Source organism: Luteococcus sp. H101 (genome assembly GCF_038433155.1).
In the GTDB taxonomy this organism is placed as follows: Bacteria; Actinomycetota; Actinomycetes; order Propionibacteriales; family Propionibacteriaceae; genus Luteococcus.
Window position 1 is genome coordinate 1 of sequence record NZ_JBCDMW010000008.1, and the last position, 56335, is coordinate 56335.

Annotated in this window: 52 protein-coding genes, 1 tRNA gene and 1 pseudogene (1 of these 54 cut by a window edge); 23 read left to right on the forward strand and 31 right to left on the reverse strand. The window is 68.7% G+C overall.

Going from position 1 to position 56335, the window contains the following annotated elements; translation table 11 throughout:
* Nucleotides 1-505: 505 nt before the first annotated feature.
* The 7 genes from AAEX60_RS02510 to AAEX60_RS02540 form a co-directional block, all read right to left on the reverse strand.
* Nucleotides 506-1723 carry a phosphatase domain-containing protein gene (locus tag AAEX60_RS02510; protein WP_342100959.1) on the reverse strand — a complete coding sequence of 406 codons (1218 nt, stop codon included), beginning with the start codon at nt 1721-1723 and terminating at the stop codon, nt 506-508.
* Nucleotides 1720-2646, reverse strand: a complete 927-nt coding sequence (locus AAEX60_RS02515; protein WP_342100961.1) for a diacylglycerol/lipid kinase family protein — start codon at nt 2644-2646, stop codon at nt 1720-1722. The genes AAEX60_RS02510 and AAEX60_RS02515 overlap by 4 nt, the downstream gene beginning before the upstream one ends.
* 37 nt (nt 2647-2683) lie before the next feature.
* Complete coding sequence (locus AAEX60_RS02520; protein WP_342100963.1) at nt 2684-3259, reverse strand: HhH-GPD-type base excision DNA repair protein; 576 nt, start codon at nt 3257-3259, stop codon at nt 2684-2686.
* A gap of 21 nt (nt 3260-3280) precedes the next feature.
* Entirely contained in the window at nt 3281-4255 is a 975-nt protein-coding gene (locus AAEX60_RS02525) for a hypothetical protein (RefSeq protein WP_342100966.1), read from the reverse strand.
* Nucleotides 4256-4422: 167 nt separating this feature from the next.
* Nucleotides 4423-5823, reverse strand: coding sequence for a dihydrolipoyl dehydrogenase (lpdA, locus tag AAEX60_RS02530; RefSeq protein WP_342100967.1), 1401 nt, complete (start codon nt 5821-5823; stop codon nt 4423-4425).
* A gap of 62 nt (nt 5824-5885) precedes the next feature.
* Nucleotides 5886-6485, reverse strand: coding sequence for a hypothetical protein (locus AAEX60_RS02535; RefSeq protein ID WP_342100968.1), 600 nt, complete (start codon nt 6483-6485; stop codon nt 5886-5888).
* Nucleotides 6486-6589: 104 nt separating this feature from the next.
* Nucleotides 6590-8089, reverse strand: coding sequence for an alkaline phosphatase (locus AAEX60_RS02540; protein WP_342100969.1), 1500 nt, complete (start codon nt 8087-8089; stop codon nt 6590-6592).
* A gap of 268 nt (nt 8090-8357) precedes the next feature.
* On the opposite strand from AAEX60_RS02540, the gene AAEX60_RS02545 reads away from it, so the two are divergent.
* Nucleotides 8358-9887, forward strand: coding sequence for a helix-turn-helix domain-containing protein (locus AAEX60_RS02545; RefSeq protein ID WP_342100971.1), 1530 nt, complete (start codon nt 8358-8360; stop codon nt 9885-9887).
* A gap of 68 nt (nt 9888-9955) precedes the next feature.
* On the opposite strand, the gene AAEX60_RS02550 is transcribed toward AAEX60_RS02545, so the two are convergent.
* Nucleotides 9956-10519, reverse strand: coding sequence for a 2'-5' RNA ligase family protein (locus tag AAEX60_RS02550; protein WP_342100973.1), 564 nt, complete (start codon nt 10517-10519; stop codon nt 9956-9958).
* Entirely contained in the window at nt 10489-11358 is an 870-nt protein-coding gene (gene pdxY, locus AAEX60_RS02555) for a pyridoxal kinase PdxY (RefSeq protein WP_342100975.1), read from the reverse strand. The genes AAEX60_RS02550 and pdxY overlap by 31 nt, the downstream gene beginning before the upstream one ends.
* 122 nt (nt 11359-11480) lie before the next feature.
* Between pdxY and AAEX60_RS02560 the strand changes: the two genes are divergently transcribed.
* The 3 genes from AAEX60_RS02560 (at nt 11481) to AAEX60_RS02570 (ending at nt 13323) form a co-directional block, all read left to right on the forward strand.
* Nucleotides 11481-12014, forward strand: coding sequence for a PGPGW domain-containing protein (locus AAEX60_RS02560; protein WP_342100977.1), 534 nt, complete (start codon nt 11481-11483; stop codon nt 12012-12014).
* Between the two features lie 43 nt (nt 12015-12057).
* Nucleotides 12058-12861, forward strand: coding sequence for a glycerophosphodiester phosphodiesterase (locus AAEX60_RS02565; protein WP_342100979.1), 804 nt, complete (start codon nt 12058-12060; stop codon nt 12859-12861).
* Nucleotides 12862-12990: 129 nt separating this feature from the next.
* Complete coding sequence (locus AAEX60_RS02570; RefSeq protein ID WP_342100982.1) at nt 12991-13323, forward strand: RNA polymerase-binding protein RbpA; 333 nt, start codon at nt 12991-12993, stop codon at nt 13321-13323.
* A gap of 150 nt (nt 13324-13473) precedes the next feature.
* On the opposite strand, the gene AAEX60_RS02575 is transcribed toward AAEX60_RS02570, so the two are convergent.
* From AAEX60_RS02575 to AAEX60_RS02590, 4 genes are all read right to left on the reverse strand, one after another.
* Entirely contained in the window at nt 13474-14031 is a 558-nt protein-coding gene (locus AAEX60_RS02575) for an FxsA family protein (RefSeq protein WP_342100983.1), read from the reverse strand.
* Between the two features lie 6 nt (nt 14032-14037).
* The gene (locus tag AAEX60_RS02580; protein ID WP_342101104.1) at nt 14038-14868 is read right to left on the reverse strand and encodes a polyprenol monophosphomannose synthase; all 831 of its coding nucleotides are present in this window, start codon (nt 14866-14868) and stop codon (nt 14038-14040) included.
* 75 nt (nt 14869-14943) lie between these two features.
* Nucleotides 14944-16581, reverse strand: coding sequence for an apolipoprotein N-acyltransferase (lnt, locus tag AAEX60_RS02585; RefSeq protein WP_342100984.1), 1638 nt, complete (start codon nt 16579-16581; stop codon nt 14944-14946).
* Nucleotides 16565-17017, reverse strand: a complete 453-nt coding sequence (locus tag AAEX60_RS02590; RefSeq protein WP_342100985.1) for an Lrp/AsnC family transcriptional regulator — start codon at nt 17015-17017, stop codon at nt 16565-16567. The genes lnt and AAEX60_RS02590 overlap by 17 nt, the downstream gene beginning before the upstream one ends.
* 43 nt (nt 17018-17060) lie before the next feature.
* Here AAEX60_RS02590 and AAEX60_RS02595 point away from each other — a divergent pair, with 43 nt between their 5' ends.
* The gene (locus AAEX60_RS02595) at nt 17061-18014 is read left to right on the forward strand and encodes a 5'-3' exonuclease (protein WP_342100987.1); all 954 of its coding nucleotides are present in this window, start codon (nt 17061-17063) and stop codon (nt 18012-18014) included.
* Nucleotides 18015-18056: 42 nt separating this feature from the next.
* Here the strand turns inward: AAEX60_RS02595 and metW are convergent, their stop codons facing one another.
* The 3 genes from metW to AAEX60_RS02610 are packed head-to-tail and all read right to left on the reverse strand — an operon-like array spanning nt 18057 to nt 21171.
* Nucleotides 18057-18677 carry a methionine biosynthesis protein MetW gene (gene metW / locus AAEX60_RS02600; RefSeq protein ID WP_342100990.1) on the reverse strand — a complete coding sequence of 207 codons (621 nt, stop codon included), beginning with the start codon at nt 18675-18677 and terminating at the stop codon, nt 18057-18059.
* On the reverse strand, nt 18674-19870 hold the full coding sequence (gene metX, locus AAEX60_RS02605; protein WP_342100991.1) for a homoserine O-acetyltransferase MetX: 1197 nt from the start codon (nt 19868-19870) through the stop codon (nt 18674-18676). The genes metW and metX overlap by 4 nt, the downstream gene beginning before the upstream one ends.
* On the reverse strand, nt 19867-21171 hold the full coding sequence (locus tag AAEX60_RS02610; protein ID WP_342100992.1) for an O-acetylhomoserine aminocarboxypropyltransferase/cysteine synthase family protein: 1305 nt from the start codon (nt 21169-21171) through the stop codon (nt 19867-19869). The genes metX and AAEX60_RS02610 overlap by 4 nt, the downstream gene beginning before the upstream one ends.
* Nucleotides 21172-21329: 158 nt before the next feature.
* On the opposite strand from AAEX60_RS02610, the gene AAEX60_RS02615 reads away from it, so the two are divergent.
* Nucleotides 21330-21998 carry a TetR/AcrR family transcriptional regulator gene (locus tag AAEX60_RS02615; protein WP_342100994.1) on the forward strand — a complete coding sequence of 223 codons (669 nt, stop codon included), beginning with the start codon at nt 21330-21332 and terminating at the stop codon, nt 21996-21998.
* Nucleotides 21999-22014: 16 nt separating this feature from the next.
* Here the strand turns inward: AAEX60_RS02615 and AAEX60_RS02620 are convergent, their stop codons facing one another.
* Nucleotides 22015-22530 (reverse strand): SRPBCC domain-containing protein, encoded by a 516-nt coding sequence (locus AAEX60_RS02620; protein ID WP_342100995.1) that lies wholly within the window; start codon nt 22528-22530, stop codon nt 22015-22017.
* A gap of 81 nt (nt 22531-22611) precedes the next feature.
* Between AAEX60_RS02620 and AAEX60_RS02625 the strand changes: the two genes are divergently transcribed.
* Nucleotides 22612-23565, forward strand: a complete 954-nt coding sequence (locus tag AAEX60_RS02625) for an SPFH domain-containing protein (protein WP_342100997.1) — start codon at nt 22612-22614, stop codon at nt 23563-23565.
* Nucleotides 23566-23649: 84 nt separating this feature from the next.
* Here AAEX60_RS02625 and AAEX60_RS02630 read toward each other — a convergent pair whose 3' ends face one another.
* Complete coding sequence (locus tag AAEX60_RS02630; protein ID WP_342100998.1) at nt 23650-25398, reverse strand: hypothetical protein; 1749 nt, start codon at nt 25396-25398, stop codon at nt 23650-23652.
* A gap of 158 nt (nt 25399-25556) precedes the next feature.
* On the reverse strand, nt 25557-26897 hold the full coding sequence (gene brnQ / locus AAEX60_RS02635; RefSeq protein ID WP_342100999.1) for a branched-chain amino acid transport system II carrier protein: 1341 nt from the start codon (nt 26895-26897) through the stop codon (nt 25557-25559).
* 238 nt (nt 26898-27135) lie between these two features.
* Here brnQ and AAEX60_RS02640 point away from each other — a divergent pair, with 238 nt between their 5' ends.
* The 3 genes from AAEX60_RS02640 to AAEX60_RS02650 all read left to right on the forward strand — a co-directional run bounded on the left by AAEX60_RS02640 (nt 27136) and on the right by AAEX60_RS02650 (nt 31364).
* Complete coding sequence (locus tag AAEX60_RS02640) at nt 27136-27897, forward strand: SH3 domain-containing protein (protein ID WP_342101001.1); 762 nt, start codon at nt 27136-27138, stop codon at nt 27895-27897.
* A 144-nt stretch (nt 27898-28041) separates the two neighbouring features.
* On the forward strand, nt 28042-29640 hold the full coding sequence (locus tag AAEX60_RS02645; protein ID WP_342101002.1) for a peptide chain release factor 3: 1599 nt from the start codon (nt 28042-28044) through the stop codon (nt 29638-29640).
* 20 nt (nt 29641-29660) lie between these two features.
* Nucleotides 29661-31364 (forward strand): ribonuclease J, encoded by a 1704-nt coding sequence (locus tag AAEX60_RS02650; protein WP_342101003.1) that lies wholly within the window; start codon nt 29661-29663, stop codon nt 31362-31364.
* A 54-nt stretch (nt 31365-31418) separates the two neighbouring features.
* Here AAEX60_RS02650 and AAEX60_RS02655 read toward each other — a convergent pair whose 3' ends face one another.
* Both AAEX60_RS02655 and AAEX60_RS02660 read right to left on the reverse strand, forming a co-directional pair.
* Complete coding sequence (locus tag AAEX60_RS02655) at nt 31419-32930, reverse strand: acetyl-CoA hydrolase/transferase family protein (RefSeq protein ID WP_342101004.1); 1512 nt, start codon at nt 32928-32930, stop codon at nt 31419-31421.
* Nucleotides 32931-32970: 40 nt separating this feature from the next.
* Nucleotides 32971-33609 carry an HD domain-containing protein gene (locus AAEX60_RS02660; protein WP_342101006.1) on the reverse strand — a complete coding sequence of 213 codons (639 nt, stop codon included), beginning with the start codon at nt 33607-33609 and terminating at the stop codon, nt 32971-32973.
* Between the two features lie 78 nt (nt 33610-33687).
* On the opposite strand from AAEX60_RS02660, the gene AAEX60_RS02665 reads away from it, so the two are divergent.
* The 5 genes from AAEX60_RS02665 to AAEX60_RS02685 all read left to right on the forward strand — a co-directional run bounded on the left by AAEX60_RS02665 (nt 33688) and on the right by AAEX60_RS02685 (nt 40413).
* The gene (locus AAEX60_RS02665; RefSeq protein ID WP_342101007.1) at nt 33688-34683 is read left to right on the forward strand and encodes a GlxA family transcriptional regulator; all 996 of its coding nucleotides are present in this window, start codon (nt 33688-33690) and stop codon (nt 34681-34683) included.
* 76 nt (nt 34684-34759) lie between these two features.
* Nucleotides 34760-36280 carry a xylulokinase gene (locus AAEX60_RS02670; RefSeq protein WP_342101009.1) on the forward strand — a complete coding sequence of 507 codons (1521 nt, stop codon included), beginning with the start codon at nt 34760-34762 and terminating at the stop codon, nt 36278-36280.
* A gap of 103 nt (nt 36281-36383) precedes the next feature.
* Complete coding sequence (locus AAEX60_RS02675; RefSeq protein ID WP_342101011.1) at nt 36384-39152, forward strand: glycosyl hydrolase family 95 catalytic domain-containing protein; 2769 nt, start codon at nt 36384-36386, stop codon at nt 39150-39152.
* Nucleotides 39153-39311: 159 nt separating this feature from the next.
* Nucleotides 39312-39860, forward strand: a complete 549-nt coding sequence (locus AAEX60_RS02680; RefSeq protein WP_342101012.1) for a methylated-DNA--[protein]-cysteine S-methyltransferase — start codon at nt 39312-39314, stop codon at nt 39858-39860.
* 43 nt (nt 39861-39903) lie between these two features.
* The gene (locus AAEX60_RS02685) at nt 39904-40413 is read left to right on the forward strand and encodes a hypothetical protein (protein WP_342101014.1); all 510 of its coding nucleotides are present in this window, start codon (nt 39904-39906) and stop codon (nt 40411-40413) included.
* 49 nt (nt 40414-40462) lie between these two features.
* Here the strand turns inward: AAEX60_RS02685 and AAEX60_RS02690 are convergent, their stop codons facing one another.
* From AAEX60_RS02690 to AAEX60_RS02700, 3 genes and pseudogenes are all read right to left on the reverse strand, one after another.
* Nucleotides 40463-41452, reverse strand: coding sequence for a DUF979 domain-containing protein (locus AAEX60_RS02690; protein ID WP_342101016.1), 990 nt, complete (start codon nt 41450-41452; stop codon nt 40463-40465).
* A 26-nt stretch (nt 41453-41478) separates the two neighbouring features.
* A pseudogene (locus tag AAEX60_RS02695) lies at nt 41479-42147 on the reverse strand (DUF969 domain-containing protein); the annotation flags it as partial.
* A 106-nt stretch (nt 42148-42253) separates the two neighbouring features.
* On the reverse strand, nt 42254-42919 hold the full coding sequence (locus AAEX60_RS02700) for a GntR family transcriptional regulator (RefSeq protein WP_342101018.1): 666 nt from the start codon (nt 42917-42919) through the stop codon (nt 42254-42256).
* Nucleotides 42920-42993: 74 nt separating this feature from the next.
* On the opposite strand from AAEX60_RS02700, the gene AAEX60_RS02705 reads away from it, so the two are divergent.
* The 3 genes from AAEX60_RS02705 to AAEX60_RS02715 are packed head-to-tail and all read left to right on the forward strand — an operon-like array spanning nt 42994 to nt 45298.
* On the forward strand, nt 42994-43779 hold the full coding sequence (locus tag AAEX60_RS02705; RefSeq protein ID WP_342101020.1) for a LamB/YcsF family protein: 786 nt from the start codon (nt 42994-42996) through the stop codon (nt 43777-43779).
* Nucleotides 43776-44417, forward strand: a complete 642-nt coding sequence (locus AAEX60_RS02710) for a 5-oxoprolinase subunit B family protein (RefSeq protein ID WP_342101022.1) — start codon at nt 43776-43778, stop codon at nt 44415-44417. The genes AAEX60_RS02705 and AAEX60_RS02710 overlap by 4 nt, the downstream gene beginning before the upstream one ends.
* On the forward strand, nt 44414-45298 hold the full coding sequence (locus tag AAEX60_RS02715) for a 5-oxoprolinase subunit C family protein (protein ID WP_342101025.1): 885 nt from the start codon (nt 44414-44416) through the stop codon (nt 45296-45298). The genes AAEX60_RS02710 and AAEX60_RS02715 overlap by 4 nt, the downstream gene beginning before the upstream one ends.
* A gap of 10 nt (nt 45299-45308) precedes the next feature.
* Here the strand turns inward: AAEX60_RS02715 and AAEX60_RS02720 are convergent, their stop codons facing one another.
* A complete protein-coding gene (locus AAEX60_RS02720) occupies nt 45309-46925 on the reverse strand; it encodes an AMP-binding protein (protein WP_342101026.1) in 1617 nt (538 codons plus the stop codon).
* A 435-nt stretch (nt 46926-47360) separates the two neighbouring features.
* The gene (locus AAEX60_RS02725) at nt 47361-47900 is read right to left on the reverse strand and encodes a hypothetical protein (protein WP_342101027.1); all 540 of its coding nucleotides are present in this window, start codon (nt 47898-47900) and stop codon (nt 47361-47363) included.
* On the opposite strand from AAEX60_RS02725, the gene AAEX60_RS02730 reads away from it, so the two are divergent.
* The 3 genes from AAEX60_RS02730 to AAEX60_RS02740 all read left to right on the forward strand — a co-directional run bounded on the left by AAEX60_RS02730 (nt 47894) and on the right by AAEX60_RS02740 (nt 49429).
* Nucleotides 47894-48313, forward strand: a complete 420-nt coding sequence (locus AAEX60_RS02730) for a hypothetical protein (RefSeq protein ID WP_342101028.1) — start codon at nt 47894-47896, stop codon at nt 48311-48313. The two genes, AAEX60_RS02725 and AAEX60_RS02730, sit on opposite strands and share 7 nt — an antisense overlap.
* Before the next feature lie 157 nt (nt 48314-48470).
* Nucleotides 48471-49142: a maleylpyruvate isomerase family mycothiol-dependent enzyme gene (locus tag AAEX60_RS02735; RefSeq protein WP_342101029.1), complete on the forward strand. Its 672-nt coding sequence runs from the start codon at nt 48471-48473 to the stop codon at nt 49140-49142.
* Nucleotides 49097-49429 (forward strand): TfoX/Sxy family protein, encoded by a 333-nt coding sequence (locus AAEX60_RS02740; RefSeq protein ID WP_342101033.1) that lies wholly within the window; start codon nt 49097-49099, stop codon nt 49427-49429. The genes AAEX60_RS02735 and AAEX60_RS02740 overlap by 46 nt, the downstream gene beginning before the upstream one ends.
* Nucleotides 49430-49491: 62 nt before the next feature.
* Here AAEX60_RS02740 and AAEX60_RS02745 read toward each other — a convergent pair whose 3' ends face one another.
* A complete protein-coding gene (locus tag AAEX60_RS02745; RefSeq protein ID WP_342101035.1) occupies nt 49492-50196 on the reverse strand; it encodes an MOSC domain-containing protein in 705 nt (234 codons plus the stop codon).
* Between the two features lie 1377 nt (nt 50197-51573).
* Nucleotides 51574-51647, reverse strand: a tRNA-Pro gene (locus tag AAEX60_RS02750).
* Nucleotides 51648-51838: 191 nt separating this feature from the next.
* On the opposite strand from AAEX60_RS02750, the gene AAEX60_RS02755 reads away from it, so the two are divergent.
* Together AAEX60_RS02755 and AAEX60_RS02760 are read left to right on the forward strand one after the other, a co-directional pair.
* A complete protein-coding gene (locus AAEX60_RS02755; RefSeq protein WP_342101037.1) occupies nt 51839-53566 on the forward strand; it encodes a sodium:solute symporter family protein in 1728 nt (575 codons plus the stop codon).
* Between the two features lie 10 nt (nt 53567-53576).
* Nucleotides 53577-53822 (forward strand): hypothetical protein, encoded by a 246-nt coding sequence (locus AAEX60_RS02760; protein ID WP_342101039.1) that lies wholly within the window; start codon nt 53577-53579, stop codon nt 53820-53822.
* A gap of 114 nt (nt 53823-53936) precedes the next feature.
* On the opposite strand, the gene der is transcribed toward AAEX60_RS02760, so the two are convergent.
* The 3 genes in view from der to cmk are tightly spaced (at most 10 nt apart) and all read right to left on the reverse strand, a layout consistent with a single transcriptional unit that may run on beyond the window.
* Nucleotides 53937-55316 (reverse strand): ribosome biogenesis GTPase Der, encoded by a 1380-nt coding sequence (gene der, locus AAEX60_RS02765; RefSeq protein ID WP_342101042.1) that lies wholly within the window; start codon nt 55314-55316, stop codon nt 53937-53939.
* A gap of 10 nt (nt 55317-55326) precedes the next feature.
* On the reverse strand, nt 55327-56019 hold the full coding sequence (locus AAEX60_RS02770; protein ID WP_342101044.1) for a lysophospholipid acyltransferase family protein: 693 nt from the start codon (nt 56017-56019) through the stop codon (nt 55327-55329).
* A gap of 1 nt (nt 56020) precedes the next feature.
* Nucleotides 56021-56335: the final stretch of a (d)CMP kinase gene (gene cmk, locus AAEX60_RS02775; protein WP_342101046.1), read on the reverse strand. Its footprint extends 357 nt past the window's final position; the window shows 315 of its 672 coding nt (coding positions 358-672); its start codon lies beyond the right edge, outside the window; its stop codon occupies nt 56021-56023.

Genomic DNA, 56335 nt, shown 5'->3' on the forward strand with positions numbered 1-56335 from the left:
CCACAAAAGGGATCCAATCAATGGCCACGGGTAAATTTAGGCATTGACCTTAGACACGCTGTTGAGTTCTCAAGTTTCGGGCACGACCCGCGCTCACATCCCACGACGCTCGCTTGGGGCAACTCGACCAACCTTACCGGACTGTTTCGAGACGTTCAACTTCCCGATTTCACCCGGTGGAATTCAATGAACTGAATCCCCGACAGTTTCCTTCGCTGCATTTCTGCAACTCGTGAAACTCTAGTTGTTTTGAATCGTGGAGGCAAATCCTGCGATTCATTGATTTCTTGGAAATGCAGCCGCTCCGCACATCAGTTGGTGTGGGAGTGGCAGACATTGCCCGGCTCCGCCGCCCGGGGTGAACCCCGGCTTGCGAGAGCTGGATCAGCATACACAGTCCGCGGGACCAGCGCAAGGCAAGCGCGGCGGCACTCTCGCGCCCCGGGAACCTCTTGGTCACAGTCGTTTCGCGCCCCTGGCCCGGGCGGCTGCGCTGGCCGGGCGGTCAGCGCGCGTCGCGGGGCGGAGCGTCGGCGATGTCGCGTTCCAGCAGCTCGCTCATGCGGTCCTGCTGTGCCTGGTCCTGCCACGGGATCTCGCTGATGGCCCGGCGCGCCTCGGCCACCACATGCTCCCGGCCCGCGGCGGAGATCAGCCCCAGCTCCAGTGCCTTGTTGGCGGCGCCCACATAGGTGTCGTGGAACCAGATCTTCCGGCTGGCGTACTCCGCCCGCTTCTCGTCGGGAGTGGCCACCACGTCATGGATGAAGACCGCGTCCATCGCCCCACCGTAGGACTCCCAGAGCTTCTCCCCCACCTTGACGTCGCCCTGCCCGGAATCCCCCATGAAGGTCATCCGGTACTCCGGGAAGAGTTTGATGTAGTGATCGATGTTCTCCAGCTTCTTGCCAGCCATCGAATCCAGGGTGAACAGGTTGAACAGGCTCCCAGACATCAGGGACAGGTCCGCGATGCCGGCCTTCTTCAGGCTCTCCCGGGAGTGGTTCTCCACCAGACCGAAGAAGTCGCCGGGGCGGGCCGTGACAAAGGTGAGGTCCCCCAGGCTGGTGGGGTCGTCGTCGGGGCCGCGGTCCAGCGCCTCCTGGAAGGCGAGCACCCCGGGATACAGGGTTCCCCTGGGGTAGCGCTTGTCGTGCAGCTTGCAGAAGACGGTGTCGTCGATGTCGGACAGCACTTTCGCTTCGCCCGTCGAAAGGTCCTGGCCCTCGCTGGAGATGTGGTCCAGGATCCGTTGCCGGACCCCGTCGTCATCGATGTCGATGAAGACCAGACCCTCCAGGTCATGGTGGTCATTGCGCAGGTTGATGATGTTCTTCAGGTGGGTCAGCTCCTGCCCGTGCAGCTGGCAGATCAGGTCGGCGATCCGGCGTTCCTCGTCGGTGCTGGTGCGCCCCGTCTGCAGCGCGTGGATCAGCGCCGCCGTGGCATGCAGTTCCAGTTCCCCGGAGCGACGGTCCACCAGGATCTCCAGCAGGGCCCGGTGGTTGTCGGGACCGACGATTCGGTTGTCCAGTGCCTGCACCAGCCGCTCGGCACCCCGCTCGTCGAGCAGCTCGTTGAGTTGCTCGGACGGCAGCTCCTGCACTAGGGAGAGGATGCGTTGTTCGTCATGCTCCCTGGTGCGATGGGAGAGCAACTCCCGGACCAGCTCGAGGGCGGCCCCGTGCGGATCCGTGGCCTTGGGTGACTCTGCGGCATTCATCTGGTCATTCCTTTCGTGCGGGGGGCGGGGCGACGCACCAGCAGCGCGCCGGGGTCCACCCGGATGTCGACCTCGACCACGGGCCCGAAGACATCGCCGTCGAGTTGCAGGGCGGTGGGCTGGTCCGGCACCAGGTGCACCCGACGGGCAGTCCCGTGTACCAGCACCGGGGTGCGGGCGGTCCGTCGGGCACCGGCCACGGCCACCGGCAACCAGTGCCACAGGTGGGTCACCCGAGCCTCCATGGTACGGAGCTTTCCGTCGTCCAACCGGGCCTCGGGGAAGACCTCGATCCCCATCGGGATCCGGCCGGCATTGCCCACCAGGAAGCTCCACAGGGCGCGCGCGTGCGGCGTCTGGCCATCAATACCGATCATCATCCGGACCGGTGGGGCCACCAGATGGTGGGCGCCCGACTCGAAATAGGCAAGCCAACCGATCCGCCGCTTCAGCCAGAGCCGGGTGCCGCGGACCGTCTCCGCGTCGTGCCCCAGCCCGGCGAGCACCAGGAAGAGGTGCTCCCGGGAGGGCTGTCCGGGCAGCCCTGCGGTGCGGAAGCTGGCAACGCCCAGATCCAGGGCCTGTGCGCGGCCCCGGGCTGCGGCGTCGACGGCATCGTCCAGCCGACGTGGGGACAGCCCGAGGTTGCGGGCGAAGATGTTGGCGGTGCCCAGGGGAAGGATGCCCAGCTCAATTCCGGTGCCGCGCACCCGCTCGGCCACCGCCCGCACCGTCCCGTCACCCCCACCGACGATCACCAGGTCCGCACCTATGGCCAGGGCCTCCTCCGCCTGACCGCCGCCCGAGTCGTGCCGGGTGGTGTGCAGGATCACCGGGTCCGGCCAGCCCTCGTCGCGGGCGCGTGCGAGCAGACCGCGTACCGCCCGCCCGTACTGCTTGGCGACGGGATTCAGGACCGCCACCGGACAAGCGGGAAGGCCGGCCCGGAGGGGATTATCCTCAGCCATCCTTGGCTGCGCGGGCCGCTGCCTTGGCGGCCTTCTTGGTCTCGCGCACCTTGAGCAGGGACTCCGCGTCGGTGATGTCGGCCACCGAGCGGTAGCCGTCCTGGGCGTACTCCCCCGCCGCCTGCTGCCAGCCCGCGGCCTGCAGGCCGCGGCGCTTGCCCAGCAGGGCCAGGAAGATCCGCGCCTTCTGGTCTCCGAAGCCGGGCAGGCCCTTCAACCGCTTCAAGACCTGGGCGCCGTCGCCCTCCGCCCACACGCTGCTGGCGGAGGCGTCGTACTCGTCGGTCAGCACCTGGCACAGCTGGTGCACGCGGGCCCCCATGGATCCCGGGAAGCGGTGCACCGCTGGCTTCTGGGCGCACAGGGCCACGAAGTCCTGTTCATCCATCGCGGCGATCCCGGCGACGTCCAGCCGCCCGCCCATCCGCTCGGCGATCACCGCCGGCCCGCTGAAGGCCTTCTCCATCGGAATCTGCTGGTCCAGGCACATTCCGATCAGCAGGGCATCGTCGCTGGTGGCCAGCAGCTCGTCGGCCGCCGGATCCCCGGTGAGGTGGAAGTCGCTCATGCTGGGAAGCCTAGCCCGCCCTCATTCAAACAGGATGTACTCCGGGGTGGGCTTGAGGGCCATCACCTCGGCCGGGGTCATCAGCCGCCCACCGGTCTGGACGTCCTCCTGGTAGAAGAGCTTGAAACCGCCATGCACGAACTTGGGCTTCTTGGCCACCACCCGCTGCCAGGTGTCCACCTTGGCCCCGGGAGATCCAATCCCGTCCACCGACTTGATCATCACCACGCCCTTGGCCGGCTTGAGTGCGGGCTCGTTGACCACCACCCCCTCATTGAGCTGGTGGTACAGCATCACCTTCTCCGGCAGGTTGTGCCTGGCCACCAGTTCGGCCACCCACTGCGCGGACTCGTTCAATTCGCTGGCCTTGACGTGCCCGAAGGTCTTCATCGGAACCTCGCCCGGACCCATCCGCCATTCCGGATCCAGGGCCAGACCGACGTCGGGCTCCTTCAGCCAGCGCTCGTAGGCCTTGATCTCGGCCGGGAAGGTGGCGCGACCCGGCTGGATGTTGAGCAGCAGCATGGCCTTGTGCTTGCGAGCCACCGTGAGCCACTCCTGGATCACGGCGTCGTCGATCCGGCTGCGGTACATCCCGTCCTTGCCCGGCGAGCCATGCACCGTGGTGGCAATCAGTTCCATGATCGGCATCACGGTTCGGCCCTTGGCATAGGGCTGGGCGCGCTTCTCCATCTCCACCACCCGATCCTGCAGGCGGCCGATACCGAGCCTCCCCTGGCCCTCCGCCCCGGGGGCCCCGGAATAGCCAAAGAGCCGGTAACTGGGGAAAATGGTCCGCCCGCCGCGAGGAAGCTCCTTGGCTTCCGGCGTGGGGCTGGGGGTTGGCGTGGGCGACGCGGACTCGGCGGCCGTAACCGACCCCGAGGCCTGCTGACCAACCTTTTCATCCGCGGCGTCGGCGGAGCAGCCGGCCGCCAGCAGACTGGCGAGGAGGGCGGCAACCGCCAGGGAATGGGTGGGAGTGGGGAAAGCCATGATCAGAAACTAGCGGACCATGGTGAATTCCCGGCCTCGCCATGCTGAGCCGGACAGCATGGCGCCCCACGGAAACACAGTTCCGTGGGGCGCATGCCACCGCCACCGGGCTTCGACCCCTCGACAGGCTCGGGGACCGCAGCTCTACAGGCGCGGGGCGGAGTCGATCAGAAGTTGATCATGTGGCCGACGACGCCCTCGGCGGCCTCCTTCATGGCCTCGGACAGGGTCGGGTGGGCATGCACCGTGCGGCCGATCTCGTCGGCGCGCAGGTCGTACTGCTGGGCCAGGACGAACTGCGGGAGCAGCTCGGTGACCTCGGGGCCGATCATGTGGGCGCCAAGGATCTCGTTGGTCTTGGCGTCGGCGACGAGCTTCACGAAGCCGACGGCCTCGCCCATGCCCCAGGCCTTGCCGTTGGCGGTGAAGGGGAACTTGCCCACCTTCACCTCGTAGCCCAAGTCCCGAGCCTGCTGCTCCGAGTAACCCATGGACCCGATCTGCGGCTGGCAGTAGGTGGCGCGCGGGATGAAGTCGTAGTTGACCGGGAAGGTCTCGGCGCCGGCGATGGTCTCGGCGGCGACGACACCCTGGGCCTCGGCGACGTGGGCCAGCATCATCTTGCCGGTGCAGTCACCGATGGCGTAGATGCCGTCCACATTGGTGCGCAGGTAGTCGTCGACGGCGATCGCGCCGCGGTCAGTGAGCTGCACACCGGTCTTGTCCAGCCCGAAGCCCTCGGTCCGCGGGGCGAAGCCCATGGCCTGCAGGAACTTGTCGGCCTCCAGCACCTGCTCGTCGCCGCCCTTGGCCGGCGCGACGGTGACCTTGACGCCGGAGTCAGTGTCCTCGACGCCCTTCACGGCGGTGGAGGTGAGCACCTTGATGCCCAGCTTCTTGTAGGCCTTCTGCAGCTCGGCGGAGATCTCCTTGTCCTCCGCCGGGACCTGGCGGTCCAGGAACTCGACGATGGTGACGTCCACGCCGTAGCTGTTGAGGACATAGGCGAACTCGGTGCCGATGGCCCCGGAACCGCCGATGATGATGCTCTTGGGCAGCTCCTCGGCCAGGATCTGCTCCTTGTAGGTGACCACGTTCTGGCTGACCTCGGTGCCGGGCAGCAGCTTGGTGGTGGCGCCGACGGCGATGATGCAGGCGTCGAAGGTGACGTCCTCGGTGCTGCCGTCCTCCTTGGCGACGCTGATGGTCTTCGCGTCGGTGAAGGTGCCCCAGCCGGAGAACTCCTTGATCTTGTTCTTCTTCATCAGGTAGTGGATGCCATTGACCATCCGGTCGCTGACCTGACGGGACCGGGAGAAGGCCTTGCCGTAATCGGCCTTCATCTCACCGGACAGGCCGAACTTGTCGGCGTCCTTGGTGACGATGTGCACGATCTCCGCATTGCGCAGCAGGGACTTGGTGGGGATGCAACCGACATTCAGGCAGACGCCACCCCAGTACTCCTTCTCGATGATGGCGACCTTCTTGCCCAGCTGGGCGGCGCGAATGGCGGCGACATAGCCACCGGGGCCTGCGCCAAGGACAACGACGTCAAAGTGTGAGCTCATGTCTTCACTCTAGGGCAGTGTGCTGGTTGCTGTTCCGCGACGGGCGCATCCGGCGGACAGACTCATTCGTTGACCAGAACCGGAACCCCGACGCTGGCCGAGACGGCCTTGTCCGCCAACTCCTTGGGCACCGCGATGGTGAAGTCCGTGGTGTGGAAGTAGTTGGGGGTTGCCGGGCCCGAGGCGGCATGGTCATGCTCTTCCGCGGCATGGTCGTGCGCCCCGTCCAGGTGGTGGGTGAACCGGGCAGTTCCCAGCAGCTTCCCGTCGGCGTCGTGGAAGCCGGCCAGCACCTGCAGCTCCAGCAGCTCGGAGACATCACTGGTCACGGTGACGGCGCCGGTCAGGTTCCCGTCGGCCAGCTTCAACTTGCTCAGGGTGAAGCGGTTGTCGAAGGGGCCCTTGGCCTGCACCACACTGCCCGGTTTGGGCGCCAAGCCTTCCATGGAGGCCAGGGTGGGGTCCCCGGTGGGGGTGGCCAGCCCGGGCAGGCTGGTGGCGACGGCGCTGCTGGGATCCGGTGGGGTGGGCTCCTCGTCGCTGCCACAGGCCGACAACCCCAGTCCCAGGCCAAGCACCGCAATGGCCAGGGCGGTGCGGACCGATCGGCCGGGGCCGAGGCTTCGTCGGGTGCGGATGGTCTGGGGCTGTTGCGGTGACATGACTTCCTGGGGTTGCTGGGACGGGACGCGACCCGTCGGGACGGACCCGGGGGTCGCACGGCAAGTCTGCCGCGCGACCCCCGGGGTGGAGCCGGATCAGCGGGTCACTTGGTGACGCGCAGGGCCTGGCCGACGATGTCGAACAGGTCGGTGTTCTCGATGGAGCCGGCGACCTTCTGGGAGCCGGGGCCGTAGCCGTAGACCGGAACATCGGCACCGGTGTGGTTGCCGGACAGGTAGCTCAGCCACAGGCTGGCGTCCTCGGAGCCGTCCGTGACGCCGGCGGCGTCATCGGGGGTGCGGAAGGTGGCCGGGCCGAAGTTGGCCGGGTCATTCTGGCCGGCGCCGTTGATGATGCCGCTGGAGCGCTTGGGATCCAGCTTGCCGCCCTTGGCCCGGGCGGGCACGGAGTTGTTGGCGGGGTTGCCGGAGTCCACATTGGCGGGCGGGGTGGCGGCCTCGGCGTTGGTGTAGGTGCCCTTCTCGATGATGTTGAAGCCGGCGCACTCGTGGTCCGCGGTCACGATCACCATGGTGTGCTTGTCCTTCTTGGCGAAGTCCAGCGCAACCCGCACGGCCTCGTCGAAGGCCTTGGTCTCCTCCAGGGTCTGGGCGGCGTCGTTGGCGTGCGAGCGCTTGTCGATCAGGGCGCCCTCCACCTGCAGGTAGAAGCCCTTCTTCTTGCCCTTGTTCGTGTTGAGCAGCTCGATGGACTTGCGGGTCATCTCGGCCAGGTTCGGCTCCTTGGCCTCCGCCGAGGCCGGGTTCTCCCGCTTGGACTTCTCGATGGTCAGGTTGCCCTTGTTGTACAGGGCGAAGACCTTGTTGGTCTTCTTCTTCTGGACCTTGACCCGATCCATGTCCCGCTCGGTGGCAACCCGCTGGGAGGCCGGGGAGCCGAGCACCGTGTAGCCTTGGGCCTTCAGCGCCTTCTCGTCGGCGGCGTCAAAGCGGCTCAGGCCACCGCCCATGATCACGTCGGCCACGCCATTGCGGGCAATCTGGTCCGCCACGGGGGTGACCCGGATGTCACTGGTGGGCAGCTCCTTGCCGGTCACCTCGGTGTTCTGGCAGGACTTGGCGGAGTACTCCGGGCCCTGGCAGCCGCGCATCAGCACATGGCTCATCTGGCCGGCCGGGGTGGCGTCGGTGATCTCCGCGGTGGAGACATTGCCGGTGCGGTAGCCGGCCTTCTTGGCCAGCTCCATCACGGTGGCCTTGGCCTGACCCTTGCCGTCGACACCCAGCGCGGCGTTGTAGGTCTTGACGCCCGAGGACCAGGCGGTGGCGGCCGAGGCGGAGTCGGTCACGTAATTGGGCTTGAAATCAGGCTCACCGGGCTGGCCGGACTTGGGCTCGATGGAGTAGGTGCGGTTCTGGCCGACATTCGGCAGGGTCTCCATCACCAGCTTGCCGTCGGCGCCGTAGTAGCGCTCCCGGGCGGCGGTCACGTGGGTGCGGCCCATGCCGTCGCCCAGCAGGTAGATGACATTGCGGATCTCGCGCTCGTTCTTGCGGTCGGCGACGGCGACACCGGCGGCGGCCGAGGCGCCAAGGCTGGCAACCACGACGGCGGCGGCAGCCAGGCGGAAGGGCTTGTTCATGATGCTCCCTGTGGGGTGTTGGGTGATTCCTGAAGCCCGGAGCACGACAACCACAGCGGCCCAGCCATCCCCCGAACGCCGCAAAGGTAGCGACGTCAGACCGCGCACTGCGGGCGAACAGACATACAGCAGATGAACAGGAAACGACGAGATGCTCGGCATAGGCGCCGGCCAGCGGGGCTTCACGGAGCCCGGATGACGTCACGCAACCCGCCGACACAGCCACCCTGAATCGGCATTATCTCAACTGTGAGTTATCCTGAACGGCGTGACTGAGACCACCCCTGCCTCCATCGGCCGCCTGATCCGGGACGCGCGCAAGCAGCGCGGACTCACCCAGCACCAACTAGCCGATGTCCTGAACACGTCGCAGAGCGCGGTGCACCGGATTGAAGCCGGCAACCAGAACCTGAGCCTGGAGATGATCAACCGGATTGCGGAGGCCCTGGAGTCCCCGCTGATCACTCCGGCTTCCCACGGCACCATGAACTTCCGGATCCAGGGCGGCACCAAGCTGTCCGGCTCCATCGAGGTGCGCTCCAGCAAGAATGCCGCCGTCGCACTGCTGTGTGGCAGCCTGATCAACCGCGGCAAGACGGTGCTGCGCGGCATCGCCCGGATCGAGGAGGTCAACCGCCTGCTGGAGGTGCTGACCAGCATCGGCGTCGAGGCCACCTGGAATGACGACCACACCGACCTGACCCTGCGGCGCCCCGCAGATCTGGACCTGGATGCCATGGACGTGCAGGCCGCGCGCCGCACCCGCAGCATCATCATGTTCCTGGGCCCGCTGCTGCAGCAGTACAAGTCCTTCCGGCTGCCCTATGCCGGTGGCTGCAACCTGGGCGCCCGAACCATCGAGCCCCACCTGCAGGTGCTGCGCCCCTTCGGGCTGGAGGTGGAGGCCACCGAGGGCTACTACCAGGCCGACGTCGACGCCTCCAAGGTGGCCCAGGTGCGCCACGTCACGCTGACCGAGCGCGGCGACACCGTCACCGAGAATGCGTTGCTGGCCGCCGCCCAGACCCCCGGCGTGACCGTGCTGCGCAATGCCTCGCCCAACTACATGGTGCAGGACGTGTGCGTCTTCCTGCAGATGCTGGGCGTGAAGATCGAGGGCATCGGCACCACCACCCTGACCATCACCGGCGTCGAGGAGATCAACACCGACGTCGAGTACCACATCTCCGAGGACCCGATCGAGGCGATGAGCCTGCTGACCGCGGCCATCGTCACGGACAGCCAGCTGACCATCACCCGCTGCCCGATCGAGTTCCTGGAGATCGAGCTGGCCGTGCTCACCGAGATGGGCCTGCAGTTCGTGATGAGCGACGAATACCCCAGCCGCAATGACTTCACCCGCCTGGTGGACATCACCGTCCACCCGTCGACGCTGAGGGCGGCACAGGACAAGATCCACCCGCTGCCCTTCCCCGGGTTGAACATCGACAACCTGCCCTTCTTCGCCGTGATCGCCGCGGTGGCCGAAGGCCCGACGATGATCCACGACTGGGTCTACGAGAACCGGGCCATTCACCTGCTGGAGCTGAACAAGCTGGGCGCCAACTGCCAGCTGCTGGACCCCCACCGGCTGACCGTCACCGGCCCCACCCGCTGGCGTGGCCGAGACCTGGTCTGCCCGCCGGCCCTGCGCCCGGCCGTCTGCCTGCTGCTGGCCGCCCTGGCCGCCCGCGGCGAGACGGTGCTGCGCGACGTCTACGTGATCAACCGCGGCTACGAGGACCTGCCGATGCGCCTGAGCAAGCTGGGTGCCCAGATCGAGGTCTTCCACGAGTGAGACGTGCCGGCCCCGAAGATTCGTCGACGGGGCCACGGATGGCTGGGGCCGGTAACCCGGCGTCCGGCTCAGCCACCGGCCAACGGCCAGGATCCGAGCAATCGGGTCCTGGCCGTTTCGTACCACACCAGGTCCAGCCGATCAGCGCGGAAGGCCACCGGCAACAGCCCGCCCAGCTGCTCGGTGACCGTCGCGACACTGACGCCGGGGCCGATGGCGTCCAGCGTGACGTGCGGCTCGACGCCGAACTGGCCGCGATAGGGCTCGACGTCGGGGAAGGACTCCCGGGCCAGGGCAGTCAGCCCGGTGAAGGCCGACGCCGGTTCGGCCGGGCAGTGGATGATCCCGTTCGGGAAGACCGCCACCCCTCGGCAGTGGGCATCCACCGCAGGCATCCGCGCCACCAGCCCCGCAACCGTCGCCGGCTCGGGCGGCTGGTCGAAGGGGCCGAGCACGGTCACGTGGGCGTGCACGAAGCCCACCCCGGGCAGCTCACTGGTGCCCAGCAGCGACGGGTCGTAGTGGACATAGCGGCCGCGGACGAAGCCGTCCAGCGGCGGCACCGGGATCTGCAGCACCGCATGCCCGGGCCAGGACATGGTCAACCGATCCGGGTGGCCTGGAAGGTCCACTGAGGGTTGACGATCTGGTCCTGGGCCTGGATCAGCGCCAGCTCGTTGCGTCCCAGGTCGGCGGTCACCCGCAGCACGGAGTAGACCACCGACGCCGTCTCGGCCAGGGCCTGGCCCACCGGCAGGCCGGCCAGCAACTTGGCCAGGAAGAGGGCGCTGGTGATGTCCCCGGTGCCGGTGAAGTAGCCGTCGATCCGCGGGGTCTCCACCTGCCAGGCGCCGTCGGCGGTGACGGCCACCATCCGCATCTGGTCGTCGGCGCCCTCACCGTTGTCGCCCTGGGGAAGCCGGACGGAGGTGACCACCACCGTCTCCGGGCCGCGCTCGCGCAGCTCGTGGGCGGCGGCCAGCACGTCGGACATCGAGGTCATCGGGCGGCCCACCAGGAATTCCAGCTCGAACAGGTTGGGGATCAGGATGTCCGCGGTGGGGACCACCTGGTCCCGCATGAACTCGGGGATGCCGGGCAGGCAGTAGAAGCCGGTGTCCACGTCGCCCATCACCGGGTCACAGCAGTAGAGCGCCGACGGATTGCTGGCCCGCAGCCGCTCCACGGCGTCCAGGATCACCTGGCCCATGTCGGCACTGCCCTGGAAGCCGGACAGCAGCGCGTCGGCCTGACCCAGCACTCCCCGGTCCTCGATGCCGCGCACCACGTCGGCCACCTGCTCGGCCTCGATCAGCGGCCCGCGCCAGGCGCCGTAGCCGGTGTGGTTGCTGAAGTTCACGGTGAGCACGGGCCACATCTCCACGCCCAGCCGCTGCAGGGGGAAGACGGCGGCCGAGTTGCCGACATAGCCGTAGGCGACGTGGGACTGGATGGACAAGATGGTGGTCACCCGCGCGATTGTGCCACCTGATGCCCGTCCGGGTGCCGTCAACGCGCCTGCGACCACGGGTGGAGACGGATCCGGACCGCGGGCGGTTGGGGGCGCGCCCCGGCTCTGGCATGCTCTAGGACATGCAGCGCCACCCCGCCCCCGATTCCCCGGCCACCGTCGCCGAGGTGGATGCCGGCGGGTCCGCCCCCGGGGACGCGATTCCGGTGGACCTGGCCGACGACTTCACCCCGGTGGCACAGAAGGGCACCCGGGACTGGCAGAAGGACCGCTGGGCCTGGCGCGCCCGGATCCGGGCCAACCCGATTGCCCTGTTCTGGTACCGGATCGGCGTGGCCCTGGTGGGGCTGCTGATGATGATCGGTGCCGCCCTCACCGGCTGGCTGCCAGGCCCGGGCGGCATTCCGTTGTTCATGCTGGGCCTGGTGGTCTGGTCCAGCGAGTTCACCTGGGCGCACAACGTGATGATGTGGTTCAAGCGCGCCTTCGACTGGTTCCTGGGCTGGCCCGCCCGGGCACGGCAGATGTTCATTGCCGGTTGCATCCTGTGTGCCCTGGCCACCTGGTACGGGCTGGCCGTCTGGCACGGGGTGCCGGCGTGGCTGCCGGAGGCCCTGGCCCGTCAACTGGACCGGTTGCCCGGGGTGGAACGCTGAAGCAGGCGGCTGACCACGGCCCGGACTGGCTAGGGTGAAGGCCATGCAGGCCAGCGACTACCCCTATTTCCAGAAACCCTTCCTTGCCCTGGCCCACCGTGGCGGCTCGGACTGGCCGGCCAACCGCGGCCGGGAGAACACCCTGCACGCCTTCGGTCAGGCCGTCGCCCTGGGCTACACCCATCTGGAGACCGACGTGCATGCCACCCGCGACGGGCGGCTGGTGGCCTTCCACGACGACGTGCTGGACCGGGTCACCGACGGTCACGGTTCGGTGGCCCAGACCGATTTCGCCACACTGCGTCGGGCTCGGATTGCCGGAATCGACCAGATCCCAACGCTGGACGAGGTGCTGGAATCCTTCCCGCAGGCCCGGATCAACATCGACATCAAGGCCCCCGGCGCCGTGGAGCCATTGGTGGAGTGCCTACGAGCCCACCGTGCCCAGGACCGGGTGTGCGTGGGTTCCTTCGGCGCCCGTCGGCTCAACCGCTTCCGACGATTGATGGGGGGCCGGGTGGCCACCGCCGCCGGCCCGGTGGGGGTGGCCTGGGCCGCCCGGATGCCAGTGCTCCCCCGGCTGCTGGCCAGCCCGGGCGTCGCGCTGCAGATCCCGGAGGAGACCACCGTGCGGGGCCGTCGGGTGCGCATCCTGACCCCTTGGCTGCTTGACGCCGCGCACAGACGTGGCAAGGTGGTGCACGTGTGGACCGTCAATGACGCCACACGGATGCACCAGCTGATCGACCACGGGGTCGACGGCCTTGTCACCGACGAGATCGGGGTGCTGCGGGAGGTGCTCGTGGAGCGCGGACTGTGGCAGCAGGGGCCGCTTCCCCACTGCTGAGCGGGCAACCCGCGAGGGAACAAAGCCAACCCTCCGCTCGTTGTGCTCAGTGTTGGACACCCCCGCAAGCCGGGGTTTGGCGAGAATCCGCAGGACCAGGCAGTCGGGGGCGACAAGGAGGAACGACCAATGGCAGATCGAGCACTACGAGGGATGGGCCTGGGAGCCAAGAGCTTCGAGGACGAGGAGGGCATCGAGTTCGCGGCCCGGCAGACGATCGGCTTCGACTGCTCCAACGAACACCACTTCGAGGTGACCTTTGCGATGGAGGCCGAACTTCCGGCCGAATGGGAATGCCCGCGGTGCGGCGCACAGAGCCTGCGCAGCGACGGCACCCAGCCGGAGGAGAAGGTGACCAAGCCGCAGCGCACCCACTGGGACATGCTGCGGGAGCGGCGCAGCATCAAGGAGCTGGAGGTGCTGCTGGCCGAGCGGCTGGAACTGCTCCGCAAGGACCAGTAGGAGCCCTTCCACCCAGAGTACGAAGGAGCCCGAATCCCAGTGGGATTCGGGCTCCTGTGCTGTTCCTTCGCTCGACGGGCTCGGGGGCCGAGGAGGGGCAGGGCCTCGACGGGCTCGGCCACCGTGGGCACCGTCATCCGCCTCCCCCGTTCACAGAACGGTGCCGGTGATGGCCGGGGGTTCGCCGTCGTCGGCGCCACGACGCTGCGGTTCGGTGCGCGACGCGGGAGCGTCGACCGTCTCCCCGGGGATCACCTCACCGTCGATGGTCATGTCCGGGCGGCCACGTGCCTTGAGCAGGTCCAGGTTCACCCCGGCCCGGTTGGCCTGGCGGGCGGCGAAGATCCCCACCAGATTGCGGGCCAGCGGCCGGGTCAGGGGCAGCAGGAAGACCAGGCCGAACAGGTCGGTGACGAAGCCGGGCAGCAACAGCAGCACGCCGCCCACCAGCACCAGCGCGGCATCGGTCAGCTCGGCGGCCGGCATCCGGCCACTGTTCAGGGTGGCGCTCAGCGCCTTCCACGCCCGGGAGCCCTCCCGCTTCATCAGCCAGCCGCCGAACATGGCCTCCACCACCAGGATGCCGATGGTGGGCACCCCACCGATGGCGTGCGCGGTGCGGATCAGCAGCCAGACCTCGGCGATCGGCACGATCACCAGCAGCGCCACCAGCAGCGGCAGCGCCCAGCCATTGCGTCGCGGCGCCATGACGGCTCAGCTCCCGGAGCTCTTCTTCTGGGCCAGCTTCTGCTTGGCCTGGTTGACCAGCGGCTCGGCCTTCTGGGCGCCCTTGCCGGCCAGATTCTTGAGCTGCTGGGCCCGGAACTCCGCACCCCACAGGGTGGTGCGGATCAGGGCCTCGGTGACGATGTCCTTGCTCATCTTGGACTCGCCGCGCTCACGCTCGATGAACTCGATCGGGACCTCGACGATCTTCAATCCCGCCTTGGCCACTCGCCAGGCGAGGTCCAGCTGGAAGCAGTAGCCGGCGCTGGCAATCTCATCCAGGTCGATGGCCCGCAGGGTGGAGGCACGGAAGGCGTTGAAACCGCCGGTGATGTCCTTGACGTCCATTCCGGTGCACAGCCGGGTCCACAGCGAGCCACCGCGGCTGATCAACAGCCGGCTGGTGGGCCAGTTCACCACGGAACCGCCCTTGACGTAGCGGGAACCCTTCACCATGTCGGCGTCCTCCAGGGCTTCCAGGATGGCGGGCAGCTGCTCGGGCTGGTGGGAGCCATCGGCGTCGTGCTCCACCAGCACGTTGTAGCCGTGATCCAGCCCCCAGTGGAAGCCGGCCAGGTAGGCGGCGCCCAGCCCCTGCTTGCCCTTGCGGTGCATCACGTGGATGTGCTCGGGATCGGCCTCGTGCAGCCGGTCGGCGATCTCCCCGGTGCCGTCGGGCGAATTGTCGTCGGCGACCAGCACGTGGGCGTCGGGGACGGACGTGCGCAACCGGGTGACGATCGGTTCGATGTTCTCGGCCTCGTTGTAGGTCGGGATGATCACCAGCACCTTGTCGGTCGGTTCCCTGCGGTCCACCATGTTCTTCCCCTGTTCTCGATCAGCACTGGCCGGATCAACCCCGCGCACCCCTCGTCGGGTGCCGGTCATACCAGTCTACTGAGCGCCCAAGGACGGCCGACGGCGGGCGCGCGCGGCGGCCAGGCAGATTGTCAGGGCGGCGAGCCCGCTGGCGGCCAGCTCGACGGCGGGGCCGGTCCGGACGGCGGGCGTCACACCGTCGCGCCGCGGCACGGTGAAGGTCCGGGCATCCGCGGTGCCCTCCCGGGTCAGGCCCGTGACGCTGCCGTCGGGATGCACCAGGCCGGACAGGGAGTTGGTGGTGGACACGACGATCTCCCGGCGCAGCTCCATGGCCCGGGCGCGGGTGATGGCGAACTGCTGCTGCGGCTGGGCGGTGCCGGTGTAGGTGCCGTTGTTGGACTGCACCACCAGCACCTGCGCGCCGTGGCTGACGGTGTCATGCACCGTGGAGTCCCAGGCCAACTCGAAGCAGACCACGTCACCGATCACCAGCGGGCTGCCGTCGGGCAGGACGACGTGGAGGGTGCCGGGCGTGCTCCCCGGGATCGACTGGGCCCCCACCTGGCTGAGCACCGGCAGGATCGGCAGCAGCTGCCGGCGCAGCGGGATCCACTCCCCGAAGGGCACCAGGTTGCGCTTGTCATAGCGGGCCTGCACCTCGCCGTCGGTGGACCACCACAGGGCGCTGGTCTGCCGCTCGTCGACGCCCGGGCCCTCCATCACCGCGCCCACCAGGATCGGCAGGCCGGCAATCCGGCTGGCCCGCTGCACCAGCCCGGCGGTCTGGGCGTCCTTGGTGGGGTCGACGTCGGTGGAGTTCTCCGGCCAGAGGACGAAGTCCGGCGTCGGGTCCAGCCCGGCGCGGGCCCGGGCCATCAGGGTCACGGTCTGGCTGACGTGGTTGTCGGTGACGGAGCGGGCATAGCCCATGGCGTGCGGACCGGCCGAGCCATCAACATTGCCCTGGACCATCCCGATGTGCACGCTGCGGGTGCCGGGGTCTGGTTCCTCGACGGGCACCAGCCGCCCCGCCAGCGGCGCCCCGGCCACCAGCGCGACGGCCAGGGCCGGGGCCAGCAGCCAGCCGCGGGGCCGGGTGCGCAGCAATGGGGGCAGGGCCGCCAGCAGGTGGGCGAGCAGCGCCACCACGAAGCTCACCCCGCCGACCCCGATCACGGGCAGCCAGCCGGCCAGCAGCGAATCCACCTGGGTGTAGGCCAGCCGCAACCAGCCGAAGCCGCCGAAGGGGACGCGCCCGGCACCGAACTCGGACAGTGACCAGGCACAGGCACCCAGGGCCGCACCCGCCACCGGGTTGCGGGTCAGCCGGTGGGCGGCGGCGATCCCCACGCCCGCGAGCGCCTGCCACAACGCCATGAAGCACAACAGTGGCGGCACCACGTACCAGCCGATCACGTAAACCCAGTGCAGGGCGACGATCCCCTGCCCCAGGCCGAACCACCAGCCCAGGGCGGCGGCGCGACGAAGGAGGCCGGCGGTGGTGGTGGGTCGGGCTGCCACTCCTGGACGGGCTCGGGGATCGGGTTCCGAGGCCGCTCGGGGAACGGGTGCCGGGGCCGTCCGGCCGACCAACCAGGAGAAACCGGCCAGCGCGACGATGATGGCCGGCCACCAGCCCAGGGACTGCCACGCGCTGCCCGCCAGGGCTCCCAGCAGCAGCGCGAACGGCCGTTCAGGAAGCCGGCGCATTGAGCATCGGCCGGTCCCGGAAGATCGTCGTCAGCACCACCGTGGTGACCGTCGTCACATTGGCGGCGGTCCGGATCCGGGTCAACAGGGCGTCCAGCTCCGCCGGCGTGCCGACGTGCACCTCCAGCAAGTAGGAGGCGTCGCCCGCCACGGAATAGCAGGACGCGATCTCGGGCATCCCCTCCAGCTTGCCGGGGGTGGCCTCGTCGGTCTCCGGGTCCAGCGGACGGATGGAGATGAAGGCCGTCAGGTTTCGGCCCAGCGACTCTGAGTTGATGGTCGCGTGGTAGCCGGAGATGATCCCGCGCTGCTCCAGCCGTCGCACCCGCTGCTGCGCCGCGGACGTGGACAGCCCGGTCTCGCGGCCGATGTCCGTGTAGGACATCCGTCCTTCCCGCGCCAGCAACGCCAAGATCTGCTGATCTGTGCTTTCCATGGGCACATCGTGACACTATTTTCAGGTGTCCAGCGCCCAGCTCATGATTTTTGACACCGCCTCCCTGTATTTCCGGGCCTTCTACGGTGTCCCGTCCAGCATCCGTTCCCCCCGGGGAGAACCGGTCAATGCCGTGCGCGGCCTGCTGGACTCCATCGCGCGGCTGGTGGAGCAGTACTCCCCCGACGCCCTGGCCTGTGCCTGGGACAATGACTGGCGGCCGGCCTGGCGGGTGGAGCTGCTGCCCAGTTACAAGACCCACCGGGTGGCGGGCGGCCAGGTGGAGGCTGCCGGCGTCGGCGTCGTGGGCGCCGGGGCCCTGGCTGCGACGGGCGGACTGACGGAGGATTCCCCCGAGAGTCTGGCGCACCAGGTGCTGGTCATCCGGGAGGTGCTCGCGGCGCTCGGGATCGCCGTCATCGGGCGCGACGGCTACGAGGCCGACGACGTGATCGGCTCCCTGGCCAGCCAGCACGACGGGCGATCACTGGTGGTGACCGGTGACCGGGACCTCTTCCAGCTGGCCGGCGAGCGGACCAGCATCATCTACGTCGGCAAGGGCGTCGCGAAGCATGACCTGGTGGACCCGGCCTGGGTGCAGGCCAAGTACGGCGTGCCCGCCAGCCGCTATGTGGACTTTGCGGTGCTGCGCGGCGACCCCTCGGACGGGCTGCCCGGGGTGAAGGGGGTCGGCGACAAGTCTGCCGCCCAGTTGGTGGAGAAGTTTGGGGACCTGGAGGGCATGCTGGCCGCGGCCGGCGACCCGGCGTCGGGGATGAGCCCATCGCTGCGCAGCAAGCTGGCCGCCGCCGTGGACTACCTGGGCCCGGCGCGGGAGGTGGTCCGGGTGGTGCCGGACCTGCCCCTGCCCGAGCTGGCCGATGGGTCACTCACCCTGTCCGCGGAGCGGATCGACCGTCGGGCGCTGGACGCGCTGGACGAGCGGTGGGGCCTGGGCGGGTCCAAGGACCGGATCCTCCAGGCGCTGGGCGCCTGAGGCGGCCCCAGGACCTCGACAGGCCAGGCCACCGAGACAGGATCAGCGGGTGAGGACGTAGAGCCCGGCCCCGGCCAGCAGGTTGGGCCGGGCCCCGGCCAGACGGCTGCGGTGGCCCCCCTCGTCCAGGGCGATCCGCTGTTCCACCGTGAGCCGCATCCGGGCGAAGAAGCGCTCCAGGTCCACCAACGTCGCGTGGTGCAGGTTCGGGGTGTCGTACCAGGTGAAGGGCAGGTCCTTGCTGCGCGGCATGTGGCCGCTGACCAGCCGCAACCGGTGCCGCCACAGCCCGAAGTTGGGCATGGAGACCACCATCCGGGGCGCGATCCGGGCCATCTGGGTGAGCACCTGTTGCGGGTGGCGCACGGTTTGCAGGGTCCGGCTGAGCACCACGACGTCATAGGAGTCGTCGGAGAACTGCTCCAGCTGAGTGTCGATGTCCAGTTCCAGGAGCGGTACCCCGCGCCACAGGGCGCGCAGCACCTCGTCGGGGTCCTTCTCCACCCCCGTGCCGTGGCAGCTCTTGGTGCGGACCAGGACGTCCAGCAGCTCTCCCCCGCCGCAGCCCAGGTCCAGCACCCGCGAGCCGGTGGGCACCAGGTCTGCGACGAGTTCCAGGTCTGGCCGCAGGCCGTAGCGATGGGCACCGCCGTGGGTGGTCATGGGGTCACCGTCCGTCCGCTGTGGATGTGGGGGTGGCTGGCCGATTCGCAGTCGATGAAGGCCCGCACCGTCTCGTGGTAGGCGGGGACATTGAGCAGGAAGGAGTCGTGCCCCCACGGCGAGCGGAAGTCCCGGAAGCTGACCGGCAGCCCACCCGACTCCAGCACCCGGGCGATCCGCATGGAGTGCTCGGTGCTGAACCGCCAGTCCGTGTCGAAGCTGGCCACCAGGTAGTTCACCGGGTGCTGCTTCACCAGGTCCAGCGCGTCGGGCCGGGCAAAGGGGTCGAAGTAGTCCATCACCCGGGTCAGGTAGAGGTAGCTGAGGGCGTCGAAGCGGCTCAGGAAGGCCTCCCCCTGGTGCTCCAGGTAGCTCTCGACGGCGAAGTCCACCCCGAAGCCCCGGATGCTGTCCTCGAACTGCGGGCGGCGGCCGAACTTCTCGTCGAAGCCCTCCTCGCTGGTGTAGGTGATGTGCGCCATCATCCGGGCGATCGACAGCCCGACGTCGGGATTCTCCCCGGCCGCGGCGAAATTGCCGCCGTGGAAGGACTCGTCGCGCATGATCGCCTCCCGGCCGACGGCGGAGAAGGCAATGTTCTGCGCGGTCAGCCGGCTGGTGGAGGCGATCACCACGGCATTGCACATGTCGGTGGGGTACTTCAGGGACCAGTCCAGGGCCTGCATGCCGCCCATCGAGCCGCCCACCACCGCATGCCAGCGTCGCACGTCGAGGTGGCGCGCCAGTTCCCGATGAACGGTGACGAAGTCGGTGATGTCCAGCAGCGGAAAGTCCAGGCCCCACGGTTCACCCGTCGCGGGATTGGGCGAGGATGGCCCAGTGGTGCCCTGGCAACCGCCCAGCAGGTTGCTGCACACCACGAACCAGCGATTGGTGTCGATCGGCTTGCCGGGGCCGATCAGGTTGTCCCACCAGCCGGGATGTCTGTCGCCCTCGTGCCAGCCGGCGGCATGGGCGTCGCCGGTCAGCGCATGGCAGATGTAGATGCCGTTGTCCCGGCCCTGGTTCAGCTCACCGTAGGTCTCGTAGGCGACGGTGATCGGTCCCAGGGTCTGGCCATTGGCCAGCACCAGGGGCTCGTCGGGGCTGAACAGTTCCACCCGCTGGGTGGCCACCAGCCCCAGGCCGTCGTGGCCGGGGAGGCCATCCGGACGCTCGTCGGATGGGCTCACCGGCTGGCCTCCAGGGCCTGGTCCAGATCGGCCACCAGGTCGGCGACGTCCTCGATCCCGATGCTGAGCCGGACCATCTCCCCCGGCACCCCGGCTGCCACCAGTTCCTCCTCGGTGAGCTGGGAGTGGGTGGTGGTGGCATTGTGGATCACCAGGCTCTTGGTGTCGCCGATGTTGGCCAGGTGGCTGAACAGCTGCAGCGAGTCGACGAAGCGGGAGCCCGCCTCCCGTCCGGCCTTGAGACCGAAGCTGACGATCCCGCCGTAGCCCTCACCGGTCAACACCCGGTCCGCGACCGGCTTGTGCGGGCTGGATTCCAGGCCCGGGTAGTTCACCCACGCGACGTCCGGATGGGCCTCCAGGTGCTGCGCCACGGCCAGCGCATTGCTGGAGTGTCGCTCCATCCGCAGGTGCAGGGTCTCCATCCCCTGCAGGAAGAGCCAGGAGTTCATCGGCGTCTGGGTGGCGCCGGTGTTGCGCAGCAGCACGGTGCGCGCCCGGGTGATGTAGGCCGCGGGGCCGGCGGCGTCGGTCCAGACCACCTCGTGATAGGCGTGGTCGGGCGAGGTCATGTTCGGGAAACGGCCGGCATTGGCCGTCCAGTCGAAGTTCCCGGAATCGACGATCACGCCGCCCATCGCGGTGCCGTGGCCGCCCAGGTACTTGGTGGCGGAGTGCACCACCACGTCGACCCCGTGCTCGAAGGGCCGGCACAGGTAGGGCGTCGGGACGGTGTTGTCGATCACCAGTGGCAGCCCCAGCGCGTGCGCCGCCGCGCTCCAGGCATCCAGGTCCACCACGTTCAGCGTCGGATTGCCGATGGACTCACCGAAGACCAGCTTGGTCCGTTCGTCCACCACCCCGGCCAGGGCGTCGGGATCCGACGGGTCCACGAACCGCGCCTCGATCCCGAACTGCGGCAGGGTGTGCGCGAACAGCGCGAAGGTTCCGCCGTAGAGGGTGGACATGGCGACGATGTTGTCGCCCGCCCCGGCCAGGTTCAGCACGGCATAGGTCACTGCGGCGGCGCCCGAGGCGGTGGCCAGCGCCCCCACCCCGCCCTCCAGGGCGTTGATCCGCTCCTCGAAGACACTGGTGGTGGGGTTCATGATCCGCGAGTAGATGTTGCCCGGCTGGGCCAGCGAGAACAGGCTGGCGGCGTGCTCGGTGGAGTCGAAGGTGAACGCCGCGGTCTGGTAGATCGGGACGGCGCGGGACTTGGTGGCCGGGTCGGAGGTCTCCTGGCCGGCGTGCACGGCCAGGGTGGCGATCCGTCGCGGGTCGGTGGGCGGGGTGCTCAAGGGAGTGCTCCTTCCAGCCCCGGCTGGGGCAACGGGCCTCAGGCTAACCGCCCTTGTGACGACGGCTGGCCGGCCGCCACCATGTGGCCAGCCCAGGGGCTTTCGGGACCATGCGGTCAGCTAGATTGGTCGGACACCCCCTGCCGGAAGGATCCACGGTGAAGCTTCGCACCGGCCTCGCGTCGCACTCCCCCGAGCTGCCCCTGACCGCCCGGGGCCGGGTGGATGGACGCAGTGCCCGCAAGGTGGCAACCCGCCGCAAGATCATCCGGGCCGCCAGTGAACTGTTCGCCGAGCAGGGCTACACCGGCACCTCGATGGAGCAGATCGCCGACCTGGCCGGTGTCAGCAAGGGAACCATCTTCTACAACTACCGGAACAAGGCGGACCTGTTCGAACAGTTGGTCAAGGAGGCGGCCAGCACCATCGCCGCCGACATCGAGGCGGCGCGGGAGGGACGTCGTGGCTGGGATGCCCTCTCCGAGGCGGTGTGGCGGGTGCTGCAGGCTGCCGACGCCGCCCCCGCCCCGGCCCAGGTGATTGTCACGGAACTCTTCCGCACCCAGCGCCCGTGGGCCGAGAGCCTGACAGAGGCCCGAGAGGTGCTGATGCGTCCCTTGATGGCCATCATGGCCGAGCTGGGCGAGGACCGCGCGGCCGCCACCGGGAGCCGACTGCTTCCCACCGAGAACCTGGGCAATGTCACCATGCCCTTGCTGGGTGCCCTGGTGGTGGCGACGCTGGACCGGCGCGCCTTCAACCCGGACATGCCGCTGGAGGCGGTGCACGAGGTGCTGACCACCGCGATCAGCGGTTTGCGCGTCTGAGCCGCACCCCGGCACGTCAGGCGGGCGCCACCTCCAGCAGCTCCGCGTAGCGTTCCCGCAGCTCTTCCCAGCCGTGGTCCAATGCGTCGGAGCCGACGCAGCGCTCCGTCTGGATCCCGGCCAGCTGCCGGCCCAGGACGGTCAGGCAGAGGTGCCAGCCGGCCGCCAGGCCCGGGATCTGCTGCGGGTCCGACGGCTCGTGCACCAGGTTCAGCTGGGTGCCCGCACCCGAGGGTGCCAGCTGCCAGGTGAGCCGTTCGGAGCCCCAGGCGTGCTCCAGGAACCACAGGGCCCGAACATCGGTCACGGCGGCGTCCACCGGCTCGTCGCCCTCCTGCTCCCGGCTGGTGGCCGGGCCCACCGCGTCCAGCGGCCGGTCCGGCACCACGGGCGACCACTGGGCCAGCAGCTCCGGCTGGGTGATCCGTCGCCACACCTCGTCCTGGTCGACGGGCAGCAGACAGGTCAGGGTCAGCACGCCCAGCCGAACACGGGCGGGCGTCAGGGGGGCGTCGGCGAAGCTCTGGATCATGCGGACATTCTTGCACCAGCCGTGGGTGGGCAGCCCGGTTCACCCGTCGCGATGATCCCCGGTGGGCCTACAGTGGACGGCATGTTCCTCCTAGCCACAGCGTTGGTCGTGATCGGCCTGATCGCCCTGTTCTCCGCCCGCGGCCTGTCCGCCCAGCCGTCCGTCACCGCCGCCAGCAAGGGCAAGCCGGCCAAGAGCGGCCCCGCGCCCCGCGCCACCGCCCGGGTGCTGGGCATCGGCAGCCTTGGCCTGGGGTTGTTGGCCCTGGCGGCCTCCTGCATCACGCTGGTCCCCACCCAGCAGGTCGGCATCCGGGTGGCCTTCGGCCGACCCGTCGGCACCATGCAGAACGGCCTGCACGTCAAGGCGCCCTGGGAGCGCGTGGTGAAGATGGACGGCACGGTGCAGATCGACGACAACCTGGGCGACTCGCGCACCGAGATCCGCCTGGGGAACCAGTCTGTGGCCTATGTGCAGAATGCGGTGCGCTGGCGGATCAAGTCCGACGCGGCCGACCGGCTCTACCGGGACCACAAGACCTTCGAGCGGATTGGTCCGGCCCTGCAGGAACAGGAGCTGTCCGCGGCGCTGAACGAGGCCTTCAAGGACTACAACCCGCTGGCCACCGCCACCGGCGACGCCAAGAGCCTGGACAGTGTGGCCGAGCAGGTGAAGAAGCGCCTGACCGAGAAGATCGGTGACCGGCTGGTGATCGACTCGGTGATCATCCCCAAGGTGGACTTCGATCCGCAGACCCAGAGCCGGATCGACGCCTACCAGACAGAGGTGGGCAACACCCGCATTGCCGAGCAGCGCAAGAAGACCGCCCAGGCCGAGGCCGCCGCCAACAAGGAACTGGCCGCCTCCGTGAGCAAGGACCCCAACGTGCTGGTCAGCAAGTGCCTGGACCAGATGGCGGAGATGGTGCAGAAGGGCCATCAGGTGCCGGTCGGCTTCTCCTGCTGGCCGGCCAGCGGCAGCAATGACGTGATCGTGGACACCACGACTCCCAGCGCCCAGCCCAGCAAGAAGTAGCCGGCATCGGCCGCGACGTACTGCGCCCCCGACACCGGGCAGGTGTCGGGGGCGCAGCGCGTGGTGCTGCCTTCGGTGGCCCGATCAGCGGATCTGGTAGATGTGGTAGCTGTTCAGGCTGGCGAAGCTGTCGGTGAAGGTCCCGTCGGCATTGGGCTTGATGGTGCGCTTCTCACCCACCACCTGGATGGTGCGGCCCTTCAGCTGCGCCGGCAGGGTGAAGGTGCGCTTGCCGGGCTTGACCCCGTCGGTGCTCATGGCAAAGACGTAGGCCGAGCCGTTGTGCACCTTGAGCATGGTCTCCAGCTGGGGTCCGAACTTCCACTGGTAGGACTGGGTGTTCAGGATCGGCGCCAGCGCCTGCACCTGGCGGTTCACCTCACCCATCGCCAGCACCTGGTCCCGGCAGGCGTATCCGGGGCGCTGCGCGTCCCGCAGGGCGTTGCCGGTGCTGCACTTGCCGCCGAAGGACTGGTTGAACCAGGCCAGACCCCGGGCCTCGTGGATGATCGAGCTCATGGCCGCGGCCTTGACCTCGGCGCCGGTGAGGTTGTGGAAGCTGGTGCCGTCGGCCGCCACGTCGACGTTCTCGATGAAGTTCCACACCGGCTGCAGCTTGCCGTCGCGGGCATCACGCCACCGCATGGACTGCACGGTGCGGCCGTAGTTCTGGGCCGTCGCGCAGGTCTGCTTGGTGAAGGGCGTCTGGTAGGCGAAGCCGTTGGGTTGCTTCCAGGTGCACTGCCCGGTGGAGAACCAGTAGGTGTCCAGGCTGATCGCGTCGGTGAACGTGTTGGCATAGGCGTCGGCCGCCTTGTTCCACGACGGGTTGTTGGCATGCCAGGAGATCAGCATGCCGGTGAAGTTGGCATAGCGGAACTTCTTGTGGTCGGGCAGCTTCTTGCTGATCCGGGTCAGCTCGGCCAGGCCGGCCTGAGGGCTGAAGCGGCCATCCACCTCGTCGTCCAGGAAGTCACCCACCCAGGCGGAGTCGGTGCGCGGCTGGCCCTTCACGCCCTGGCCGATGTAGCTCATCTGGTTGCGGGAGAACAGGCGGTGGTCCATGGACGGGTTGGTGACCACATAGGTGTTGATCCCCAGCGCCTTGTCCGTCTTCACCTCCGCGTCGGTGTTGGCCCCACCCCACCAGATGGCGATCGGGAAGTGGCCGGGCCTGGTCCAGCCGCCGCGCACCGCGTCGGGGAACTTGGCGTAGTAGGCCGGCCCGCCCTCCCAGGCCACCCGGGGCAGGCTCAGGGTGACCGCTCCGGTGGCGGGCTTGACCGGTTCAGTCGGCTTGGGGGTGGGCTTTGGCGTCGGCTTGGGGGTGGGCTTTGGCGTCGGCTTGGCGGTGGGTTTCGGGGTCGGCTTGGGAGCCGGGGCGGGCTTGGCCGCGATGGCGGACAGGCCGACCCCTCGACTGCTGGGCTTGCCGGCGCCGATGGTCACCTGACCGGCGGGGACGGTGGCGGCACCGCTGATCCGGCCGGTGAGCCGGACCCGCTTGCCGACCATGGCCGGGGTGATCTTGGTGACCAGGTTCACCCCACCCTTCCAACAGCCGGAGGCGTACCAGTTGACGGGCAGGCTGGCGGAGCCGGTACCCAGGGCGACGCTGTGGCAGTCGATGCTGCCGGACTTGGTGGGCGTGACGCGCAGGGCGATGTCACGCCCCACCTGGGCCTTGGTGATGGGGGCGCTGGCCAGCGTGAAGTTCTGCACGCCGACGGCTTGGGCGGGGGCGGCAGTGAGGCCGGCAGCGGTGAGGCTGGCGGCGATGGTGGTGATTGCGGCGCCTTGGACGGGCGCGCCGAAGCGGGCATGACGAGTCATGTCTGGGGGGTTCCTTCGGGTTTCGGGTAGACCAGTGCTGCCACGGCCCCCGAACTGGGCCGCCTGCTTGAGCAGGCACCTGGTGGGGGTCCGCCCGACGCCCCACCAGACTCACTGGGTCAGATGTTAGACATACTCGTCGTGTCGCCCCAAATCGTTCACTGCTTGGAAGCCCGGGGGATGAACAGGCCGAGAACAATACCCACCAGACCCGGCAGAATCCATCCAAATCCCAGCTCGAAACCGGGCAGGAATCCGCCGACGGCCAGGACCCCGTTGGAGACCGCGACGGGAATGCCGGGCAGGGTGGTGACCAGCGCCATCGCCGAGACCAGGCCGATCAGGCCAATCGCCAGCCGGTTGGGCCAGGGACGCTGCCCCAGCCAGCGGTCCAGCAGCGCCAACAGGATCAGCCCGACGGCCAGGGGGTAGAGCAACTGGAGCACCGGCACGGCTGCACTGATGATCCTGGCCAGCCCCACATTGGCCAACCCGAAGGCGACACCCGTGAACAGCACGGCCCAGCTCTTGGCGGACAGCCGCCCGGGAAACATGGCGCCGAACATCTGCACGCAGGAGGTGGCCAACCCGATGGCCGTCTTGAGGCAGGCCACCAGCATGATGGCGGCGGCCAGCGCATGCCCCACCGGCCCGAACTGGTGCTGTGCCACCGCGGACAGGGCCACCGCACCATTGGCGTCGCGCCCCACCACGGAGGTGGCGCGTGCCCCGAGCAGGGCCAGGGCGGCATAGATCACCCCCATGGCGAAGGCCGCCAGCACACCCGCCTTGGCCACCTCGACCGCCGCGCGCCCCGGCGTGGTCACCCCGAGCCGCCGCACCGCCTCCAGGATCACGATGGCGAAGGCCAGCCCGGCCAGGGCATCCATGGTGTTGTAGCCGTCGAGCACGCCCTGAGCGCCGGGATGAGCGGAATAGGCGCCGAGCGGCTGCGGCAGCGGACCGGCCGGGCGCCCCAACGAGACCACCAGCAGGATGCCCAGCAGCACCAGGAAGACCGGCGTGAGGTAGCGGCCGACGTAGTCCAGCAGCCGCCCAGGCCGCAGCGCCGCCGCCAGCACCGCGGCGAAGAAGACCAGGCTGAACAGCAGCAGGGCCAAGGTCTTGGCGTGGCCCGACAACCGTGCCCCGAAGGCCAGCTCGAAGGAGACGGTGGCGGTGCGCGGAATGGCGAAGAAGGGGCCGATGGTCAGGTAGAGCGCCGCGGTGAACCAGAGGGCGAAGCGGGGCCCGACCCGCTGCCCCAGTTCCAACAGGCTGGTGGCGTGCGCCAGCGCGGAGGCCACCACACCCAGGATGGGCAGGCCGACGGCGGCCACCAGGAAGCCCGCCACCGACACCCAAACCGCCCGCCCGGACTGCAAGCCCAGGGAGACCGGGAAGATCAGGTTCCCGGCCCCGAAGAAGAGGCCGAACGTGAGGGAGGCCAGCAACAGGGTCTGGCCGGGACGAAGACGGGCGTTGGCAGTGTGCGACACCGGCGCAGTATCTCGCACCGTGGGCCCACCGGCCCAGCCGGGGTGGAACCGGGCGGTCACAGGGGTGATCGGCCGCTTCAACAGGTTGCCGCAATTCACCGGGCGATGAGGAATTCCCGCTCGGTGAGCGCACCCGAGAAAATCCTGAGAGATTTTGTGGGAAAAGTTCAGCTTTGGGGTGAAGATGTGCCAGAGTTCTTCCTGTCAACCGCAACACCCCACACGTCAGGACTCCTTCATGAAGCTGCGCACCACCATCGCCTCCACGGCCCTGATGGCCATCGCCGCCACCCCGATGGCGCTCGTGACCGCCCCGCAGGCCCAGGCCGCGCCGGCACCCGTCGCCCCGGCCAAGAAGCTGCCCGCCGTCACGGCAAAGACCTACAAGGCCACCGGTTACGTCAATGTCCGCAGCGGCCCCGGCACCAAGTTCCGTTCGCTGGGCGTGCTGCGCCCCGGCGCGGCGGTGAAGGCCGCCGGCACCGCCAAGGGCCGCTGGCAGCCGGTCACCTTCCACGGACGCACCGGGTGGGTGTCCAACCGCTACCTCACCGCCGGCAGCGTCGCCAAGACCTCCGCCAAGGTCACCCCCAAGCGCGCCAAGGTCACCCCCAAGCGCGCCAAGGTCACCAGCTCGGCCGCCCGCAATGTCTCGATGCCCCGCGGCGTGAACGCCAACGGCTACCGCGTCGCCACTGCGGTGCGCAACAACTTCCCGCAGATCGCCGTGATCGGTGGCTACCGGCCCGGCGACGGCGGCGACCACGGCTCCGGCCGCGCGGTGGACATCATGATCCCCAACTACCGCTACAACAACGCGCTGGGTGACCAGATTGCCGCCTACCTGCGGGCCAATGCTTCCCGGCTGGGGATCAGCTACGTGATCTGGGACCAGCACATCTGGTCCGTCCAGCGCTCCGGCGAGGGCTGGCGCGCGATGTCCAACCGCGGCGACGACAATGCCAACCACAAGAACCACGTGCACGTGAGCGTTCGCTGACTCTGACCGCACCCGACGGGCCCGCATCCTTGTGAGGATTCGGGCCCGTCGTCATGGTGTGAGAGAATCAGCAGGTTCGGGCGCACCCGCCCACCAGCGTCCGGCAACGGCCGACGCCCCGAGAACTTCCTGGAGACTGCCCCTGTGGACACCGCAGACCTGCTGACGCATGCTGCCCGGCGACGCACCTTCGCCGTCATCAGCCACCCCGACGCCGGCAAGTCGACGTTGACCGAGGCCCTGCTGCTGCACGCGCACGTGCTCAACGAGGCGGGCGCCACCCACGGCAAGGCCGGCCGCAAGGCGACGGTCAGCGACTGGATGGAGATGGAGAAGGACCGCGGCATCTCCATCAGCTCGTCGGCCATCCAGTTCCGACATGACGGCCTGGTCTTCAATGTGGTGGACACCCCCGGCCACGCCGACTTCTCCGAGGACACCTACCGGGTGCTGACCGCGGTGGACAGCGTGATCATGCTGCTGGATGCCGCCAAGGGCATGGAACCGCAGACCATGAAGCTGTTCGGCGTGTGCAAGCAGCGCGGCATCCCCATCATCACCGTGATCAACAAGTGGGACCGGCCCGGCCACGAGGCCCTGGAACTGCTGGACGAGGTGCAGGAACGCACCGGGATGCGACCCACTCCCCTGACCTGGCCGGTGGGGATCTCCGGCGACTTCCATGGCGTGCTGGACATCCGCACCGGCGACTACCTGGAATACACCCGCACCCCGGGTGGCAGCACCCTGGCCACCACCCGTCGTCGGTCCCCCGCCGAGGCCGAGCAGGCCGCCGGCGAGGCCTGGACCACCGCCGTCGAGGAGGCCGAGCTGCTGGCGGCCGACGGATACGAGCACGACCTGGACGACTACCTGGCCCAGCGCAGCACCGTCGTGCTGTTCGCCGCCGCGGTGCTGAACTTCGGCATCGGGCAGCTGCTGGAGGTGCTCTCCGAGCTGGCCCCGCCGCCCAGCCCGCGTCCCGACGAGCACGGCGAGCCGCGAGCCCTGGAGGCGCCGTTCAGCGCCCAGGTCTTCAAGGTGCAGGCAGGGATGGACCGCAACCACCGGGACCGGCTGGCCTTCGCCCGGATCTGCTCCGGCATCTTCCACCGCGGCGACGTGGTGACCCGGGCCGCCAATGGCCGGCCGCTGGCCACCAAGTACGCCTCCAATGTCTTCGGCCGGGAGCGCGAAACCGTGGAGGAGGCCTGGCCGGGTGACGTGATCGGCCTGGTCAACGCCGGCGACGTGCGCGCCGGGGACACCCTCTACCTGGACCAGCCGGTGACCTTCCCGGAGATCCCCTCCTTCCCGCCGGAACACTTCCGGCAGGCCAGTGCCCTTGACCCGTCGAAGCACAAGCAGTTCCAGCGCGGGATCGAGCAACTTGACCAGGAGGGCGTCATCCAGGTGCTCCGTTCCGATCGTCGGCCCAGCCAGATGCCGATCCTGGCCGCCGTCGGCCCGATGCAGTTCGAGGTGGTCAGCCACCGGATGGAGCACGAGTTCCATGCCCCCATCCGGCTGGACCAGCTGCCGTTGGGCGTCGCGCTGAAGGCGCAGCGCCAGGACGTCGCCACCATCGACGCCCATCCCGGCGCCGAGGTGGCCGAACGCAGCGACGGCACTCTGCTGGCCCTGTTCTCCGACTCCTGGCAGGCGCGCTGGTTCCGCCAGCGCAATCCCGACGTCCTGCTCGAATCCCTGACTCATGACCCTGCTGGCCAGGCCAGCGCCTAATCCCAACGAAAGGAGCTTTCATGGCTCGTACTCGTTCTTCCCGCAAGTCCAAGCCCGTCAAGAAGACCCTCACCGCCGCCGAACCGGGCGTCCTGCGGATCGTCCCGCTGGGCGGCCTGGGTGAGATCGGCCGCAACATGCACGTGTTGGAGATCGACGGCCGGCTTTTGGTGATCGACTGTGGCGTGCTCTTCCCGGAGCCCGACCAGCCGGGCATCGACGTGATCCTGCCCGACTTCGCCTGGATCGCGGACCGGCTGGATGCCGTCGAGGGCATCGTGTTGACCCACGGCCACGAGGACCACATCGGTGGCGTGCCCTACCTGCTCAAGCTGCGCCCCGACATCCCGCTGATCGGTTCCCAGCTGACCCTGGCGCTGATCAGCGCCAAGCTCACCGAGCACCGGATCAAGCCGGTGCTGCGCACCGTGCGCGAGGGCGACCGGATTGACGTCGGCCCCTTCGACTGTGAGTTCACCGCGGTGAACCACTCCATCCCCGACGGCCTGGCGGTCTTCATCCGCACCGACGGCGGCACCGTGCTGAACACCGGCGACTTCAAGATGGACCAGTTCCCGCTGGACAGCCGGATCACCGACCTGCGGGCCTTCGCCCGGTTCGGCGAGGAGGGCGTGGACGTCTTCATGCCGGACTCCACCAATGCCGAGGTGCCCGGCTTCACCACCGGTGAGCAGGAGCTGGGCCCGGCCATCGCCGAGGTCTTCCGCACCTCCCCGAAGCGGATCATCGTCTCCAGCTTCGCCAGCCACGTACACCGGATCCAGCAGGTGATCGACGCCGCGCACGAGCACGGCCGCAAGGTGGGCTTCGTCGGGCGCTCGATGGTGCGCAACATGGGCATCGCGCGGGACCTGGGTTACCTCAAGATTCCCGAGGGGGTGCTGGTGGACCACCGGGAACTGAACAAGATGCCGGACAACAAGACGGTGCTGATCTGCACCGGTTCCCAGGGCGAGCCGATGGCCGCGCTGGCCCGGATTGCCAAGAATGACCACCAGATCAAGGTTGGCCCCGGCGACACGGTGCTGCTGGCCAGCTCCCTGATCCCGGGCAACGAGAGCTCCATCTACGCGATCATCAACCAGTTGGCCGAGTTGGGCGCCAATGTGGTGCACAAGGGCAATGCCAAGGTGCACACCTCCGGGCACGCGTCGGCCGGTGAGCTGGCCTACTGCCACAACATCATCAAGCCGCGCAATGTGCTGCCGATCCACGGCGAATGGCGCCACCTGAAGGCGCAGGCCACCATTGCCCAGCGCACCGGCGTGCCGGAGAAGAACATCCTGGTGGTCCGGGATGGCGCGGTGATCGACCTGGTGGATGGCCGGATCACCCTGGCCGGTCAGGCGCCGGCCCGGCAGGTCTTCGTCGAGGGCGGGCAGGTGGACGTCGTCAACGACGAGACGCTGGCCGAGCGACGGGCCCTGGCCGAGGACGGCGTGGTGACGGTGCTGCTGTTCATCGACCCGAAGACCGGTGACATCGTCGAGGACCCGGAATACCTCAGCAAGGGCGCCCTGCCCAGTGACGAGGAGTTCGAGGAGCTCACCCCGAAGATCCAGAAGGCCCTGCGCAGCGCGGTGTCCGCCGGCCGGACCGACCAGGAGGTGCTGGAGCAGGAGGTCTTCCGCACCGTCACCAATTGGTTCCAGCGCGGACGGCGCAGCAGCCCCGTCGTGATCCCGGTGCTGATCGACGCGTAGTCGCGACGTGGGCTGGTGGACGCCAGTTTGTCAGGCGTCCACCAGCCGCTCGACTCAGATCCCCTTCATGGATCCGGATTCCGCCAACGCCCGGTGGAAGCCCAGGGCCGTGGTCAGGTCATGCGGCATGTGCATTGCCTTGCCGCAGGCTGCCTCGGCGCGCGCCACGTACTCCTCCAGCAGCGGCCGGTAGTCGGGATGGGCGACGGCGATCATCCGTCGGGCCCGATCCCGCGGCGCCAGCCCACGCAGATCCGCAAAGCCGTACTCGGTGATCACCACCATCACGTCGTGCTCGGTGTGGTCGACGTGAGAGGCGAAGGGCACGATCGCGGAGATCGCGCCGTCCTTGGCCACTGATGGGGAGATGAACGACGAGATGTAGCCATTGCGGGTGAAGTCACCCGAACCGCCGATCCCGTTCATGATCCGGGATCCGGAGACATTGGTGGAATTCACGTGGCCGTAGATGTCGGCCTCGATCATGCCGTTGGTGGCGATCAGACCCATCCGCCGGATCACCTCGGGATGATTGGAGACCTGCAACGGCCTGGTCACGATGTGCTCCCGGTAGCGCCGCGCCTCCCGGTTCATCTTCTCCGCATACTCCGGCGACAGTGAGAAGGAGGTGGCGGAGGCTACGGTCATCTTGCCGGCGTCGATCAGGTCGACCATGCCGTCCTGGATCACCTCGGTGTAGGCCTGCACCTTCTCGAACTTGGAGTCCAACAGCCCCGCCATCACCGCATTGGGCACATTGCCGACGCCGAACTGCATGACGTAGCCGTCGTAGGTCAGACGCCCGGCGGCCACCTCGCCCTCCAGGAAGTCCAGGAAGTGACCGGCGATCTGGCGGGAGACGTCGTCGATCGGCTTGAACGGGGCATTGCGGTCGGGCGCGTCGGTCTCCACCACAGCGACCACCTTGGACTGGTCGATCGGGATGTACGTGGTGCCGATCCGTTCCCCGGGGCTGGTGATCGGGATCGGCACCCGGTTGGGGAGCGCGGGCACGGACCAGATGTCAGCCATCCCCTCCAGCTCGATCGACTGCCACGAGTTCACCTCGATGATGATCTTGTTCGCGGCATTGAGGTATTCGACGTTGTTGCCCACGCCCGACGAGGGAATGATGTGCCCGTCGGCGGTGATCTGGCTGGCCTCGACGATCGCCACGTCCAGGGTGCCGAAGAAGCCCTCCTCCACCTGCTGCGCGGAGTGCGACAGGTGCAGGTCCGCGTACTTCATGGCGCCCGCATTGATCGCAGCCCGCATGGTGGGGTCCGACTGGTAGGGCATCCGGAAGCGCAACGCATTCGCCTCCGCGAGCACCCCGTCACAGTCCGGAGCCGTGGAGGCCCCGGTGAACAGGTCAATCTGGTACTCCCGGCCGGCCTGGTGGGCCTCACGCGCCCGGTTGGCGATGGCCGTCGGCAGGGCCTTGGGGTAGGCGGCGCCGGTGAAGCCGGACATACCCACGCGGGCGCCGTGCTCGACGAACTGGGCGGCGTCGTCGGCGGACATCACCTTGCCCAGCAGGGCAGCGTTCTTGATCCGTTCGTTCATGGTTCTCTCTCTTCCTGATTGGTCTGGCTCGATGTGCTGGTCACTCGCTCCACTGCGAGTTGAGGATGGTCTCGACGAAGTCACCGCGTTCGAAGCCCGGCAGATAGTGCTGCAGCACGTCCGCCTTCACATTGCCGAAGGTGGTCTCCGGGCGGTCCTTCAGGCCGTCGGTGAAGGCCCGCAGGATCTGGTTCTTGAAGTCGGGACGGGGGTGGGCGGCCACCACCGCCTCCCGTTCCTGGCTGGTCATCTGGTCATAGCCGATGCCCAGCACGTCCAGCTCGACGCCTCGAGTGAGCAGCGCCACCACCGGCTCCATGTGCAGCGGGATCTCCGGCGTGGTGTGCAGGGCGATCGCCGTCCACACCTGGTGGGCTTCCTTGTCCGCGATCCCGTTGCTGGTCAGGAAGCGACGGGCCTCGTCCGCCCCGTCGATCTCGAAGCGCTGGTGCTGGGTGCCGAAGCTGTCGGTCAGGCCCAGATCATGGAACATCGCGGCGACATAGAGCAGTTCTGGGTCGACGTCCTTGTCGTCGCGCTGCCCGCGCAGGCTGGCCCACAAGAAGACCCGTCGGCTGTGGTGGAAGACGACGTCGTCGCAGGCATCCCGCACCAGTTCGGTGGCGGCTGTGGCCAAGCTGCTGTCCGGGATCTGGATTCCCGCAATCGTCTCGGGCATGGATTCCTCCCTCTGGTAGGTGGCTTCGCCGTGGGCTGGGTCACCGTCCATTCTTGGGATTCGCCCTAGACTCATGCCATGTCATTGCGGACGGATCACCCCACGGATTCGGACATCACCGACGTCGGTCTCCTGGTCTTCGACGGGGTGACGTTGCTGGATGTCTCCGGCCCGGCCGAAGTCTTCTCCCGCGCCCGCGGGTTTCGACTCAGCTACCTCTCGGCCGACGGCGGCCACGTGACGACGGGCTGCGGGATGACCCTGGCCACGACGCTGCCGATGGCTGAATGCCCGGCCCTGGACGTGCTGGTGGTGCCCGGATCCGACGACCTGCCCCACCGCGATTGGGACCCCACTCTGCTGGCCGCCGCCCGGCTGGGGGTGGAGCGAGCACGGCTGGTGGCGTCGGTCTGCACCGGCGCCTTCGTGCTGGCCGAACTGGGCCTGTTGGAAGGGCGACGCGCCACCACGCACTGGAGAGAGGCGCAACTGCTGGCCCGACGCTACCCGGGCGTGCAGGTGGAACCGGACGTGCTGCACGTGCACGACGGACGCTTCGTCACCTCCGCCGGGATCAGTGCTGGAATCGACCTTGCGCTGTACCTGGTGGAATTGCAGCGAGGTGCCGCCGCCGCTCGGGAGATTGCCCGGGATCTGGTGGTCTTCCTGCACCGGCCCGGCGGCCAGTCCCAGTTCTCCCCCGCCCTGCGCCATCCGCTGCCCCGCACCGGGCAACTTCATGACCTGCTGCAGACGGTGCACACCGATCCGGCCCAGCACACCGTCGCCAGCATGGCGCGCGCGGCCAACCTCAGCCCACGGCATCTGGCCCGCTTGTTCACCGACGAGCTGGGAACCACCCCCGCCCGATGGCTCACCGAGCTGCGGCTGGACCACGCCTGCCGGTTGATCCTGGATGGATACACCGTCACCGAGACTGCTCTGGCCAGCGGCTTCGGCAGCGACGAGAGCCTACGTCGGGCCTTCGCCAAGCATCTGGGCAGCACCCCTTCGGAGTATCGGGAGCGCTTTGCAAGCACCCGTGACCACGATGGCGGAGCACCCACCCCCTGAATCCCTCCGCTGTCCCCGGGGGTCCTAGGCTTGGATGCCTGATGCACCGTCGCTTCACGGACTTGGAGGTTTGCAGATGGACACCACGCCACTGGTGATCGGCGTCGATTCCTCGACGACCAGCACTAAGGCTCTCGTCGTTGACGCCACCGGGCAGGTGCTGGCCCAGGCCAGCCGCCCGGTGGCCATGCTCACCCCGGGAATGGACCGTTATGAGCAGGATCCGCGCGAGTGGTGGAGCAGCACCCGCGACGCCATCCGGGAGGCCGTCGGCCAGCTGGCCGAGCCGGAGCGGAAGCGGATCCGGGCGATGGCCATCACTCCCCAGCGGCAGAGCTTTGCCCTGGTGGACGAGGCCGGCGAACCCATCCGGCCCGGCATCCTGTGGCTGGATGGGCGCGCCAGCGAGCAGGTGGCGCGGATCGGCAGTGAGGACGTGCACCGGCTGAGCGGCTTCCAGCCCGACGTCACCCCGTCGATCTACAAGATCGCCTGGCTGCATGATCACGAGCCGGAGAACCTGGCCAGCGCCAGCAAGGTGACTGGGGTGCACGGCTACCTGGTGCACGCGATGACCGGCCAGTGGCTGGATTCCGTGGCGACCGCCGACAGCCTGGGGCTGTTCGACATGGGGGCACTGCAGTGGAGCGACCAACTGATCCAGGCGGCCGGCCTGCGGCGCGACCAGCTGCCCGATCTGGTACCGCCGGGTGAGGTGCTCGCGGACCTACTGCCCGAGGTGGCCGCCGGCTTCGGTCTGCCGGGCCCCGTCCCGTTGATCGCCTGCTGCGGCGACGGGCAGGCGGCTGGCCTGGGCTGTGGCGCGGTGCGTCCTGACGAGGCCTACCTGAACATGGGGACCGCGGTGGTGGCCGGAGTCCACTGCCCCGAATACCGCACCGCCGACGTCTACCGCACCGACGCGGCCGGCCTGCCCCGCCACTACGTGCTGGAGGTGGTGCACAATTCCGGCGCTTACCTGGCTGGCTGGTTCCGCAGCCAGCTGGGCGATCCGGCGCTGGAGGGCAAGCCGGACCCGGCGCTGGACGCGGCCGCGGCGGCGGTGCCCATCGGCTGCGGCGGGTTGAGCGTGCTGCCCTACTGGAATGCTGTGCAGAGCCCGGAGTGGGATCCGTTGGCCAAGGGCGCCATCGTCGGGGTGGCCGGCTCCCACGGCCGGCCAGAGATCTACCGGGCCATCCTGGAGGGGCTGAGCGTGGCCGTCGCCCGCAACCTCGTCGGGCTGCAGGAATCCACCGGCACCCCGCTGACCAGCGTCCGGGTGATGGGCGGGGGTCAACGCAGCCCCCTGTGGCGCCAGATGATGGCCGACGCGCTGGGGCTGCCGCTCACCCTCTGCGAGACCGAGGAGGTCAGCGCCCTGGGCGCCGCGGTGATGGCGATGGCGCACCTGGGCGTGCACGGCTCGATGGCCGAGACCGCGCTGGCGATGTGCCACCTGGGTGAGGTGGTGCAACCGAACCTGGCCGCGCACGAGGTCTACCGCGAGCTGGCGGAGATCCAGGAGGGCCTCTACCCGGCGCTGCGGGAGACCTTCCGTCGGCAGGCGGACTTCGCGCGTCGTCATCCGGCCTGACCCGGCAAATCCGTCACCACGGGTGAGCGATTCCTTGACGTTTTGTTCTGTGCATGGACAAATGACACGGGCAAGAATCGCACGACGAAAGTGGCTGACGACGATGTCCCCCTGTGACCTGACCCGACGCACCCTGCTCCAGATCGGCGGCGGCGCCGCGCTCTCACCGCTCGCGGTGTCCGCCGCCCACGCAAACCCCAGCCCCGTCGGGGCCCTGCCCAGCAAGGACACCGTGCCCGACAAGTCCCCAGCGGCCAGCACCGACGCCGCCCGCCGGGTGTTGTGGTACGAACTGCCCGGCACCACTTGGTCCAAGCACGGCCTGCCGATCGGCAACGGCCGGCTGGGTGCCATGCTGCTCGGCGGCCTGCACCAGGACCGGGTGCAGTTCAATGAGATCAGCCTCTGGGGTGGGCAGAAGAACTACGACAACGCGCTGGCGGGCAAGCCCGATGGCGCCTTCGACACCTCGATGACGGGCTTCGGCAGCTACCTCAACTTCGGCGCCCTGACGGTGAGCTGGACCGACGAGCAGCCCCTGCCCAGTTCCGGGGAGGTCTTCATCAGCTCTCCCACCGGCCACGACGCATCCCTGGCCGCCAGCGTCGACGGCAGCCCCGACACCGCCTGGCAGGTGGCGGCCACCGACCAGCCGGTGAGCTGGCAGTGGCGAGCCGACGCAGCCCGCACGGTCAGCGGCTACACCGTGACCAGCGCCACCGACGCCACCCTGAACTGGCGGCTGGAGTCCTCCGCCGACGGGGTCTCCTGGCAGGAACTGGACCGTCAGGACGACCGGATGCTGACGGCCCACGCGCCCTTCACCGGCAGCGTCGCCAAGCCCCAAGCCGCGGTGCTCTACCGGCTGGTCTTCACCGCCACCCAGGCGCTGGCCCTGGAGCACGTCGAACTCACCGAGACCCTGCGGCCGCGCCCCGAGCACGTCGTGAACTACCGACGCAGCCTGGACCTGCGCGAGGGCGTGGGCACGGCCACCCACATCGACCGGCACGGCGGGCAGCACCGCGAGGCCTTCGCCAGCCGGAGCGACGACGTCATCGTCCTGCGCTACCACAGCGAACAGCCGCGCGCCTGCACCCTGGAACTGGCCTCCGCGCAGAGGGGCGCGCCGACGCTCGCCGAACCGGGGGTCCTGTCCTTCGCGGGGACGCTGGGCAATGGCCTGCGGCACGCCGCCCGGGTGACGGTTGTCGAGTGCGACGGCCAACTGCGCGTCGAGGGTGCCACCCTGCAGGTCAGCGGCGCCCACACGCTGGTGCTGGTGCTGGACGCCGGCACCGACTACCGCCTGGATGCCGGTGCCGGCTGGCGTGGGGCGGACCCGGCGCCGGCCCTCGCGTCGCGGGCGAGCGCCGCGGTCCGCACCGGCCACCGGCAGTTGCGTGCCCGGCACGTGGCCGACTTCTCGCAGCGGATGGACCGCTGCCAGGTGACCTGGGGCGGGAGCGGCGAGGGGTTGGCCCTGATACCCACCGACCGTCGGCTGGCCCTGCGGGCCGGTGGAGCCGCCGATCACCAGCTGGAGCAGCTGGCCTTCAACCATGGCCGCTATCTGCTGGCCAGCTCGTCGCGGCCGGGCGGCCTGCCGGCCAATCTGCAGGGCCTGTGGAATGAGTCCAATGAGCCGGCCTGGGCCAGTGATTACCACACCAACATCAATGTGGAGATGAACTACTGGGGCGCGGAAACCACGGACCTGTCCGACAGCCACCAGGCGCTGCTGGCCTTCGTGGAACAGGTGGCGGTCCCCAGCCGGGTGGCCACCCGCAAGGCCTTCGGGGCGGACACGCCCGGCTGGACGGCCCGCACCTCGCAGAGCATCTTCGGCGGTAACGGCTGGGAGTGGAACACCGTCGCCAGCGCCTGGTATGCGCTGCACTTCTACGAGCACTGGGCCTTCACCCAGGACCGACGTTGGTTGCGCACCCACGGTCTGCCGATGATCACCGAGATCTGCCGCTTCTGGGAACACCGGCTCAAGGAGCTGCCCGACGGCACCCTCGTCGCACCCAATGGTTGGTCCCCCGAGCATGGCCCCCGCGAGGACGGGGTGATGCACGATCAGCAGATCGTCTGGGAGCTGTTCACCAACTACCTGGAATGCGCCAAGGTACTGGGCGTCGACCTCCGCTACCAGGCCCGGATCCGGGACCTGCGCTCCCGGTTGGCCCCCAACAAGGTGGGCTCCTGGGGGCAACTGCAGGAGTGGCAGACCGACCGTGACCAGCCCAAGGACGTCCACCGCCACACCTCGCACCTGTTCGCCGTCTACCCGGGGCACCAGATCACGGCCGCACAGCCCCGGCTGCAGCAGGCCGCCCTGGTCTCCCTGAAGGCCCGCTGCGGGGAGAAGGACGGGGTGGCCTTCAGCGCCGCCACCGTCTCGGGCGACAGCCGTCGCTCCTGGACGTGGCCGTGGCGAGCCGCGCTGTTCGCCCGGCTGGGCGACGGTTTCCGCGCTGGTGAGATGGTCTCGGGCCTGCTGACCTACAACATGCTGCCCAACCTGTTCGCCAACCACCCGCCCTTCCAGCTGGACGGCAACTTCGGTATCACCGGGGCAATCGCCGAGATGCTGTTGCAGAGCCACGACGGCCGCCTGCGGCTGCTGCCGGCCATCCCGACCCAGTGGGCAGAACGGGGATCCTTCACGGGTCTGCGGGCCCGCGGCGGCTACCGGGTGGACTGCAGTTGGCAGGATGGCAAGGTCACCCGCTACCTGGTCTCCGCGGACCGGACCAGTGCCCTGGCAGTGGTGCTGGTCAGCGTCAACGGCGAGCTGGTGCGGGTCCGCGCCGCCAATCCTCGGCTGGGCATCCCTATGCGCATCCTGGGCACGGTCAAGGGCTGAGCCCCGCAGAGCATGACCGCAGCCCACCGGCACCCCGGTGGGGTGCGGTCTCCCGGGTCTCCCCCGAGCACGCTGCCGGCCCGACGGCCGCAGCCCGGTACCGTGGATGGCAACGCGTGGAGCCGGACCGTTGGCTGCCCGCAACAGCTTGGAGCACTCATGTCTACACGCCACACCACCGCGCCACCCACCCCGAGGCAGCTGCAGATCTTTCACCACACCGTGGACAGCCCGATCGGCCCCCTGCTGCTGGTCGCCACCGAGGCGGGGCTGGTCCGGGTGGCCTTCGCCGGCGAGGGCTTCCCGACGGTGCTTGAGGGTGTGACCCGGACGCTCGATGCCCGGCCGGTGGAGGATCCGTCGCGCCTGGGGGCGGCGGCCCGCCAGCTCGAGGAGTACTTTGCCGGCACCCGACGCACCTTCGACCTCCCCCTGGACCGCCGGCTGTCCACCGGCTTCCGACGCACGGTGCAGGACCGCCTGTCGTCGATCGGCTACGGCCAGACCCGGACCTACGCGCAGCTGGCCGAGGAGGTTGGCAATCCGCGGGCGGTGCGGGCCGTGGGCAGCGCCTGCGCCACCAACCCGCTGCCGGTGGTGGTGCCGTGCCACCGCGTGCTGCGCAGTAACGGCAGCCTCGGCGGCTATCTGGGTGGGCTGGGGGCCAAGGCGGCGCTGTTGGCGCTGGAAAGCGCTGCATTGGCCTGACGACAAGCGCGAATGGACCTGACCGTCGGGTAGGGTCGGGCGGGTGACCCAGCATCAAGACCTCGACCAGGCCATGCGGGAGGCCAATCCCACCCACATCCAGGGCATCGTCCTGGTGGGCGCCATGACCGCGTCGATGATGTTCGCCATGGTGGTTGGCGGGCTGTGGGCCGAGGGCGCGCCCGAGCTCCGGGTCCACTACAGCGCCCTGTGGGGGCCGGCGGCCGGCATCGGGGCGCTGGTCGGCCTGGTGAAGCTGCCGGTCCGCTGGATGATGCGCCACCCATTTGCGTTGATGATCGGTCTGCTCGTGGCCCTGGCTGCGATCGTGGCCCTGGCCGTCGTCTACTGGGGCCCCCACTTCTGGATGTCCCGGTCCGCCGCCACCCTGGCCACCGCCGCGCTGGGGGCGGCCACCGCCTTGGGCTTCGTCCGGTGCGCCGCAGACCCACGTCCGTCGGACACCAAGGACGTCACCCAGCACTTCACCCACCTGGCCGTGATCACCCCGATCGCCGTGATCATCAGCTTCCTGACCGGCCTCCACGGCTGAGCCGGGCCCGGGGCGTCCCCGGCCCGGCCAGCAGACCACCGAGCGGCGCTCAGCCCAGCCCGACACCGGGGAAGCTGACCAGGTACATGATCACGATGTTGACCAGCAGCAGGGGCAGGGCGGTGGGCACTTGCGCCTTGATGGGTCCGTAACTGTCCTTCAGCTCCAGCAGAGCGGCGGGCACGAGGTTGAAGTTGGCCGCCATCGGCGTGCACAGCGTCCCGCAGAAGCCCGCCAGCATCCCGATCGCGAAGATCGGGGCGGGGCTGCCATGGAACTGCTCCACCAGCACCGGCCACCCGACAGCCGCCGTCATCACCGGGAAGGCCGCGAAGGCATTGCCCATCACGATGGTGAACAGGGCCATGCCGATGCAGTAGACGGCCACGGCCGCCAGCAGCTTGCCGTCGGGCAGGATCATCTTCGTGACCCGGCCGACGGCCTCCCCCACACCGGCGTCCTTGAACAGCATGCCCAGCGTGGCCAGGAACTGAGGCAGAATCGCGGCCCAGCCGATGTGGCCCAGCAGCCGGTCGCCCTCCCGGAAGGGCTCGGCGGGGTTGCTCACCCGGAACTTGGCCATCGCCACCCCCAGGGCGATGATCGCCGCGGCGCCCAACCCGATGATGGTGGCCATGTGCGCCTCGAAGAGCGGCCGGCCGCCGATGCTGAGGTTGCGCATGCCCATCACGGCGAACAGGCCAGCGACGGCGGGGATCACCAGGGCGGGCACGAACAACCAGTTGCCCAGGCGGGCGGCGCTCCGCTCCCGCGTGGCGTCGTCGGTGGTCTCCACCGTTCCGCGGCCGGGATAGCCCAGCGCGGCGAGCACCACCAGACAGAGCACCGCGACGCCCTCCACCAGGGCCGGCGCGGTCTTGTTGACCACGAAGGTGCCGTAGCAGAAGCAGAAGGCCACGATGGACCAGAACAGGGCGGAACCGTACCGCTTGGCGTCGCTGCGATCCCGCAGCCGGATGATGGCGGTGACCAGGAAGGCAGCGGCGCACAGCCAGTAGAACCATTCGACCTTGACCATGCTCAGGCCTCCTGGGCGACGTCGGACTCGCGGGCCATCCGGGCCAGCTGGGCATCCAGGCGCAGCAGCCGGGGCGCGTGCAGCAGGAAGGCGCAGATGGCGGTGGGGATGGCCCACAGGGCGATCTGGATGGCCTCGAGTTTCAGGCCGTAGGTGGCGTCGACGAAACCGGTGATCAGCAGGATCGAGCCGATGGCGATGAAGCAGTCCTCGCCGAAGAACAACCCGATGGTGTCAGCGGAGGAGGCAGCCGAACGCAGCTTCTCCCGCATCGCCGTGGTGTAGCGCGGTTCGGACCGCTCCACCGCCGCCTCGGCCATCGGGACGATCAGCGGACGCACCGCCTGCGCGGGGCCGCCGATTGCGGCCAGCCCCAAGGCGGCAGTCACCTGACGAATGGCGAGATAGGCCACCAGCAGGCGGCCGGCCGTCATGCCCTTCAGCTTGCCCATCACGGTGCGTGCCTGCTGCATCAGGCCGTAGCGCTCCAGCAGCCCGATGACGGGGAGCACGATCATGAAGACACTCACCGACCGGGAGGACGCGAAACCGGTGCCGAAGGCCTCGATGATCCTGACCGGCGAGATGCCGGCGATCAGCCCGGCGGCAATGCCGGAGACCGCGACGACGAGCATGGAATTGATCCGCAGTGCAAAGCCGACGACCACGATGACGACGGCGAGAAGGACCCACATGTCCCCTCCTTGGGATTGGGCGTCGCAGTCCGACGCAACTCCCGCACCCTAGATTGTGTTGAACGATCTTGCCAAGACCGGGCCGCGAAAAAACTGCCGCAAGGGCTCAGGCCAGCTCCTGCTGGGCCCTGAGCAGGTAGACCTCCAGCGCCACCCGGGCGCGCGCCACCTGGCCGGCCTCCAACAGGGCGGCGATCCGTTCGTTCTCCTGGATGAAGCCCTCGTGCACCTCTCGCGGATTGCCCAGCGCCAGGAAGCGCAACCGGGTGAGGCCCACCAGGGAACGCATCACATGCCCGGCCACCGCATTGCCCGAAAGGGCGACCAGCGCCAGGTGGAAATCCCCGTTGGCGGTCCCGACGCCCGTCCAGTCGCCGCGTGAAGCGGCCTCCTGAGCGCGCGCCACAGCCTGGCGCAAGGCCCTCAATGGCTGTGTGGGAAGGGGTTGACCCAGTGCCTGCGCCGCCAGGACGGCGTCGAGGGCGCCCACCTCCAACTGCCGTCGCACGTCATAGACGTCGCGGGCGGTGGCCGGGTCGACGGTCTGCACGAAGACGCCGCGGTTGGGCACGTGCTCCACCAGGCGTTCGTGGGCGAGCAGCCGGAAGGCCTCGCGCAGCGTGTTGCGGCTCACGCCCAGCCGCTCCCCCAGCTCGGCCTCGTCCAGCCGAGAGCCGGGATGGAGCTGGCCCGCCAGGATCTCGGCCTGCAGCGCGCGGGCGCACCGCTCGGCCCGTGGACCACCGTCGTGCTGGCTCTGCTGGGCATCCATCGCTTTCTCCTCGAACCGCCGGATTCCTGCTCACATCTTGACAGCAGCGCGGATTGTTCAACACTGTTGGTCTCATGACCTCAGCCCCGCAACGCTCCATCGACCTCAATGCCGATCTCGGTGAGTCCTTCGGCGCCTGGCGGATGGGCGATGACCAGGCCCTGCTGGACGTGGTCAGCAGCGCCAACGTGGCGTGCGGCTTCCACGCCGGTGATCCCAGCGTCATGCTGCAGACCTGCCGGTTGGCCGCCGAGCGCGGGGTTGCCGTCGGGGCCCACGTCGCCTACCGGGACCTGGCGGGCTTTGGCCGCAGCTTTCTGGACCTGCCCCCCGCCCAGCTCCGCGATGAGGTGCTGTACCAGCTCGGTGCGCTGTCCACCATCGCACTGGCCGCCGGCACCACCGTCACCTACGTGAAGCCACACGGAGCCCTCTACAACACCATCGTGGCCCACGAGGCGCAGGCGACGGCAGTGGTGGACGCGCTGGAGATGTTCAGCAGCACCCGCCCCGAGCCGATCACGCTGCTCGGCCTGCCCGGGGCCGTGGTACTGGACCTGGCTGTCGCACGGGGCCTGCCCATCGCCCGGGAGGCCTTCGCAGACCGCGGCTACACCGCCCAGGGCACCCTGGTCTCGCGACGCGAGCCCGGCGCCGTCCTGCACGATGCGGCTGCGGTGGCCCAGCGGATGGTCCAACTGGTCACCACCGGGCGGATCACCGCCGTCGACGGCAGTGAGGTCACGGTCTCGGCCGACTCCATCTGCGTGCACGGGGACTCCCCCGGTGCGGTGGCGATGGCCGTCGAGGTGCGCAGGGCCCTGGCGGGGGCGGGGATCACCCTGCGGGCCTTCGCATGAGCACCACACCGGCCCCCCGCCTGCTCAGCGCCGGCGCCGATGCCGTGCTGGTGGAACTGGCCGACGCCGACCAGCGACGTCGCCTCCACCGCGTCCTGCTGGAGGAACCGCCCGCCGGCTTGGTGGAGCTGGTGCCGGCCGCGCGCACGGTGCTGCTCTCGGCCGCCGGCCCCGAACAACTCCAAGGGATCGTCGACCACGTCAACGCCCTGGTGCGGGCCGGGCTGCCCGCCACCACCCAGACGGCCAGTGAACCCACCACCATCGCGGTCCGTTACGACGGTGAGGACCTGGCCCAGGTGGCCGAGGTCGTGGGGGTCAGCGTGCGCGAGGTCGTCGCCCGACACACGGGGCAACTGTGGACGGTGGAGTTCGCGGGTTTCATGCCCGGTTTCGGCTACCTGAGTGGCGAACACGGGGGTCTGACGGTCCCGCGGCTCAGTTCGCCTCGCACGCGCATTCCCGCGGGCAGCGTCGCACTGGCCGACGAGTTCACCGGCATCTATCCGCAGGCCTCCCCCGGAGGGTGGCAACTGATCGGGAGCACCGACGCTCCCCTGTGGGATCCCGAGCGCACCCCACCGGCGTTGCTGGCCCCCGGCGCCCGGATCCGCTTCGTCGAGGAGGGCATGCGATGAGCCATCTCGCGGTGGAGTCCGCCGGCCTGCGCACCATGGTGCAGGATGCGGGAAGACCGGGTCTTGCGCACCTGGGGATCAGCGCCAGTGGCAGTTGGGACCGCGCCTCGCACACCTTGGCCAACCGTCTGGTCGGCAACCCACCCGAGGCGGCCGGGCTGGAGGTGCTGCTGGGCAACATCGCCCTGCGGCACCACGGCGCTCCCACCCTGGTGGCCGTGACCGGGGCCGAGTGCCCGCTGCGAGTGGACGGCCGCCCGGTGGCTCTGCGGTCCCCCGTCCTGCTGCTCGACGGCCAGTTGCTGGAGTTGGGCGCACCCGTGCGGGGGCTCCGCAGCTACCTGGCGGTGCGGGGTGGCCTGGATGGGGTCCCCGTCTTCGGCAGTCTGTCCAGCGATCCGACGCGTGGTCTGGGCCCGGCCGTCGTGCGGGTCGGCGACGAGTTGGTGGTGGGCAATGGTGAGCAACGCACCGTGGCCGGCACGGATCTGGGCGCGGCAACCCCGTCGGTGGGCGCGTGCTTGACGTTGCGCGCCGTCTGGGGTCCCCGGGAGGACTGGTTCACCCCGGCGGCACGCGAGTCCTTCACCGGTCAGGAGTGGCGGGTCACGGACCAGACGGACCGGGTGGGGTGTCGGCTGGACGGTCAGCCCCTGACCCGGCAGGCCACCGGCGAGCTGGCCAGCGAGGGAACCCGTCGCGGCGCCGTCCAGGTCCCCGCCAGTGGCCTGCCCGTGGTCTTCGGCCCGGACCACCCCACCACCGGCGGCTATCCGGTGATCGCGGTGGTCGACGGTGTGGACGCGGACCTGTTGTCGCAGGCCGCCCCGGGCCAGGCGGTGCGGTTCGAGGTGCGTCGCCACCGCCTGGTGCTCGGCTGAGCACAGCCGGTCAACAGACCGCCCGGGCCCGGGCCAATACCTGCGGCAATTCGCGACGCAGGATCTTGCCGGCGGCGGACAGCGGCAGTTCGTCGACGACGGTGGCGCCGCCGAGGTGCTTGTACTGGGCCACCTGCCGGTTGACCCAATGAACCACCGTTTCCGGCGTACTGGCCGGGTCCGCCCCCTCGCGCAGCACCAGCAGGGCGTGGGGTACCTGGTCCCCATTGGTCTGGCCGATCCCCAGCACGGCGGCCGCGACCACGTCGGGATGGGCCACCAGGTGGGCCTCCAGTTCCGCGGGTGGGATCTGGAAGCCGCGCCGCTTGATGAGTTCCTTGATCCGGTCCACGATGCGGGTGGTCCCCTCGTGGTCCACCTGCACCAGGTCACCGGTGTGGACATAACCGTCGGCATCCAGAGTTGCCTCGGTGGCGTCCTGTTCGTGGAGGTAGCCGAGCATGGCCTGCGGCCCGCGCACCCACAGTTCCCCCGGCGTGGACCAGTCTCCCGGTGGGGCCGCTTCCACGTCGCGCCCGGTGGCCGGATCCACCACGCGGAAGGTGGTGTTGGAGATGGCCTGGCCGATGGTGCCCAGCGGTAGGTCCGTCCGGTCGGGCGGCAGGACATGGGTGACCGGTGACAGTTCGGTCATGCCGTAGCCCTGCACGACGCGGGTGGACAGGCGTCGTTCCAGTTCCTCGCCGACGCCCTGGTCCAGCGGCGCCGCGCCACTGACCACAAGCCGCACCGAATCCCAGTCGATCGTCTCGATGGCCCGGTTGCGGGACAGGAAGGTGGCCACGGGCGGGACGATGAACAGGATGGTGGGCCGCCGGGTGGCGACGATGTCCAGGAAGAGGTGCGCCTGGAAGGCGCTCATGGTGTACAGCGGGAAACGGCGCCACAGACCGAAGTTCAGCGTCGTGCTCAGTGCGTAGATGTGGCTGAAGGGCAGGAAGGCGACGATGGAATTGTCGTCGCCCAGGTGACTCAACGCGGTGGAGAACTGCATCATGTTGGCCACCAGGTTGCGGTGGCTGAGCATGACGGCCTTGGGCAGCCCGGAGGTGCCGGAGGACACCGGGAGGCAGGCAACGCTGGTGGCCGGGTCCATCGAGATGGTGGGCGGTGCCGGGTCGTGGCGGAGCAACTCCTGCCAGGTAGTGGCCGGTTGCGGACTGTCCCCCACCACCACGAGGTGGTTGCCGGTGAGGCCGGCCGTGTCCAGGGCGTCCCGGACCGTGTCGGCCAGGTCTGCGCTGGTGATCACCAGCCGGGCCTGGGTGAGGGTGAGCTGCCGCGCCATCTCCTGCGGCGAGGCAGCGGTGTTGACGGGAGTGACGATGCAGCCGGCGCGCAGGATGCCGTGGAAGGCAACGGCGTGCTCCGGGCCGTTGGCCAGGGCGACAGCGCACACCTGCCCCGCTTGCAGCCCGTGGGCATGGATCCAGCTGGCCACCGAGTCCACCTGCTGCTTGAGCTGGCCGTAGGTGAGCACCTGGCCGGTCTCGGCGTGGTCGATCGCCACCCGCTGGGCATCCTCGGCGCTCATCGACGCGAAGATCAGCTCGTAGAGGGTGGCCCGGGGGATCTCGATGTCCGGCCACGGCCCTCGGTACTGCATGACTGCACCCTCTCGTCGACTGCTGGTCATCCTAGATCCGGGGTCTGCGCTGCCGCGCCTGCGGCGCGCTCACCGTCGACCCAGCATCCGTCACGACCGACGAGGAAATCGAGTTCTGGATCCAACCGGCGCTGCGGTGCCACGCTCATTAGGAGGGTCATCCATTCGGCGGCGGCGGACTCGAAACTCATCAAGAGGCCGAGAACTCGACCGGTTCGGCGACCTCGACCATCACGGGCCAAACTCCGTCATAGTCCGGGCGGGCCTCGTGCTACATCCGCACCGCCCGAGTCGGCATGTTCGTGTTGCCTGGCATGACTCCCACTTCCCAAGGTTCGGAGTCACCGGACATCCCGGGCGATTCACTCACGAACTCGCACATGACGAGCGCAGGGGTCCGAGCTGGACAGGACCAGAGGCTTCGGGTCACAGATTTCAACGCCCGTCTCTTCCAGACACTCTCGCCGCACAGCCACCCTCGCGACGAATGCGCCAGTGGCCCCACGCCGACGCGATGACCAGGGGCCCCCAGAGCAGGAGCGGCAGATAGCACCACACCATGACAACCAAGGGGCAGCCCTGGACATGACCTGCGTCCGGCCGCTTGCCGTGCGCGATGGCCGAGACCATGGAGATGTTGAAGATCCAGGTCACCGCAAGACCCCCGAGTGTGCCCAGGACGAGGGGCAACGCCGGCGGAACACGCCATCCGAACAAGCTGCGACCCCATGGCCGCACTAGCCCCACGGTCAGGAAGCCAGTCGCCAGCTGCACCACCGACAGGCCGATCACGTAGGCATACCCCAAACCCGGATTCCCCGCCAGCTCGAACGTCCGCAGGGAGGCAGTCCCCGGGACGAGGCCGACGATCATCAGAACCCGCCACAGCGCGGAGGGCACCACCACCGCGAATGCCCCATAGGCGCACAGCTGGAGCCAACTCGGCACAATTAAAGACTCATCTCTAGATGACATGGTCCAATGGTCGCAATAGGGTGATCGAATGGGCACACCCAGACCCCCGCGAAGCCCTGCGCGCTGCCACCGTGCACATCCCCCGCTACTGCCGCCAGAACCCCGTCGACGCCAAGTCCATGACCCTCTACCGCCTACCTGACCTGCTCGACCTCGTCCCCACCGAACGACGTGCCACCCTCGCCACCATCAATGACGACGTCGATCGTGCCCTTCACGACCTCGCCGCACGACGCTTCGGCGAGCACACACCCGAACGCTACCAACTGGCACTGGTGGCCACCCGTCAATGCCCCTACGGGATGGTCCGCCCACTCATCGGCGAGACCATCCCACCCCAACTCGACGCGATGTGTGTCGCAACGGCTGACGGCATCCTCGCCCTGGGCGACGCGGACCATGAGCCGAGCTGAGGGGCAGCCCGTACTGCCCGCCAGGGGGGCGGTCAGCTCCGGTACGAAGACAAGTGCCACCTCTGCTACGTGGTGGGCCCCGAGGCCTTGCTCGTCATGCTCTTGGAACCTATCGCCAGTGCCCCCGCTTCTCCGCGACACATGATTGAATGAGGCCATGGACCTGTTCTCGGCCATCGCCAGCGAGCGTCGATCCCTCGCCGACCTGCTCGAACCCCTCACCCCTGACCAGCAACAGGCCCAGAGCCTGTGCAGTGAGTGGACCGTCAAGCAGGTCGCCGCACACCTGGTCATGCCGATGGAGGTCGGCATGTTCGGCTTCATGACCGCGATGCTGCGTCACCGGGGCAACTTCGACGCGGCAAACGACGCCCTCGCCAAGAAGCAGGCACAGCGTCCCTTCCCCGAGATCGTCCAGATCCTGCGCGACAAGGCCGACCACCGCTTCACCCCGCCCGGACAAGGCCCCGAGGCACCGCTGACGGACGTCATCGTCCACGGCCTCGACATCACCACCCCGCTCGGGCTGAGCCACCCCATCCCCGACGAGCACCTCGTCGTGACCTGGGACTACCTCGCCGAACCGAGCCCGAAGGCACGTGCCGCCAGCCGACAACTGGATGGGTGCGTCTGGAGGCCGACGACCTCGACTGGAGCCACGGCGCCGGCTCCTTGGTCACCGGTTCGGCGCGGGCGATTCTGCTGGCCCTGGCGGGACGTGATGCCGGATGGGAGCAACTCACCGGCGCCCTGCCCCACCGTCCCGCATGAGGAGACCAGCCCATGCCCCACGACGAAACCCTCGCGTACCGTATCCGCGAGCTGCTGAACGACCAGCCCAGTCTCCGAGAGGTGAAGATGTTCGGCGGGCTGGCGTTCATGGTCGACGACCGGATGGTGGTCTGCGCCTCTGCGGGCGGTGGAGCGCTCCTCGTGCGTGTCTCACCCGAGGACGATCCCCAGCTCCTGAACAGACCCGGCGCCCGCCGCGGCGAGATGGGCAAGGGCCGCACCATGGGCGTCGGGTGGATCGCAGTCGACGCTGAGGCCATCGAAACCAACGAGGACCTGGAATTCTGGATCCATGCGGCTCTGCGGCATCACGCCACCCAGTAGGGACGGTCGCAAGCATCCGCAGACGACACAACGAGGGTGCTATCAGGAGGTGCTGCACCAGGTCATCGTGCACCCGATCCCCCGGCCAGCTTCACGCGCTCGCCCACGGTGATCGCCGCCGGGGTGACGACCCGGGCGTAGACGCCCAGGTTCATGTCACGCTCCCGTCCGAGGCGCTTCAACCAACCGGCCCCAGCTGGGGCACCGTCCTGCGGCACGTCGATCATCCGGCATCGCGGGATGCGTTCGGTGACGTGGAGGCACGCGATGCCGAAGGCCAGGTCGAGACCCACCCAGGCCTCCTCTGCGAACGGTTCACTGGTCTGCAGCACTACGTTGACACGCAGGCGGCGGGGGTCCGCGTCGATTCCCCACTCGCGGGCACACCAGTCGAAGGTTGCACTGCCCACCAGAGAGACGGGGCTCCCATCGTGGTGCGGGACCGAACCCTCGGGGCGCAGGGAGACGGGCGTGCCCATCCGCGCCGAGAGGTGCGCATCCAGCCCCGGATCTCCGGCCATCCAACTCTGCCCGTCACCGTCCACGTGAACGGTGAAGCCGTCGGTACGGGCCGAGAAGTCGAAGACCTCGTCGTGGCGGCGGAAGCGGCGCGAGTCCTTACCCGAAGCGAGGTGCCCCTCCTCGTCGACCACCGCAAACCATCGGTCGCCCGCCACACCCCGGTGGTCGAGTTGGACGAACCGGAGTTCCTCGCCGCCCATCGACTTGACGGGGTAGCGGCGGATGCGGGTGACGCGGAAGGGCATGGGACCAAACCTAGTGTCAAGCACCCGGAGTGTCCGGAGACGTGGTCAGCCCGCGGTGAGGAGCTTCGCGTGCTCAGGTCCGCTGGCAGTGTCTCGACGGTCATCCACCCCGCCGCCGACACCGAAGCCATAGAATCGTGGCCATGACTGCAGCCATCGACGTCGACCGCTTGGCCGAGGTATGCCAGCGCTACGGCATCGCGCGCCTCGTAGTCTTCGGATCGGTAGCCCGCGGCACCATCTGTCGCCGAGATTGGGAGTCCCAGCAGTGCAGCTTGTCCAGTCCTTTCGTGAGATGATCCCGCTTCGCTTTGCCGTCGCACTGGCATTCGGTGGCGTGACGGCCAGCATTGCCACGCACACCGCCGTTCTCACGCAGCGCCTGCCACACACCGCTGTCAGTGGGGGCCGGGTGACGGATCCAGCCACCGGCCGACGGGTCGCGGCTGCCAGCATCGCCAGCCTTCTGCCAATGATGGTCCTCGTGGCTCGCGGCGCCGGCTTCGCTGGGGAGGCCTCCCGGGCGGAGCGCGGGCTGCTTGGAGCCCTCGCCTTGACCACACTGGCCAGTACCCCGGCCCAAGCGCTGGGAACAGAGTTCGAACGGCGCTGGATGACGCCCACCGCTGCGGCATTGGCACTGGGCCTAGGACGGCTGGCGGTCACTGAGCCGAGGCCAGCGGTGCGGACGCAGCGGACGAGGCGGCAGCCACGACCGCAGCCCTGACCGCCTGCCCCACAGCGACCCCATCGGGAGCGATGCCTTCAACCAGGGCCGGGTAGTGCCTCTACCGCCTACCGGACCTGCTCGACCTCGTCCCCACCGAACGACGAGCCACCCTCGCCACCATCAACGACGACGTCGACCGTGCACTGCACGACCTCGTCGCACGGCGCTTCGGCAAGGACACGCCCGAGCGCTACCAGCTCGCACTCGTGGCCACCCGCCAATGCCCCTACGGAATGATCCGCCCACTCATCGGCGAAAACATCCCGCCCGAACTCGACGCCATGTGCGTCGCAGCGGACGACGGCATCCTCGCCCCTGGGCCAGGACCAGTACCGGCGCTGCTGGTGCACGGGACCGGAGAACCAGACCGGCTCTCACACGAATTCGCAGCGGCGTCCGCGGCGCTTGCGTTCGCAGGTGGCGTCGCGCCCGAGGAGTGCATGAGCGCCTGCCTGAACATCTCACTGACGGGCGATGCCGCTGGGGAAACACGCGCAAGGAACCTAGGAGAAACGCCTAGTCACTTAGGGGGAACGCAGGTGCCACATGCAGGCTTGAAGGGAGCTCTGTAAAGTCGATAGGGCACGTATAGGGCACGAAGAAGGGGCCCGCCAGAGCCAACTCGCTCTGACAAGCCCCTTCGGACGTCGGGCTGACAGGATTTGAACCTGCGACCCCTTGACCCCCAGTCAAGTGCGCTACCAAGCTGCGCTACAGCCCGTCCAGATCGCCACGGCGACCCGAGGAAGAACACTACCGGAACTGCGTCGACGGCGCCAATTGGCTGGCCGCAAGCGACGGCAGCACCTCATTCCCGTCCAGCACGGAGCCCAGATCGCAGCACCCCACGATGTGGTCGTACCATTTACGGGCCGCGCACAGCCGGCGAGACTCACATCGAAAGGTACAGCGATGCTGCTGGAAACACTGATCGACGCGAAGGCCGTCGACTACCTGATCCTGGTGGTCTACTTCGCCTTCGTTCTGGGCGTGGGGTGGCTGGCCAAGCGCCAGGTTGCCGACGCCGCTGACTACTTCCAGTCGGGACGTTCCCTGCCCGCCTGGGTGACCGGTCTCGCCTTCGTCTCCGCCAACCTCGGTGCGGTGGAGATCATGGGCATGTCCGCCACCGCCGCCCAGATCGGCATCCCGACGGTGCACTACTTCTGGATCGGCGCCGTGCCCGCCATGGTCTTCCTGGGCGTTGTCATGATGCCCTTCTACTACGGCTCCAAGGTGCGCTCGGTCCCCGAGTTCATGCTGCGCCGCTTCGGCCCCGGAGCGCACCTGGTCAACGCCATCTCCTTCGCCCTGGCCCAGCTGCTGATCGCCGGCATCAACCTGTACCTGCTCGGCTCCATCGTCCACGCCCTGCTCGGCTGGCCGATGTGGGTGGCGCTGGTCGTCGCCGCCGCCGTCGTACTCGCCTACATCACGCTGGGTGGCCTGAGCGCCGCCATCTACAACGAGGTCCTCCAGTTCTTCATCATCATCGCCTCGCTGCTCCCCCTGGTCCTGCTGGGTCTGCACCGCGTCGGCGGATGGAAGGGCCTGACCGCCAAGATCACCTCCGACGCCGCTGCGGCACCGGCCGCCGCCAAGGTCCCCGAGGCCGGCCAGCAGCTCAACTCCTGGCCCGGCAACGCCCTGTCCGGATTCACCGGTGACACCCTGAGCGTGATCGGCATCGTCTTCGGCCTCGGCTTCGTGCTCTCCTTCGGCTACTGGACCACCAACTTCGTCGAGGTGCAGCGCGCCATGGCCTCGGAGTCCATCTCCGCCGCCCGCAAGACCCCGATCATCGGTTCCTTCCCCAAGATGCTGGTTCCCGCTGTCACCATCCTCCCCGGCATGCTCGCCGCCGTGCTGGTGCCCGAGATCGCCCAGCTCAAGGCCGGCGGACATCCCGCCGGTGGAGCCGCCGGAACCGGCGTCACCTACAACGACTCACTACTGCTGCTGATGCGTGACCTCCTGCCCAATGGCCTGCTCGGTCTGGCCATCACCGGTCTGCTGGCCGCCTTCATGGCCGGCATGGCCGCCAACGTGTCCGCCTTCAACACCGTCTTCAGCGTGGACATCTGGGGCACCTACATCAAGAAGGACCGCAGCGACGACTACTACGTGGGCGTCGGCCGCATCGCCACCGCCATCGCCGTCGTCACCGCCATCTTCACCGCGATGATCGCTGGCCACTTCAGCAACATCATGGACTACCTGCAGACGCTGTTCGGCTTCTTCAACGCTCCCCTGTTCGCCACCTTCATCCTCGGGATGTTCTGGCGGCGCAGCACCCCGACGGCCGGTTGGGTGGGCCTGGTCACCGGCACGTTGTCCGCCATCCTGGTGTGGCTGGGTGGCAATCCCGACGTCGGCCTCAACTGGTACTCGCTGCCCGGCCAGGGACTGGCCTTCGTCGCGGCCAGCGCCGGATTCGTGATGGACCTCCTGGCAAGCGTCGTCGTCAGCCTGTTCACCACCCCGAAGCCCCGCGAGGAATTGCGCGGCTTCGTCTACTCGGAGACCCCGAAGGCGGACCTGGTGGACGCCGACGAGGCCGGCCGCCCCTGGTACCACCGCACCATCCCACTGGCCTGCCTCGCGATGGCGATGGTCATCATCCTGAACTGCATCTTCTGAGGAGCTGAGCATGAACACCACACCATCCACCCGCACGATCAAGCCGCTGGACATCCGCGCCCTGATCGGTGCCATGCTGGCGATCATCGGTCTGATCCTCACCGCGATGGGCCTGTTCGCGGACCCCGAACTGCACAAGACCGGTGGGATCAATGCCAACCTGATGGCTGGTCTGGTTCTGCTCGTCGTCGGAGCGCTGTTCCTTGTCAGGGCGAAGATGAGCCCGCTCAAGCTGCGCCAGAAGCACGTCGACTGAGAACCAAGCCGGCCGGGCATGCCAGTGGCCGCCACCCTCGGGGTGGCGGCCACTGGCTTCGAGCGGCTCAGCCAGCGCATGGACGCTGTCCAGCCGTCGCCGAGAGGCGGCTTGCTACTTCTTGCCGCGCTTCTCCCGCGCCCGCACCTCGACGTGCACCGGCGACCCGACAAAACCGAAGTCCTCGCGCAGCCGTCGCTCCACGAAGCGCTGGTAACCCTGGTCCAGCAGGCCGGAGGTGAACAGCACGAAGGTGGGCGGGCAGTTCTGCGCCTGGGTGCCGAACAGGATCCGGGGCTGCTTGCCGCCGCGCAGTGGGTGCGGGTGCGCTGCGGCCACCCGGCCCAGGAAGGCGTTCAGCTTGCCGGTGGAGATCCGGGTCTCCCAGCCCTCCAGCGCCTCCTCGATCGCCTTGCTCAACTTGTCCACATTGCGCCCGGTCAGGGCGGAGATGTTCACCGTCGGGGCCCACTTGAAGGCCACCAGGTCCCGCTCGATCTCCCGGTCCAGGTAGCGGCGGCGCTCCTCGTCGGTGAGGTCCCACTTGTTGAAGGCGATCACCAGCGCCTTGCCGGTGTCCTCCACATTGGACAGGATCCGCAGGTCCTGCTCGGTCAGCGGCTCGCTGGCGTCGATCACCACGACGCACACCTCCGCCCGCTCGATCGCACCCTGGGTGCGCAGCGACGCGTAGTACTCGTGGCCGCTGGCCTCCTTGACCCGCTTACGAATACCGGCGGTGTCGATCAACCGGTACAGCTGGCCACCCACCTCGCACAGCTCGTCGACGGGATCCACGGTGGTGCCGGACATGTCACTGACCACGGCACGCTGCTGACCGGACAGCTTGTTCAGCAGGGAGGACTTGCCCACATTGGGCTTGCCGACGATCGCCACCCGGCGCGGCCCGCCGACCTGCTCGTAGCTCTCCTTCGGGGCCTCGGGCAACACCTCCAGCACGGCGTCCAACAGGTCGCCAGTGCCGCGACCGTGGAAGGCGGAGATGGCCCACGGCTGGCCCAGGCCCAGGTTCCACATGGACGCGGCCTCGGCCTCGGTGCGCTGGTCATCCACCTTGTTGGCGGCCAGCACGACGGGCTTCTTGCTGCGGCGCAACACCTGCACCACGGCCTCGTCCTCGTCGGTGGTGCCCACCTGGGCGTCAACCACGAACAGCACGGCGTCGGCGGCGCTGATCGCCAGCTCGGCCTGGTCGGCGATCTGCTGGGCCAGCCCGCGGGCGTCGCTCACCCAGCCACCGGTGTCCACCACCACGAATTCGCGGCCATTCCAGTTGGCGTCGTAGCTGACCCGGTCCCGGGTGACACCCGGCGTGTCCTGGACGACGGCGGCCCGTCGGCCCAGGATCCGGTTGACCAGGGTGGACTTGCCCACATTGGGGCGGCCGACCACGGCCAGCACGGGCTTGATGGTGTTCTGCTCGTCGACCTCGGCCTGGAAGGCGTCGAAGTCGTCGGTGGTGAAGTCAGTCATTGGGGGTCCTTCAGGGCAGTTCCAGGCCCACTTCGCGTTGGGCCTGCTGGACGTGCTGCGCACAGATGGTGCGCAACCGTTCGGTGAGGTCGGCGACCTCACCGGCTCTGCGCGGCCACTCCTGGGCCGGCACAGCAACTGGCTCACTGTACACGACGTGCACCGTCTGCCGCGGCCTCGGCAAGGAGCGCAGCCCGGTGCCGCCGACGGCGCTGCCCACCAGCGCCACCGGCACCACGGGTGCCCCGGTGACCATCGCCAGGTAGGCCGTGCCGCGCTTGAAGTGCGTGAAATCGCCCCGGCCGCGGTGACTCTCGGGGAAGATCACCAGCTTGCGATCGGCCTGGAGCACCTGCACGCAGCGCCGGATCGCCCGCGGGTCGGGATGCCACCGGTCAATCGGGATCTGGCCAATGCCGTCCAACACCGTGGCAAGCGGCTTGGAGCGCCACAGCTCCATCTTGGCCATCGCCTGCGAATCCCGGGACACGGCGACGGCCAGCGGCCCGTCGAGAATGCCGACATGGTTGAAGGCCAGGATCGCTCGCCCCTGCGGAATCCGCTCAGGGTGGTGGATCTCCACGCGCCACAATGCCTGGAAGGCGCCGCGTACCGGGGCGCGGAAGGCCTTCAGCAGCGGGGTGTGCAGCGTCGGCAGCACCGACAGGTCGGGGATCTGACGGGGGATGTCCAACTCCCCCATCTCAGGCCTGCTTGCCGGCGGGCACCATCTGGCAGATCGCGTCGATCACCTGGCTAAGGTCCAGGTGGGTGGAGTCGATCAGCTCGACGCCCTCGGCGGGCTGCTCGAACTGGCTAACGGTGGCGTCGTCGCGGTCTCGCCGCACCACCTGGTCGGTCACCTGCTCGGCGTTCACGGCGCCACCCAGCTCGGCCTGACGACGGGCGATCCGCGCCGCCGGGTCGGCCACCAGCAGCACCCGCACGTCCGCGTCGGGGGCGACGACGGTGGTGATGTCCCGCCCCTCCACCACGATCCGCCGGCCGTGGGCGTCGAT

Bases quoted from the DNA above. Each gene is read 5' to 3' on its own strand.
- AAEX60_RS02560 (WP_342100977.1), top strand. From the start codon at position 11,481: ATGCAGCGCCACCCCGCCCCCGATTCCCCGGCCACCGTCGCCGAGGTG.
- AAEX60_RS02680 (WP_342101012.1), top strand. From the start codon at position 39,312: ATGTCTACACGCCACACCACCGCGCCACCCACCCCGAGGCAGCTGCAG.
- AAEX60_RS02665 (WP_342101007.1), top strand. From the start codon at position 33,688: ATGTCATTGCGGACGGATCACCCCACGGATTCGGACATCACCGACGTC.
- AAEX60_RS02640 (WP_342101001.1), top strand. From the start codon at position 27,136: ATGAAGCTGCGCACCACCATCGCCTCCACGGCCCTGATGGCCATCGCC.
- AAEX60_RS02575 (WP_342100983.1), bottom strand. From the start codon at position 14,031: ATGGCGCCGCGACGCAATGGCTGGGCGCTGCCGCTGCTGGTGGCGCTG.
- AAEX60_RS02705 (WP_342101020.1), top strand. From the start codon at position 42,994: ATGACCTCAGCCCCGCAACGCTCCATCGACCTCAATGCCGATCTCGGT.
- AAEX60_RS02770 (WP_342101044.1), bottom strand. From the start codon at position 56,019: ATGGGGGAGTTGGACATCCCCCGTCAGATCCCCGACCTGTCGGTGCTG.
- AAEX60_RS02675 (WP_342101011.1), top strand. From the start codon at position 36,384: ATGTCCCCCTGTGACCTGACCCGACGCACCCTGCTCCAGATCGGCGGC.
- AAEX60_RS02590 (WP_342100985.1), bottom strand. From the start codon at position 17,017: ATGGAAAGCACAGATCAGCAGATCTTGGCGTTGCTGGCGCGGGAAGGA.
- AAEX60_RS02720 (WP_342101026.1), bottom strand. From the start codon at position 46,925: ATGCAGTACCGAGGGCCGTGGCCGGACATCGAGATCCCCCGGGCCACC.
- AAEX60_RS02730 (WP_342101028.1), top strand. From the start codon at position 47,894: ATGACATGGTCCAATGGTCGCAATAGGGTGATCGAATGGGCACACCCA.
- AAEX60_RS02540 (WP_342100969.1), bottom strand. From the start codon at position 8,089: ATGAACAAGCCCTTCCGCCTGGCTGCCGCCGCCGTCGTGGTTGCCAGC.
- AAEX60_RS02525 (WP_342100966.1), bottom strand. From the start codon at position 4,255: ATGGCTTTCCCCACTCCCACCCATTCCCTGGCGGTTGCCGCCCTCCTC.
- AAEX60_RS02650 (WP_342101003.1), top strand. From the start codon at position 29,661: ATGGCTCGTACTCGTTCTTCCCGCAAGTCCAAGCCCGTCAAGAAGACC.
- AAEX60_RS02620 (WP_342100995.1), bottom strand. From the start codon at position 22,530: ATGATCCAGAGCTTCGCCGACGCCCCCCTGACGCCCGCCCGTGTTCGG.
- der (WP_342101042.1), bottom strand. From the start codon at position 55,316: ATGACTGACTTCACCACCGACGACTTCGACGCCTTCCAGGCCGAGGTC.
- AAEX60_RS02595 (WP_342100987.1), top strand. From the start codon at position 17,061: ATGATTTTTGACACCGCCTCCCTGTATTTCCGGGCCTTCTACGGTGTC.
- lnt (WP_342100984.1), bottom strand. From the start codon at position 16,581: ATGCGCCGGCTTCCTGAACGGCCGTTCGCGCTGCTGCTGGGAGCCCTG.
- AAEX60_RS02725 (WP_342101027.1), bottom strand. From the start codon at position 47,900: ATGTCATCTAGAGATGAGTCTTTAATTGTGCCGAGTTGGCTCCAGCTG.
- AAEX60_RS02670 (WP_342101009.1), top strand. From the start codon at position 34,760: ATGGACACCACGCCACTGGTGATCGGCGTCGATTCCTCGACGACCAGC.
- AAEX60_RS02580 (WP_342101104.1), bottom strand. From the start codon at position 14,868: ATGGTGGACCGCAGGGAACCGACCGACAAGGTGCTGGTGATCATCCCG.
- AAEX60_RS02510 (WP_342100959.1), bottom strand. From the start codon at position 1,723: ATGAATGCCGCAGAGTCACCCAAGGCCACGGATCCGCACGGGGCCGCC.
- AAEX60_RS02520 (WP_342100963.1), bottom strand. From the start codon at position 3,259: ATGAGCGACTTCCACCTCACCGGGGATCCGGCGGCCGACGAGCTGCTG.
- AAEX60_RS02715 (WP_342101025.1), top strand. From the start codon at position 44,414: ATGAGCCATCTCGCGGTGGAGTCCGCCGGCCTGCGCACCATGGTGCAG.
- AAEX60_RS02745 (WP_342101035.1), bottom strand. From the start codon at position 50,196: ATGCCCTTCCGCGTCACCCGCATCCGCCGCTACCCCGTCAAGTCGATG.
- metW (WP_342100990.1), bottom strand. From the start codon at position 18,677: ATGACCACCCACGGCGGTGCCCATCGCTACGGCCTGCGGCCAGACCTG.
- AAEX60_RS02535 (WP_342100968.1), bottom strand. From the start codon at position 6,485: ATGTCACCGCAACAGCCCCAGACCATCCGCACCCGACGAAGCCTCGGC.
- AAEX60_RS02625 (WP_342100997.1), top strand. From the start codon at position 22,612: ATGTTCCTCCTAGCCACAGCGTTGGTCGTGATCGGCCTGATCGCCCTG.
- AAEX60_RS02735 (WP_342101029.1), top strand. From the start codon at position 48,471: ATGGACCTGTTCTCGGCCATCGCCAGCGAGCGTCGATCCCTCGCCGAC.
- AAEX60_RS02740 (WP_342101033.1), top strand. From the start codon at position 49,097: ATGCCCCACGACGAAACCCTCGCGTACCGTATCCGCGAGCTGCTGAAC.
- AAEX60_RS02710 (WP_342101022.1), top strand. From the start codon at position 43,776: ATGAGCACCACACCGGCCCCCCGCCTGCTCAGCGCCGGCGCCGATGCC.
- AAEX60_RS02660 (WP_342101006.1), bottom strand. From the start codon at position 33,609: ATGCCCGAGACGATTGCGGGAATCCAGATCCCGGACAGCAGCTTGGCC.
- AAEX60_RS02630 (WP_342100998.1), bottom strand. From the start codon at position 25,398: ATGACTCGTCATGCCCGCTTCGGCGCGCCCGTCCAAGGCGCCGCAATC.
- lpdA (WP_342100967.1), bottom strand. From the start codon at position 5,823: ATGAGCTCACACTTTGACGTCGTTGTCCTTGGCGCAGGCCCCGGTGGC.
- AAEX60_RS02700 (WP_342101018.1), bottom strand. From the start codon at position 42,919: ATGGATGCCCAGCAGAGCCAGCACGACGGTGGTCCACGGGCCGAGCGG.
- AAEX60_RS02655 (WP_342101004.1), bottom strand. From the start codon at position 32,930: ATGAACGAACGGATCAAGAACGCTGCCCTGCTGGGCAAGGTGATGTCC.
- AAEX60_RS02570 (WP_342100982.1), top strand. From the start codon at position 12,991: ATGGCAGATCGAGCACTACGAGGGATGGGCCTGGGAGCCAAGAGCTTC.
- AAEX60_RS02755 (WP_342101037.1), top strand. From the start codon at position 51,839: ATGCTGCTGGAAACACTGATCGACGCGAAGGCCGTCGACTACCTGATC.
- AAEX60_RS02690 (WP_342101016.1), bottom strand. From the start codon at position 41,452: ATGGTCAAGGTCGAATGGTTCTACTGGCTGTGCGCCGCTGCCTTCCTG.
- AAEX60_RS02760 (WP_342101039.1), top strand. From the start codon at position 53,577: ATGAACACCACACCATCCACCCGCACGATCAAGCCGCTGGACATCCGC.
- AAEX60_RS02565 (WP_342100979.1), top strand. From the start codon at position 12,058: ATGCAGGCCAGCGACTACCCCTATTTCCAGAAACCCTTCCTTGCCCTG.